The sequence below is a fragment of the Amycolatopsis rifamycinica genome (genome assembly GCF_000695625.1).
Taxonomy (GTDB): domain Bacteria; phylum Actinomycetota; class Actinomycetes; order Mycobacteriales; family Pseudonocardiaceae; genus Amycolatopsis; species Amycolatopsis rifamycinica.
The window spans coordinates 1-56,247 of the sequence record NZ_JMQI01000074.1 but is presented as its reverse complement, the minus strand read 5'-3'; the positions used below and the strand labels follow the sequence as shown (position 1 = coordinate 56,247).

Below are 56,247 nucleotides of genomic sequence, written 5' to 3'. Positions count from 1 at the left end.
AACGCGCTGCGCCGGACCACCTTGCCGGGGTGGCTGCCGTGGACCTGACCCGGTTCGTCCACGTGAGAGTCGACGTTGTCGGTTCCGTTGTCCGGCAGCGTGTTGCGGAAGCTGCGCGAGCCGATCCGGCGCAGTGAGAGCAGCGCGTCGGTCAGGCCGGGGGACAGCCGCTGTCCCAGGAAGAAGCCGGCCGCGGCGCCGCCGACGGGGATTTCGCGACGCGGGTGCGTCGAGGCGAAGACGATCGTGTCGGCGACCGTCTCGGGCGCGTACACCGGCGGCGGGGGCTTCGGCAGCGCGCCGAGCTTGCTACGTGCGTGCTCGAAGAAGGGCGTGTCGATGGCCCCGGGCAGGATCGTGGTGACGGCGATCGGGGCGCCCTCCTGGGCGAGCTCGATGCGCAGGCAGTCGTAGAAGCCGCGAAGGGCGAACTTGCTGGCGGTGTAGGGCGCGTGCAGCGGCACCGCCCGCACGCCCTCGACCGACGCCACGCCGATCACCGACCCGCCGCCCGCCCGGCGCAACGCGGGCAGCACCGCGCGGACGCCGTGGACGTGGCCCAGGAAGTTGACCCGCAGGACGCGGTCGAACTCCTCGTCGGTGATGTCTTCGACGCGGCCGAACACCGACACGCCGGCGAGGTTGACCCAGGTGTCGATCCGGCCGTACTCCGCTTCGGCCGCCCGGACCAGCGCGCGGACGGCGTCCGGCTCGGCGATGTCGGTGGGCACGGCCAGTGCCGTCCCGCCCGCGCCGCGGATCTCTTCGACCAGTGTGTCGAGGGCCCGCGCGGTGCGTCCGGCGCACACGACACGCGCCCCTCGGCGGGCGAAGGCGAGCGCGGTGGCGCGCCCGATCCCGCTCGACGCGCCCATGAGCACGACCACCTGGTCGGACACCGGTCGGGGCATGACGCCTCCTCTGTGTTCGGGGATCCGGAAGCCTTCGGATACCGCTGGTGCGGCCGCACAAACGCCGCGGGATAACCGGCGGCGGCGGGGGTACCCGGGCCGCGTGCCCCTCCCCGCCGGAATCGCCGCCTTCCTCCCCGGGACGGCGGTCGCCGCGGCCGCGGCCGTCCTGTTCGCCGTCGGCTCGGTGCTGCAGCACGAGGCCGCCGCGAGCAGCGCGCACGAGCGGGGAGTCGAACTGCGCGTGCTTGTGACGCGTCCGAAGTGGATGCTCGGACAGGGCGCGACGGTCCTGGGGACGCTGCTGCAGGTGGTGGCGCTGGCCCTGGCGCCGGTCGCGATCGTGCAGCCGGTGCTCGCCGGCGGCCTGGTGGTCGCGCTGGCGATCCGGTCGGTGCGCGACCGGTGCCTGCCGTCCCGCCTCGACGGGATCGGCGCCGTGCTGACCTGCGGCGGCCTGGCCGTGTTCCTGGTGGCGGCCCGTCCCGCCACCGGCACCGGTGACCAGCTGCCACCCTGGTACGCCGTCGTCGCCGCGGTGCTCGTCGCGGTGGGTTTCGTCGCGGTGTGCAGCCGGATCCGGCGCGGGCCGGGCGGCGCGCTGGCGTGCGGCGCGGCGGCCGGCGTCGCCGCGGGCATCGCGGCGGTGCTGATCTCCGCGGCGGTGAAGACGTTCGGCGAGGGCGGGCTGCCGCACACCCTGGGCGGCAGCGCGCTGTGGGCGGCGTTGGTGGTCGCGGTGGTCGCGCAGCTGGGCAGCCAGCAGGCGTACGCGCGGGGCGCGCTGTCGTGGTCGATGCCGGCGCTGGTGCTGCTCGACCCGCTCGCGGCCGTGCCCGCCGCCCGGTTCCTGACGGGGGAACGCCTCGAACCGGGTCACGCGTTCGTGTGGGTCCCGGCCGCGGCGGTGGCCGTGGTGGGGGTGATCCTGCTGGCCCGCACCGGCGAAGGCTGCCGGCGGCCGGTGTTTCGCCGTCGCGTCAGGGGGAAGCCCGGGGAACATGACCGAACCGGAGCAGAGCTATGACCCGCCGCAGGACACCGGCGAACCGGACGCCGTCGAGACCGACCCGGCGGCGCTGAACAGCGCCGAGGACCTCGACGAAGACCGGATCCGCGCCGACCCGCTCGAGGAGGGCATGGATCCCCCGGAGCACTGGTCGGGCGTGACGAAGTACGGCATGACCCCGTGGGAGCAGGCGCACCCGAGGGGCCTGGGCGACCGGATCGGCGAGGAACTCCCGGACCCGGCCACGGAGGTCCCACCGGCGGCCCCCACCGCCCGGACGGACCAGGAAGCGGACGCCGACCCGGACACCGGAGCAACCCCGGATTACCCGATCCAGCTCCAGGCGGTGGAGGGCGACGGACCACCGGCCGACACGGAACCCGACCAGGTGGGCGCGGAGGCGGGCTCGGCGGTGGCCGCCGGGCCGGAGCAGGGCGCGTTGCACGTGGAAGGGGAGCGCGGGGGTCGCTGACGTCCGGGCGGTCCCGGGTGCCGGCGCCGGTTCGGGCGGGGGTCAGGTCAGTGGCGACCGGCCTGGCCGGCTCGCCCGGCCCGGCTTGGCCCGGCTCGGCCTGACCCGGCCCCGCTCGGCTTGGCCCGGCTCGGCTTGGCCCGGCTCGGCTCGGCCCGGCTTGGTCCGGCTCGGCCTGGCCCGGCTCGGCTTGGCCCGGCTCGGCTTGGCCCCGCTCGGCTTGGCCCGGCCCGGCTTGGCCCGGCTCGGCCCGGCTCGGCTCGGCTTGGCCTGGCCTGGCCTGGCGCGACTCGGCCCGGCTTGGCCTGGCCCGGCGCGGCTTGGTCCGGCTTGGCTTGGCCTGGCTTGGCCTGGCCTGGCCTGGCGCGACTCGGCCCGGCTTGGCCTGGCCCGGCGCGGCTTGGTCCGGCTCGGCTTGGCCCGGCCCGGCCCGGCCCGGCCCGGCCCGGCTCGACCCGGCCGGAGCTGGCCGTAGTCGGCAAGGGCGGCGTGGCGATCTCCCTTCGCCGCCGGTGCCGCCGAACGGACGCGCGTGTCCCACACCCAGGCGGGTAACCGAGCACCGGAGGTGGTGTGCGTGCCCAGACTGACCGCACGATCGGCGTGGGCCGGGGTGCTCGCCGGGATCGGCGTGGCCGCGTTCGTCGACGAGACCGTGTTCCACCAGCTGCTGCACTGGCACCACTTCTACGACCGGTCGACCTCCGATGCCGGGCTCGTCTCCGACGGCCTCTTCCACGCCTTCGGCTTCTTCGCCATCGTGTTCGGCCTGGTCCTCGTCGCCGACCTGCGCCGCGGGGACCGGCTCGACGGCCGCGCCCTCGCCGGTGGCGTCCTCACCGGCGCCGGGGCCTTCCAGCTCTACGACGGCACGATCCAGCACAAGCTGCTCGGCCTGCACCAGATCCGCTACGCCGTGGACCTCACCCCCTACGACTGGACGTGGAACGTCGTCGCGGTGCTCCTGGTCGTGGCCGGTGTGGTGCTGCTGCGTCGCGCGCGGGCGACCGCGTGAGCCTCCTCCACCCGGGACTGGCCCTGCTCGCGTTCGCGGCCTACGAAGCCGGCGCGTGGCGGCTGCGGCGCCGTGGCGACCGGTGGCCGCCCGTGCGGGACGTCGTGTTCGGGGCCGGCGTCCTCGCGGCGCTGGCGCCGGGCTCGCCGACCTTCACCGGGCACATGCTCCAGCACGTCCTGCTCGGCATGGTGGCGCCCCTCCTGCTCGTGCTCGGCCGCCCGGTGACGCTCCTGCTGCGCGCGGTCCCCGCCGCGGCTCGCCGCCCGCTCAAGCGCGTGCTGGGTTCGCGGCCCGCCGGGCTGCTGGTCTTCCCGCCGGTCGCGGCCGTCCTGGAGGCGGGGAGCCTGTGGCTGCTCTACCGGACCGGCCTGTTCGCCGCGATCGGCGACGAACCCTGGCTGCACGTCCACGTCCTGCTCACCGGGCTGCTGTTCACCACGGCCGTGTGCCGGCTCGACCCGCTGCGCCACCGGGCCGGGTTCGGCGTCCGCGCGGGCGCGCTGATCGGCGCCGCCGCCGCGCACGCCGTGCTGGCCAAGACCCTGTACGTCACCCCGCCGCCGGGCGTGGTGCTCGCCGTCGCCGACCGGCAGGCCGGTGCCCAGCTCATGTACTACGGCGGGGACGTCGTCGAACTCGGCCTCGCGCTCGTCGTCGCGCTGCAGTGGTACGCCGCCCGGGGCCGCGCCGAGGTCCGCGCGCGCCGGCGGAGCAGCCGCCGAACGGGGGTGCCCGGCGGGGCGGGATCCTGATAAGCCTCTGCGCGTGACCATGGACACGATCGACCTGCACAGCATCAACCCGTGGGAGGTGTCCTTCCTGCGCGAGGAGGTCGGCGCCTACTTCGCCCACGGCGTGGAGCTCGCGCCCGGCGCGACCGTCCTCGACGTCGGCGCCAACATCGGCGTCTTCTCCGCGGCCGTGTACGAGCGGCTCGACGGCGACGTGCGGATCTACGCGTTCGAGCCGCTCCCGCCGCTCCACGCGACGCTGGACCGCAACGGCCGCGACTTCTTCGGCGGCCGGCTGACCGCGTTGCCCTACGGGCTGGCGGCCGCGGAGGACGAGCTCGACTTCAGCTACTTCCCGGCGGCGACCATCTTCTCGTCGTCGTGGCGGGACGCCGGGAACGTCGAGGCCGAGCGGCGCCGGGTCACCGCCAGCGTCGTCGAAATGATCCGCCGGGGCGGGCTGGGCGCCGGGCTGCGCCGGGTGCCCGCGCCGATCCTGCGCGGGATCGTCGGGCGCAAGCTGCGGGTGATGCGGGAACTCGAAACCCACCGCGTCCGCGTCCGGCCGCTGTCGGCGGTGCTCGACGAGCAGCGCATCGAGCGCGTCGACCTGCTCAAGGTCGACGTCGAAGGGGCCGAACTCGACGTCCTGCGCGGGCTGGAAGACCGGCACTGGCCGCTGGTCCGGCAGGCCGTCGTCGAGGTCGAAGGGTGGCGGCGGCACCGCGACACCGTCCGCGACGTCTTCGCCGCACGCGGTTTCGCGGTCGAGGCCGCGCAGGACCCCGTCCAGGAAGCCGCCGACATCGGGATGGTCTTCGCGGTTCGCTAGGGGCGGTACTCGAGCCAGTCCAGGTTGATCGCGCCGGTGTCGCCCGTGCCGTAGGAGAGGGTCACCACCGGGTCCCGGCCGGTGAGCGGGACGTCGGCGAAGGTCGTGGTGCCCCAGGCGTCCCAGCTGCCGGACACCTTCGGGAAACCGACCTGCCGCACCGGCTGCCCGTCCACCGACAGGGTCATCGTCCGCGTGTCGTCGTTGGCGTTGGCGTACCGCACGGTGATCGCGGCGCGCTCCGCCGCCGTCGTGGCGCGGTGCACGGTGAACGACGTCGACGCGCCCTGCGCCCACAGGCCGTCGAGGAACGCGCGGCCCGAGTAGCCCGTGTGGTTCACGTTCGCCTTGACACCGCCGGTGTTGCGGGCGTCCTCGGCTTCGAGGTGCGCGGGGTCGGGGCAGCCGCTCAGTGCGCCCGCGCCCGCGGTGTCGGCGCAGCGGTCCCGGTCGTCGGTCACGCCGTCACCGTCCCGGTCGCCCGCGGGCGCGCCGGTGAGCGTGACGTCGATCGTGTGGTCGCCGGTGAGGGTGGCGGGGACGGCGGGCGCCGCGGGCCGGCCGTCGACCAGGAACGACCGGATCGTGCTGCCCGCGCCGTGCAGGGCGATGGTGAGGTTGGCGCCGCGGTAGCGCACGTTCCGGAGGGTGACGTCGCCCCAGCCCGCCGGCAGGTGCGGCGCGACGGACAGCCCGCGGTCGGTGAACGTCAGCCCGAACAGGCCGGTGTGGACCATGTCGAGGAACGCCGTGGCCGACCAGGTCTGGTCGGGTTCGGAACCCCAGTGGAACTTCACGGTGTCGCCCAGCCGCTGCCAGCCGCCGTCGACGACCCCCGTCGTCCCGTTGTGGATCTCCCAGAACCCGCTGTTGCTCCCGGCCAGCTTGGCCAGCCGCGCGGTTTCCGCCGCGAACGCGTTCGTTTCGCCCTGCCCGGCCAGTGCCTTCGCCCACAGGCCCTGCACGAGCGGCCAGACGATGGCGTTGTGCCGCCCCGGCTGCGCGTCGCTGTAGCGCGCCCAGTGCGGGAAGGTGTCGGGCATGCCCCAGGGCAGCTCCCGGGCGCGGCCGATGATCGACCGGGCCTGCGCCGGGTTCGCGATGCCGAAGATCAGGGCGAACGCCAGCCCGGTGCCTTCCTGGAAGGCACCGCGGGAGCCGTCGGCGAGGAGCTGGTAGTCGTACAGGCCGGTGGCGGGGTTCCAGAAGTTCCGGTTGATCGCCGTCCGCAGCGCGGTGGCCTTGTTCCGGTACCCGGTGCTCTCCTGCGCCGGACGGCCCAGCTGCCCGGCCATGTTCGCGGCGTTGACGTACGCGGCGTAGTACAGCTCGTTCGTGCTCAGGTACATCCCGCTCGCGACCCCCGGCCACGGCATGCTGCCGGTGCTGACCGACTCGGTCGCGTCGGCGGGCGGGGCGGGGTAGCCGGCGATGCCGTCGTTGAAGAAGGAAGCGCCGGTGAACAGGCCGTAGGCCGGGTTGTAGCCGGCCGTGGTGGCGTGTTCGCGGATCGTCAGCGTGGCCGCCGCGGTGCGGTAGGCGTCCTGCAGGAACGCCCGGTCGCCGGTGACGAGGAAGTGGTGCCAGGCGGCGGTGACCCACACCACCTGGTCCCACTGCTGGTCGTCCTGCTGCACGCGCAGGCCGCCGCCCGCGTCCTTGTCGACCACGGCCCACAGCGTGTTCCTCGCCAGCGCGGGGTCGAGCAGGCTGGTGGCGTTCCAGCTGTTGATCGACGCGTCGCGCGTCCACGGCTGGGCGTAGCCGCCGCCCGCGCGGACGATGCCGGTCGCCGGGTCGAGCAGGCCGCTGCGGTCGTACCGCGCGTCGTAGGCCATCGTGTTGGTGCGCAACAGGTTCCGCAGTGCGGCGGTGTACGCGGTCCCGAACAGGGCTTGGCTCTCGGCGTCGGCGAATTCGAGCGCGGGCGGCGCCGGGCTCGCCGCGGCCGGAGCGGCGCCGGCGAGCGCGCCCGCCGCCGTCGCCAGGGCCAGGAGCAGGTGACCGATCCGTTGCGGGAAGCCGTTCCTCATGCGCGTACCCCTTCCGGCGACGGCGCCATTGCACCACGGAACCGCGATACCTCTGGCGGATCCGCCCGGATCCTGTCCGGTCCTGTCCATCACGACGGCGGTCCGCCCGGTGACCCGGTGTGATCATGGGCGGGGCGGGTGGAGCAACCAGGTGGCAGGGCCGGGCACCGCCGTTGCATACTGCTGGAATGGCGCGCAGGAACCCGGAAACCGCACGGTGAGTCCCCGAGAGGGGCCCTCGCGCCCGAAATTCGGCCGGATCGACCCGTTCTGCCTGCTGGCGGTGCTGCCGGTGCTGCTGGTCGCCGGGATCCTCGGCGCGCTCGTCCACATCGCACTGGGCATCGGCTGCGCGGTGTTCGCGGGCCTGATCCTGCTGTTCGACTCCTGGGTCAACCGCCCGCGCGCGGTGCCGCCGTCCGAACGGCCGGCCCGGTCCGGCCGCCCGGCGCCCCCGCCACCGGCTCGCGGACCGGCGCGGGCACCGGCACCCGGCCGCGCACCCGCTCGCGCACCCCGTCCGCAGGACGGCCGCGGCCCCGCGCGGACACCGGCTCGCGCTCCGGTCCGGCGGGCCGGCCCGCCGCCCACCGGACGCTGACCTGGCGGCCCATTACCCGAGGCGGCGGGAACTTCTGCTCCGGTGGGCTGAGTTCGGCGGTCCTTCGTCGAGGCGGCTGGACTCTCAGTTCCGGCGGGCCGAGTCTGGCGTTCCTGTCGTCGAGGGCGGCGGGAGCCTCTACTCCAGCGGGCCGAGCCCGGCGTTCCCGTCACCCGAGGGCGGCGGAAACCTCCACTCCGGCAGGCCGAACCCGCCGTCCGCGTCGCCGTGAAGGTGCGGGTGGCCGGGGGAGTGCGGCGTCGGCTCTAACCGCCCACGTGGATGCCCGGCCGGCGGGCCGGGTCCTTCTCGGCGCTGCGGATGATCTCCCGGACGACCGGTGCCGTGTCGCCGCGGCCGAGGAGCAGGTAGCGGAACAGGTGGCCGAGCGGGTTGCCTTCGGACCACTCGAAGTAGCAGCGGGGGCGGACACCCGTCACGTCGCGCAGGGCCAGCAGGATCGCGGCGATCGCGTTGGGCGCCGCGGGGCTGCTCGTGCGGAGGATCCGGTAGCCGTCGATCTCCACGCCGCGCACCTGCAGGACGTTGCTGAACTCCGACGGGTCCACGACGTCGATCTCCAGGAACAGGATGTCGGCGGCGCCGGGCACCGGGTTCATCCCGCGCTGCTCGGCTTCCTTCTCGGCGTACTCGGCGTGGTCGCCCGCCTGTCGCTTGTTCGCGATGACGTTCAGGGCGCCGTCGTGGGCCAGTGAATCCGCGATGTACCGGCGAGCCTCGTCGTCGAACTCGATGCGGTCGGCGCGCAGCTCCGTCGTCCGCGAAACCCGCGACACCAGCGAAACGACGATGATGCCCAGGATGAACAGGGCCGAAATCGCGATGCCGTCGGGCTTTTCGATGACGTTTTCGACGAGCGCGTACAGCAGGACGAGCGTGAGGACGACGAAGCCCGCGGCCGCGCCGCGCTGGCGCCGCCGGACCGCCGAGATGCTGACCGCGACCGCGCCGGAGACCATCATCGCCAGGATGCCGGTCGCGTAGGCGCCGGCCTGGGCGTTGACGTCGGCGCCGAACGCGATCGTGATGAGCACGCTGATCGCGGTGTAGACCAGCACGACCGGCCGGACGGCGCGGCCCCACTCCGGTGCCATGCCGTAGGACGGCAGGTACCGCGGCACGATGTTGATCAGCCCGGCCATCGCCGAGGCGCCGGCGAACCACAGGATCAGCACGCTGCTGACGTCGTAGACGGTCCCGAAGACCTCGCCCAGTTCGCGGTGCGCGAGGAAGGCCATGGCCCGGCCGTTGGCCTCGCCGCCCTCCTTGAAGGCGTCGGCCGGGATCAGCACGGTGGTGACGAAGCTCGTCGCGATCAGGAACACCGACATGATGAGCGCGGCGGCGGTCAGCAGCTTCCGCGTGTTGCGGATCCGCGCTTCCAGCTTCTCCTCGCCGGTCTTCCCGTCGGCCGCGACCAGCGGCATCATGCTGACGCCGGTTTCGAACCCGGACAGCCCCAGCACCAGCAGCGGGAACGCGAGGACGGCCGGGCCGATGACCCCGGAGAACCCGCCGCCGCCGGCGGTGAGCGCGTCGGTCCAGTGGGACAGCGCGGTGGAGTCGCCCAGCAGGTCGATCACGCCCGCGACCGTCACCACGGCGTTGAGCAGCAGGAACACCGCGACGAGCGGGATGGCGACCCCGACGGCCTCGCTGAAGCCGAGCAGGAACACCCCGCCGAGGATCAGCAGCAGCACCACGGTGATCAGCACCGCGTGGCCGTGCAGGAAGCCCGGCAGGTAGGGGTTTTCCAGCATGTGCACGGTGGCGTCCGCCGAGGACAGCGTGATCGTGATGATCCACGACGTGGCGACGAACCCGAGCAGGGTGAGGACGAAGAGCTTGCCGCGCCAGAACGGCAGCAGGTTCTCCAGCATCGCGACCGAGCCCTGGCCGTGCGGGCTCTCGCGGGCCACCCGGCGGTACATCGGCAGCATTCCGAGCAGCGTCAGCGCGACGATCAGCAGGGTCGCCAGCGGCGAGAGCGCCCCGGCGGCGAGCGCGGCGATGCCGGGCAGGTACGACAGGGTGGAGAAGTAGTCGACGCCGGTCAGGCACATGACCTTCCACCAGGCCTGCGGCGTGCCGTGGTCCTCACCGCCGGCCCGTCCGACGGGGGCGACGCGGTGTTCCAGCAGCCACCGGGCCCCGCGCGAAGCGGGCGCCTGCGGCGGCACCGGGCTCTCCACGCTCGCCGGAATGGTCAATTCGGGTGAAGCACCCATTTCGCCCTCTCGTCCCCTCGTCCCCGTAAGCAGTGGTCATCAGCATGCCCGACCCCGCACGACCCCGCACGGGAGGCTCCGCCCGAACGGACGGCCGGTTCCAGGTACCCAGAGGGCAGGCTCGCGTACCAGGAGGCTGGGCGGGTGCGGAGGGTGTTTGCCGGTCGCGGGAGCGGGTAGCCAGCCCGTCATGCCCGGACGTGATGACTTGCCCAGCACGCTGCTGCGGTCGCCGCGCAAGGCCCAGGACACCTGGGTGGCCGCGCACGACTCCGCGCTGAAGACCTACGGCCCCGGCCGGCGGGCGCAGCAGACCGCCTTCTCGGCCCTGAAGCACACCTTCGAGAAGGTCGGCGACCACTGGGAGCCCAAGCCCGAACCCGGCCCGTCGGACGAGCAGGCCGCCGGGGGTGCCGGGCAGCGCGAAAAGCCGACCCGCGGCGGCGTCAACGCCACCGCGAGCCGGCAGCACCTCTACGAGCGGGCCAAGCAGCTCGGCATCCCCGGGCGGTCGCGGATGTCCAAAGAGGAACTCGTCACCGCGCTGGAGAAGGAGAACCGGCGCCGCACCGACCGGGCCCGCCGTTCCGGGTGAACCGGGTAGGGGCGCTCAGAAGTCGTCGGTACCGGTGAGTTCGTGCTCGAAGGCGTCCGCGCGGGCGACGACCGCCTTGAGCGGGCGCTCGAACTCCTCCTGGATGCTGAGGTCCTCCAGCGGCACGGTGTGCTTGAGCAGCGCGACGCCGTCCACCACCGCCGCGCCGCCGACCGCCGAGGCGCCGGCGAGCTCGAGCAGCCGCCGCAGGTCGACCTTGTCGGCCCAGCCGACCGGCGAAGAGATTTCGATCCACGAGCCGCCGTCGAGCTCGGCGAGGTGGTGCACCGTCACCTGCTGGGTCCGGTCCCGCGGCCCCTCCAGCCGGAACCGCAGCCAGCCCTCCGACTCCTCGAGGACCTCGTACCGCGTCCGGACAAAGTTGATCACGTCGATCCAGCTGGTCACCCGCTGCGCCTCCCGCCTTCGGCCTGCCTGCGTGGTCGAGCATCTCATGCCCGCGGGAACAACGGTCCGCTGGTCGCCGGGTGGATCCGCGGCACGAGGGATCCCGTGCCGGGCCGCCGGGCGGTGCGGTGGATTTTCGCCGGTCGCCGCCGACGGTGACCGTGGCGCCCTCGTCCATTCGGCGGCCGGGCTCCACGACCGTCAGGTGAGAAGGGAGGTGGACGCTGAACCCCGCCTCGTACCCGACGTTGCGCGACGGCCTCCTCAAGATCGCCACGGACGCGCCGGAGGGCCTCGTGGCCGACATCAGCGGGCTGGTCAGCGTGTTCTCCCTGGTCGCCAGGCGGACCGGCGCTGCGGGCCCGCCACGTGGTCGACCGCTACGTCCGGTCCGCGCCGACCTGGGGTCCGCGGCGGCGACGCTGGACCACCCGGTGCGCCGCCGGTCGTGGGCCGGCGGGAAGGTCGTGTGGGCGGTTCTGCTCCCCGGCGCGTTCGGACTGCCCGATGACGGAAGAACCGGAACCGGACCAGCCCGAGTGATTGCGGTCGCGCCCGCCGGGTGTTATCCGTTGATCCATGGGGTTGACCAAGGTCTGGCTCGCGACACTCAGTGATGGCCTGCTCCGCGCCGACCAGGTCGTCGGCTTGACGGCGCACGCGACACCGGCGCTCACCGGGAAACCGCCGCGCTGGCTGCTCGACGCGACCATCCGGTCGCCGGCGGGCAGTGGCCGCGCGGACGGCTGGGACGTCGGGATCCTCCACCGCACGCTGATCCAGACGCCGGCGGAACCGGTGGGGGCGCCGGAAGCGCTGGCCCGTCTCCTGGCCCGGCTGGACGGCGAAGACGCGGCCGGCCTGATCACCGCCGTGGCCGACAGCGGGGGCCGGAACCAGCCGGCGAGCGTGGTGCGCTTCGGCTTCCAGCCCTTCGAGAACGACGAAAGCTCCGGCGGCGCCTGACGCCGCCGGAGCCCGCGGGCGCTACTTGGTCAGCGCGGCGATCCGGCCGAGGACTTCCTCCTGGCCCAGCGCCTGCGTGATCGCGTGCAGGTCGGGACTGCGCGTCGACCCGGTGAGGGCGATGCGGATGATCTGCGAGGCCTCGCGGATGGAGCCGGGGAAGCCCTCGGGGTTCTTCTTGAACTCCTTGGCGTTGCGGGCGAAGCCGTGCTTGGCCGCGACCGCGCGGATCTGGTCGAACCACTCCTGGCCGTCGTCGAGCTGGCGGTAGTCCGCGGCGAAGTCCCGGGCCACGGCCCGCACGACCGCGGGGTCGACGCCGAGGGCGGCGATGCGCTCGTCGTCGGGCCCGGTGACGGCCGCGTGGAGCTGGGGGAAGAAGAACCCGTAGACCGCGCGGAACTCGCTCCACTTCTTCAGGTCCTTGCGCGGGTTCTCGGCGCCTTCGCGCTCCACGGCCAGCGCCCGCAGGGCCAGGTCCGGCTCCTCGTCGAGGACCCGGCGCAGTTCGGGGTCGAACCGCTCGGCCCAGGTGCGGACGGCCTCGAGGATCGTCGCGCCGGAGAGGGTCGCGATGTGGTCGGCGGCGATGTCGTCGAGCTTGACCAGGTCCACCAGCGGTCCGGCGACCCCGCACTCGTCGAGGTTGATCGGCTCGGTCAGCGCCTGCTCGAGCGGCATTTCGGCGAGCCGGCCGTTGGCGAGGCCGCGCAGGTAGTACAGGACGGCTTCGGCGGGGTAGCCGGCCTCGATGTAGAAGTCGACCGACGCTTCCGGGTCCTTGCGCTTGGACAGCTTGCGCTTGCTGCCGCCCTCCTGCTTCATCAGCGGCGCGATGTGCGCGTAGGTGACCGGCTCGAAGCCGAGCGCGGCGAACAGCTGCTGGTGCACCGGCACCGACGAGATCCACTCGTCGCCGCGGATCACCAGGTTGACCCGCATCAGGTGGTCGTCGACGGCGTGCGCGAAGTGGTAGGTGGGCAGCCGCGGGCTCTGGTCGGAGCTCTTGAGGATGACGACGTCGTTGCGGTTGGCCTCGGCCTCCAGCGGCCCGCGGATCGCGTCGGTGAAGCGGGCGCGCGCGCCGGTGTCGTCCGGGGCGCGGAACCGCACGACGTACGGGGCGCCGGCGTCCAGCTTGGCCCGCACGTCGGCCGGGTCGGCGTCGCGCCAGATCGCCCAGCTGCCGTAGTAGCCGGTGGGCAGCTTGGTGGCCTGCTGCCGCTGGGTGATGGCGGCGAGCTCTTCCTTGGTGGCGAAGTCGAGGTAGGCCTTGCCCTGGCGGAGGAGCTCGCGGACGTAGGTGAGGTAGATCCGCTCCCGGGCCGACTGCTGGTAGGGGCCGTAGCCGCCGCCGCGGTCGATGTCCTCGTCGGCGGCGAGCCCGAAGTAGCGGAAGCCGCGTTCGAACTGCTCGAGGGCGCCTTCGACCTCCCGGGACTGGTCGGTGTCCTCGACGCGGACGAGGTACCGGCCGCCGGAGCGCCGGGCGACGTCCTGGTCGATGAGGCCGACGTAGATGCCGCCGAGGTGCACGAACCCGGTCGGCGACGGGCCCAGGCGCGTGACCAGCGCGCCTTCGGGGAGGTCGCGGGCGGGGTACTGCTGCTCCCAGTGCTCGGGTTCGGGCAGGTCGGCAGGGAAGAGGGCGTCGATGACCGCTCGGTCCAGCATTGGGTGTTCTCCCCGCGTCGTGGTGCGCTTTCGTCGGCGAAGGTGGTCGTTTTCGCCGACGAAGAGCCTAGCCGTGCGGCCCGCCGGCCCGTCCGGGCAGGTGGCGCTGGGCCGGAAACCGTCGGTGCCCCGTGTGACACTGCGGGCGTGATCATCGTCTTCGAGGCCGAACTCTGGGAATGGGACGCCCGGCGCACCGACAGCTGGGTCTTCGTCAGCCTGCCCGCCGACGCGTCGGCGGACATCCGCGAGCTCGCCGCCGGGCCGCGGCGGGGCTTCGGCTCGGTGCGCGTCCGGGTGACGATCGGGGCCACGAGCTGGAAGACCTCGATCTTCCCGGACGGTTCGCGCGAGGCCTACGTGCTGCCGCTCAAGCGGGCCGTCCGGGCCGCCGAAGGCCTCGAGGTGGGCGACACCCGCACCGTGACCGTGGAGCTGGTCGACTTCTGATCGCGCGATCGGCGCGAAACACGATCGGCGGCGGAACCGATCTGCCATGATGCGGGCAACGGCCCGAGACGCACCGAGGGAGACACGATGTCCGCCCAGATGGACGAGCTGATCGCCCAGTTCCAGAACTTCCAGAGCAAGGTGCGGCAGGCGGAGGCCCGCTTCGCCGGCGTCGGCGACATGCAGGAGCGGATCGCCCGGCTGACGACCACCGTCACCTCGCCGGACGGGACCGTGACCGTCACCGCGGGCGCCGGCGGGACCATCACCGACCTGCGGCTCACCGCCGGGGCCACCCGCGTGGAGGCCGGGCAGCTGGCCGCGACGATCATGGACACCATCCGCCGGGCGGCGGCCGGGGCCGCGCAGCAGCAGGCCGGCATCGTGGACGAGGCCTTCGGCGACGCGTTCGGCGTCGACGTCTCGGCGCAGGTGCGCGAAGCCCAGGCGGAAGCGTTCGGAACCGCGGCGGCCGAACCCGCGTCGGAGGCACAGCCGCGGCAGCCGTCGCGGCCCGTCCGCCGGCCCGTCGCCGGGGATGACGACGACGACTTCGACCAGGGCCCCATCCTCCGCCGATCCTAGGGAAACCCGCGATGCCAGACGGAATTCAGACGAACATCGGCGCGATCTCCGCCTACGCCAAGCAGCTGCCGTACTACGAGCAGGAAGCGGACAAGTTCAGCGCCAAGATCGACGCGGCCGACGTCACGAACGAGGCGTGGGGGCTGGTCGGCCTCTTCGCCAAGCAGGGCTACACCGACCGCCTCGCCGAACTGCGCTCGCTGCTGACCGATCTGAAGGACGGCGTGGACGGGTTCACCACCAAGCTGACCAAGGCCGCCGAGATGTACCAGGGCGCCGAAGACGCCGGGAAGGTCACCTTCGGCCGGTACGAGGCGGAAATCGACGCGATCGGGCAGGACCGATGACCGAGCCGAAGAAGAGCATCGCCGACGCGCTGGACGTCGGGGCCTACGACGAGAGCATGGGCGCCAACCTCGACCGCGCGGCCGGGTACGTGCCGGTGGCCGGCACCGCCTACAAGGCGGGCAAGAAGATCGGCGAGCACGCCCGGCAGGCCGCGGAGGCCGACGGCCCGGCCGAGCTGGCGTCCGCGGGGGCGGCGCTGGTGGGTGACGGCGCGGCGTTCGTCGGCGCCGCGGCCGGCGACATGGTCACCTTCGCCATGGACCCGATCGGCTGGCTGGTCAGCCACGGCCTCAACATGCTGCTCGAACTGGTCCAGCCCCTCCAGGACGCCCTGCACCAGGTGACCGGCGACGGCCCGGCCATCGGGCACGCCTCGGAGAACTTCGTCACCATCGCGCAGGGCTTCGTCGCGCTCGCCGAGGACTTCGAGCGCACGGGCGACACGGCGCTGGCCGAGTGGGTGGACGACGCCGGCAACGCGGCGAAGGAAGCGCTCGGCGACTTCTCCTCCGGCATCCGCGGCATCGGCTCGGCCGCCGGTTCGGTCGCCGAGGTGCTGCAGATGTGGTCGATGGTCATGGTGGTCATCGAAGAGGTGATCAAGGGGATCATCACCGAGCTGGTGTCCTGGCTGATCACCCTGTGGCTGCCCGCGCTGGCCGCGTCGGTGATCAGCTTCGGCGGCTCGGTCGCGGCCGCGATGACCGCCTCGATCGCCAAGGCCGCGAGCGTGCTGCAGAAGGTGACGCGCTACCTCGGCAAGTTCGGCAAGCTGCTCGACAAGTTCATGGAGTTCCTGGTCCGGTACTCGGGGAAGCTCGAGGTGTTCGCCCGCAAGCTGCGCATCGGCGTGATGCCGGGTGAGACGAAGTTCGGCTTCGGCGCGGTCGCCCAGGGCTGGCAGCCGAGCAACCGGGCGCTGACGACGATGTTCGGCACCTCGGCCGGCGTCAAGCCGTTCCTCGCCGGCGCGGGCGTGAAGGCCGGCATCGGGGCGGGCAAGGGCGCCTTCGCCGAAGGCAAGGAAGCCGTCACGCCGGAGGGGGACGAGCCGTGGTTCGACAAGAGCGAGATCGGCGGCGACCGGAGCCCGGAGCAGACGCGCGGGGACCTGGACATTTGAGCGAGCGCATCGAGAACTGGGCGCAGGAGACCCGGGTCCGGCCCGGGCACCGCGAGCGGGTCGAGGCGCTGCTGCGGGACCGGTGGCACGAGCCGGTCATCGTGCTGCACTTCGGCGACACCGACGTCGGCTACGACGTCCCCGGCCGCCGCGAGGACGGCACCGTCCAGGGGAAGCGGCTCGTCCGGCGGTTCTTCTGGAACGTCCTGCGGGGGATCGGCGCCGCGGTGTTCGCCGTGTTCGCCCTGGCTCACGGCGAACGGCCGGGTCTGCCGTTCCGGCGGACGATCGGCGTGTCGGGCCCGGAGAACGCGATGGCGCTCGACCTGGCCGACCGGCTGCGCTCCGTGGGGGGCGCGTGGTTCGCGTGCTCGCCGTCGTGCCTGGCGGTGGTGGACACCGGGCCGACCGCCACCGACCCGGGCGACGCGCCGCCGCCGAGGATCGTCTGGGAGGCGCGCAAGCCGCAGGCGCCGGAGCTCAGCTTCCGCAAGAGCACGCTGACCTGGCCGGACGGCTCGGTCTTCCGGCTGCCCGTGCAGGGCCGCACCGAGCAGCAGCACCTGCGGAAGTTCGTCGAGTTCCCGGACGTCGTCCACTGGAACGGCCGTTAGTGGTGATGTCCGGGGGAGGGTGGCTCGCCGGTTGACCCGGGGGCCTGGACATCACCGCGAGTCCTCGCACGGGAGGCGCGCCCACACGACCTTGCCGTCGTCGTGGTGGCTCACGCCCCAGTCGAGGGCGAGCTCGTCGACGAGCAGCAGGCCCCGGCCGCCGGAGCGGCCCGGCGCCCGCTGCCGCGGTTCGCCGCGCCCGGTGTCGGCGACGGCCACGGTGACCACGCACGGGTCGCGGGTGAGGTGGAGCCGCAGCTGGCTGGGGCCGGTGGCGTGGACGTAGGCGTTCTCCAGCAGCTCCCCGACCACGATGACGGCGTCGACCCGGTCGGTCTCGGCGAGCGCGGCCAGCTTGGCCGCGGCCCACCGGCGCGCGGAGGCCAGCCCCGCGGGATCCGCCCCGGCGACGTCCAGCACCTGCCACCCCGGCTCTTGTGCCGTTCCCCAGTTCACTCGCACCGTGCGACTCCTCCTTTGCGGAGGGCCTACCCGGTGACGCGGCCGATACTCATCCGGCGGGCGTTCGTTCGGCCGAGCTCGCTAGGGCAGCCCGATGCGCCAGAGGAAGGCCGCGCGCAGGGCCGCGATGAGAGCTTCGTCGTCGACCTCGCTGGGACGCTCGCCCATCGGGAGCCAGAGGCCTTCGTCCGGGATGCCGGCGATGACGCGCGTGAGCGTGACGCCCGGATAGGTGAGTGTCTCCCGCCCGCCGTCGACGTCGGAGACGCAGACGTGCCGGGACTCCGCCCGGACGAGCACCTGCCGCTGGTCGTTCATGTCGCGCGTCTTCCCGGAACCGAAAGTCAGGCCGCCGTCCAGCATAGACACGCGAAGCGGCGAACACCTTCGGGCGAACAGCCGATTCTCGTTCACATCAGTTCGAAAACCGCGGTGTCCCACCATCTCCGCTGGCGGGCACGGCGCGCTCCGAGGGGGGAGAGAGCACGCCGTGTCCGTGCTCCGAACGCTACGCCGCGGGAAGGCCGGTGGCGGGGGAACCACTCGTACGCCGGAGCAGCACGCAGTGACGCGCCGGTTTTGTCGGTGGTCACCGATACGCTGGAACCGGGGGGCGCCCCCGCGGGCGGCGGGAGGCGCGGCGACTCGCCAGGTGGGCCGTTCGCGTTGATGGGCAACGGTTTCGGCGACCGAAAGCCGGTTGCCCGCCGAATCGGCCGGTCGCTGCGGGGGAGCAGGGCGCACGCCGAAGTGATGTCGGGTCGACGGGGTATCGCGGGTCCGGCGGTGGTGCCGCGGCCGAACCGGACTCACGAACCCGAAGTGCGCCGCCGAACCGAACTCACGAACCCGGAGTGCGCCGTTGCGGCCGGACGACCCGGAGTGCGCCGCCGAACCGAACCCGCGCCACAAGACCCAAACCCGCACAACCGGGTTGCTGTGCGCAAAACGCCACTGGGCGAATTGCCCGGTACCTATCTTTCGTCCTGTCCGACGAAAGTCGGTACCGTCCCGCCCGGCCGCGGGATCACCCTCGGACGCACCGGATCACCGGTGCCGGCCCCGCGCCGGCTCACTCCGGCGCGGTCACCCCGGCGCCGGCCCCTCCTCGATCGCGAAAGGGAGTCACCGGCATGCGCAGAACGTTCCCGGGACACCGCTCCGCCACCACCCTCGTGGCCGCCGCCGCGGTCATCGGCTTCCTCACGCCCGTCTCCGCCGGTGCCACCGCCATCGACGGCTACTCCGCCGCCGTGCAGCGGGAAGCCGTCGCTTCCCTCGCCGCGGAAGCCGGGATCAGCGAGTCCGCCGCCGTTGCGCTGCTGCGTACGCAGGCAGCCAGTGTCGACACCCTGCAGCGCGTCACCGCTTCCCTCGGGTCGCGCGCCGCCGACGGCTACCTCGATGCCGCCGCCAAGCCCGTCGTCAACGTGCTGGACCAGGCCGCCGCCGAGCAGGCCGTCCGGGCCGGTGCGCAGGCGCGGCTGGTCAAGCACTCCAGTGCCGCGCTGGCGAGCGCGCAGGACGCCCTGCAGGCGCTGCCCGCGGTGGCGCACACCTCGATCGGGCTCGACCCGAAGGCCAACCAGGTCGTGCTGACCGTCGCCGGCGCCGCCAAGGGCACCGAAGCGCTGCTGAAGGCGGCCGGGTCGCTCGGTGACCGGGTTCGCGTGGAGCGCGTCGCCGGGGAGATGCACACCGCGATCTACAACGGCGAAGCCATCACCGGCGGCGGCACGCGCTGCTCGGCCGGCTTCAACACCAACCGCGGCGGCCAGAACTACCTCATCGACGCCGGGCACTGCACCCGCGCCGTTTCCCAGTGGAACGTCGGGCCGTCGCAGGGTGCCAGCTTCCCCACCAACGACTACGGCCTGATCCGCAACACCACCGGGAGCGCGCCGGGTGCGGTCACCCTGTGGAACGGCTCCACCCAGCGGATCACCTCCGCCGGCACCGCGACCGTCGGGCAGCGGATCAGCAAGAGCGGCAGCACCACCCACCTCACCTCGGGGTCGGTGCAGCGGACCAACGTGACGGTGAACTACGCCGAAGGCTCGGTGTACCAGCTGATCCAGACCAACGCGCTGGTCAACCCCGGTGACTCCGGCGGCTGCCTGTTCGCCGGCAGCGTCGGCCTGGGCATCACCTCCGGCATGGGCGGTGGGAGCTCCTACTTCCAGCCCGTCGGCGAGGCGCTGAGCGCGTACGGCGTCACCCTCAACTGAAGCGACGCCGGTGGGGGCGCCACGCCGGTGCCCCCACCGGTGCGTCAGTCGCGGCGGTGGAAGATCAGCCGGTAGCCGGCCAGGATGATCAGGGCGCCCAGGATGGCCAGGCCCCAGGTGCGCAGGTCGAAGAACGTGCCGAGTTCGGTGTGGAACAGCGTCTTGCCCACCCAGCCGCCGACGAACGCGCCGGCGATGCCCAGCAGGATCGTGATGATGCAGCCGCCCGGGTCCTTGCCGGGCATGAGGGCTTTCGCGATCACCCCGGCGATGAGACCCAGCACGATCCAGGCGATGATGCCCACGGGGTGTCCTCTCGTCCGCTACCTCTTGCGGGCACAGGATGGCAGGCACCGGCCCCGGGAGCGCCGAGCCACGCCGACGCGAACCCGATCTTGCCGGCCGAACGGGAAAGCCCGCCCGGGGGAATCGTCCCGGACGGGCCTTTCGCGTGTTCCGGCCGGCTCAGCCGCCGCCGTAGGTGGCCTGGGTGACCGCGAAGACGTTGCGGTTGCCCGCGCCTTCCTGCAGCGACCACAGCAGGTCGGCCGCGGTGTCGTCCTCCCAGTAGGAAATGCTCTCGCCACCGCTGACCCAGGCGAAGGTCTGCGCGGCGGCCGCGGGCTTCCAGTAGTAGAGCTGCTTCTGGCCCGACGACTGGAACCACCAGCGGCCGTTGTGCGAAGCCACGCCGTTGAGCTTGTACCAGGGCAGCTGCAACGCCTGGCTCGCCGTGGTCGTGGCGGCGAAGACGCCGGAGGAGGCGAACGGGTAGCGGATCGCCCGCGGCGCCCGGTTCGGGTAGTCCGTGCAGCCGGACGAGCAGGTGTACTCGGTCATCACGATCGACTTGCTGACGCGGTCGAGGGAGATCGACGACCACGCGAGGTTCGTGCCCGATGTCGTCTTCGAGGAGATCGTGCCGACCTGCGGCAGGACGTAGGCGTAGTTGTGGGCGTAGTACGTGCTGCCGCTCTGCTGGCCGATCTGGTCGGCGGTGCCGCCGCTGCTGGTCTTCAGGATCTTGCGCATGTCGAACACGCGCATGCCCTTCCCGGTGTCGGCGACGTACAGGTAGTCGCCGTACCAGGACATGCCGCCGACGTGGATCGGGATGTCCTTGAAGTCCGGTGCGTCCGCGGTCCCGGTCGGCTCGACCAGGAGGATCTTGCGGTAGGCGTTCGGGTAGTCGGCGTCCCAGTCGACCAGGGTGATCCGGCTGCGTTCCTGGCCGCCGTCACAGCTGTCCTTGGTGTACCAGCTGACCGCGACGAGCTGGTGCCCGTCGTAGTTGCCGCCGTTGGCGGTCCCCACGGCGTCGCGGCTGGTGGTGATGCCCTGCGGGTAGTTGGTGCAGTCGGAGTTGTCGCCGCTGTCGAACCGGAACCCGGTCGAGAGCCCGGCGACGGAGAACGACGACGGCAGGGCGGTGCGGTCGTGGTTCGCGTTCTCCATCACGGTGTGGACGGCCGCGGTGCCGAGTTTCGACACCAGGGCGCTGTTCACCGCGTCGAACTGGTTGTAGTTGGCGGTCAGGGTGTATTGGTCGGCGGGCAGGGTCGACGGCGCGGCCGCGGCGGCGGACGCCGGTGCGGCCGCCAGGCCCGCCAGCACGCCGGCGGCCAGCACGGCCTGCGCGATGCGGTGGTGCAGTGACATCGGAACCTCGGTGGTCGGCGCCCGGACTGGTCGCCGGGCTGGTGATGCCGCCGATCGTCGGGCCTGCCCGTACAAGAGGCGTACAAATACCGTTTCGGGGCTGTCGCACTGAGGGGCCGGGTCCACTGAGGACGGTCGGCCCCGGCGTCCGGTGGATCCACCCGTGAAAGTCCACATCGGACACGTCTCCACCGGGCTCGGCTCGGTGAACCGGCCCAGGACGGCGATCGCGACGCCGGGCTGAGCCGGCCGGTCACCGCGCCGCCCGCCGGTCGAGCACCTTCAGCGACTGCTCGCACCACCGCAGGTTCTCCCGCTCGAACGACAGTCCCCGCATCAGCGTCAGGTACGGGCCGACCCGCTCGGCTTCGGCGAGGTAGTCGTCTTCGAAGCGGCCGTCCAGCAGCCGGGCGCGCAGCCGTTCGTAGCCGGCGATCTTGGTTTCCGCCCGGGCCATCCGCTCGGCCAGTGCGCGCCGGACCGCCGCCTCGTCGCCCGCGTCCACGGCCTGGACCTGCACCAGCAGCTCGTCGCGGATCACGCCCGGGCGGGGCGGGCGGGCCGTGAAGCCGTGCAGCGCCCGGTGCCCGGCCTCGGTGAGGGAGAACAGCCGCTTGTCCGGCCGCCGCTCCTGGTGGACCACCCGGGCGCGCACCAGACCGTCGGCCGCCATGCGGTCGAGTTCCCGGTAGAGCTGCTGCGGGGTGGCCGCCCAGAAGTTCGCCACCGAGGCGTCGAACCCCTTCGCCAGGTCGTAGCCCGACGCCTCGCCTTCGAGCAGCGCCGCCATCAGCGCGTGGCGCAGTGCCATACTCAACTAGTTGACTGCTTCGCGCTGAATCCGGTCGAACTGCGCCGCCATCGCCTCGGCGAGGGCCTGCGCCGCGGACAGCGGCCGGACCATCACGGTGAACTCGTCGATCAGGCCGGCTTCGTCGAGGTGCAGGAAGTCGCAGCCCTCGATCCGCACGTCCCCGATCCGGGCCTCGAAGACGAGGGCGTGGTCCCGGCCTTCGCCGCCGGTGAGCTCGCGGACGTACCGGAAGTCCTCGAACACCCGCAGCACGCCGCGCAGGATCGCGGCGGTGATCGCCTTGCCGGGGTACGGCCGGAACGCCACCGGGCTGCGGAACACGACGTTCTCCGCCAGCGTCGCGGCCATGGCGTCGGGATCGCGTGCCTCGACGGCCTTGCGGAAGCTGCTCATGCCCACCTGCCCTACTCAATTTGTTGACTATATCGGCTAGCGTACCTCCTCGGATCCCGGCCGGTGACCCCAGTCGCCGTATAACGACCTACACGTCGGCGCTGCGCGGCTCGTACCGGGCGCGCAGCGCCTTCTTGTCCGGCTTGCCGAGGCCGGTCATCGGCAGCGACTCCGCCACGATCACCTGCTTGGGCACGTGCACCGGGCCCTTGCGCTCGCGCACCGCCGCCTGGATCTCGGCGGTGAGCTTCCCGAGGTCGCCGTCCGCGTCCTCGCGCAGGACCACGACCGCCGTCACCGCCTCGCCCCACTTCTCGTCCGGCGTGCCGATCACCCCGACCTGGGCGACCGCCGGGTGCTCGGCGACGACGTCCTCGACCTCGCGGGGGAACACGTTGAACCCGCCGGTGACGATCATGTCCTTGACCCGGTCGACGATGAACCAGAAGCCGTCCTCGTCTTCGCGGGCGACGTCGCCGGTGTGCAGCCAGCCGTCGCGGAAGGTCTCGGCGGTGATCTCCGGCAGGTTCCAGTAGCCGCCGGCGAGCAGCGGGCCGGCCACGCAGATCTCGCCCGGCTCGCCCGGGGCCACCGGGGTGCCGTCCGGGCCGAGCAGCGCCGTGCGCAGGAAGGCCGACGGGCGGCCGCAGGAGGCCAGCCGCGCGTCGTCGTGGTCGCCCTTGGCGAGGTAGCTGATCGCCATCGGCGCTTCGGACTGGCCGTAGTACTGGGCGAAGATCGGGCCGAACCGGTCGATCGCCTCGCGCAGGCGCACCGGGTTGATCGACGCCGCCCCGTAGTACACCGTCTGCAGCGAAGAGAGGTCCCGCGTGCGCGAGTCGGGGTGGTCCATCAGCGCGTAGAGCATGGTGGGCACCAGCATGGTCGCGGTGATCCGCTGCTCTTCGACGATCCGCAGGACTTCGGCGGGGTCGAACTTCGGGACCACGATCAGCGAGCCGCCCTTGAGCAGCGTCGGGGCGAAGAAGGCCGCGCCGGCGTGCGAAAGCGGGGTGCAGATCAGGAACTTCGGCGCCTCGGGCCACTCCCATTCGGCCAGCTGGATCTGCGTCATCGTGGTCATCGCCTGCGCGGTGCCCATGACACCCTTGGGCTTGCCGGTCGTCCCGCCGGTGTAGGTGATCGAGACGACCTGGTCCGGCGGCAGCGCGGCGGGCACGAGCGGCCGCGGGTCGAACGTCGCGGCGGCCGCGGTCAGGTCCTTGCCGACGTGGGCCAGCCGCTCGGGCACCGGGCCGATGGTGAGCACCTGGGTCAGGCCGGAGACCTTCTCGAGCAGGCCGAGGGCGCGGTCGACGAAGGCGGGCACGGGGTCGATGACGAGCGTGGTGATCCCGGCGTCGCCGAGGATGTAGGCGTGGTCGTCGAGCGAGCCGAGCGGGTGCAGCGCGGTGCGCCGCGACCCCTGCAGCTGGCCGGCGGCGATGATGAGCAGGACTTCCGGCCGGTTCAGCGACAGCAGCGCGACGGGCGCGCCCGTGCCGGCGCCGAGCGCCTCGAAGGCCTGCGCGTACTGGCTGACCTGCTCGGCGGTCCGGCCCCCGGTCATCGTGGTCTCGCCCAGCACCATGACCGGCTTGTCCCGGTGGCGTTTCAGGGCGGAGACGACCAGGTGGCCGAGGTGGTTCGGATACCGCATCGCCTGCTCGTCCATCCCGGTCCCTTCCACGGCGCAAGACTAGAACACGTTACTGTTCTCGACACGATACGGCGGATGGGAAGGGTTTGTCAGGTGGGTCGCGTGGTGGAACAGGTTTCAGTGAGTTCCGTGCCGGGACGTCGTGAGTGGTGAAGCGGGTGCTCACCCGCTTGACCACTCACGACCGGCGCCCTACCTGGGCGGCGAGGCGGGGTAGCCGCGGTTCACCGCGACCGCCGACACGCTCAGGTACCCGTCGAACAGGGCCTTCGTGTCGCTGTCGGCCTCGAACTCCGGCGCGGGCGTCACCGGGTTGTACGACAGCTGGTACGTCACGTCGCCCGACGGCACGTACGTCACCCAGCCCTGGGCCACCCGGCCGACCTTCGTCCAGCGCACCGGCGACGGTCCGGAGCCCGGCGTGACGTCCGGCTGGTTGACGTTCACCAGCACCATGTCCCGCGCGAACGTCCACACCCGGGGCGAGGAGAGCAGCCGGACAACGGCGTCGGCCGCGGCCGTGTACGTCTCCGTCGACGGCGGGGGTGCCACGCGCGTCCCGGCGCTGACCGCCACCGTCGGGATGCCCCGCTCGACCGCCGCCGTGGCGGCGCCGACCGTGCCGGACAGGTTGATCGAGACGTCGGTGTTCGGGCCCGCGTTCACCCCGGAAACGACCAGGTCCGGGCCCGTGGTCCAGCCGAGCCGCTGCGGCAGGACGCCGGTCAGCGCGAGCTCGGCCACGTCCGCCGGCGTGATCGACGGGCTGCCCGGGCCGCACGGGGTGCCGCCCTGGCACGCGCCCAGTACCAGCCCGTGCCCCGGCGCGTCCGCGCAGTCCGCGGCGAATTCGGCCGGCACCGCCAGGGGCGGGGCCACGGACGCCGCGGGGGAGCCCGCCGTCGACCGGCTCTTCGCGCCCTGGGACGCCCACGGGCCGACGATCGCCACGTCGGCGCCGGCCCGGCACAGGGCCCGCCGGAGCACGTAGATGCCGCGCCCGTCCGAGCCGTCGGGCTTCGCCGCCTGCACCGAGTCGTCGTTGACCAGCAGCACCTTCTTGCCCCCCAGCGAAACCGGGTGATCGGGCCGCGGGCTCGCCTGGGCGGGCGCGGCCAGCGACAGGGCCACCGCCGCCGCGACCGCGACGCGCACAGCCTTGAACCGCATCGCCACCTCCTCATCTGTTCGGAATCGGAGGGCCAGGGTAGCGGGGACAGCGGTCGCGGGGCGGTGTTTCCGTGGTTTCCACGGCGCGAGCCCGCCCCGGCGCCGAGGCGGGCTTCGCTCCTTTGTGGACGGTTACGGCACCGGTGCCGCCTGCGCCCTGGCGACGGCTTCGTCCCGGTCGGGCGGCAGCAGGTAGCCGGCTCGCAGGGCCCGGTCCGCCGCCGCGGTGAACTTCGCGACGTAGGTGGCGTGGTCCGGGTAGAGCTGCCGGATCCGGTCCGGGGTCAGCGGCGTGGTCGTGCCCAGCAGCAGGCACGCGCCCGGCACGTTGCCGCCGCTGTTGTTCGGCGCGTAGGACGCCACGGGGACGTCGAAGTCGGGCAGCCGGACACCGCCGAGGGCGTTCTGGTCACCGTCGCGCAGGATGATGAGGTTGAGCAGCATCGAGATCGGCGCCGCCGTGGGCGGGGCCGCGCCGCCGCGCGCCCAGCGGTCGAGGTGGCGGAACGCGGCGTTCTCCGCGTACCGGAACGTCATGCTGTTGACCGGCTTGTCGCACGTCGTCGGGGCGCCGTCGTTGATCGAGCGGTCCCGGGCGTTGGCCGCGTTGTACAGGTTCAGGCCGTACTGGTCGGCGTGCGCGGTGCCGGCGACCTCCCAGGTCCGCACCCGGGCGGTGTCCTGGCGGACCGAGGCCGACGCGACGACGTCGGTCTCCGACTGCAGGACGAACACCGGGACGCCGAGGTCGGTGCGGATCCGGGCCGACAGCGGGCCGAGAACGCCGTCGCCGATCGGGGCCGCCAGCGCGGCCCGGCCGTGGATCAGGAAGCCGTCGTGGCTGCGCCGCACCGGCTGGATCGCGTTCGCGTAGGTGGTCAGCCGCAGTGCGGACTGCGAGTGCCCGGTGCCCAGCACGGTGAGAGGCCCCGTCCGGCCGCCCAGCAGCTGCGGGTTCGCCCGGACGGCCTGCGCGGCCTGGGCGAAGATGTCGTAGGAAAGGGCGTCACCGCTGATGTTCACCGCGCCGTAGCGTCCGGGGTCGAGGCTCTTGAGCTTGTCGGCCCCGGCCTTCTGGGTCGTCACGCCGACGTAGGCGTGGCCTTCACGGATGAAGTGTTCGTAGGACTGCGAGAAGTCGACCGGGATGTCGACGCCGAAGCTGACGTTGAGCCATTCGACCACCACCGTGCCGGTGAACCGGGCGGCGTCGCGCGGCCGCACCACGACCATCCGGGTAGTGTACGGGTTGCCGGTGGTGGCCACGCGCGTGGTCCAGCGGCCGTCTTCGGTCCACAGCCCCACCTGGTCGAACGTGTCGGCCTGGCCGGAGAGCAGGTATTCCTCCTCGACGTACCCGCGAGCGGCGAGGTCCAGGACGCCTTGGGCGCCGCTGACCGGCCAGCCCCGCCCGGCGTTCGCGGGCACCGCCGTGACGGTGGGGGCGGCGGCGGACGGCGCGGCCGGGGCGGTCCCGGTGATCAGGACGGATGCCAGGAGCACGGTCAGCAGCACGAGCAGGGCTCTGCGCATGGGTAAACCCTTCTGGTGGTCGACGGTGCGGGAGCGGCTCCCGGCGCCCGTACCGTCCACAACGGACACTGGGCGGCGACCCGCGGGCCACCGCCTTTGTCTTCTACTCGCCGGTAATGGCGGGGGCAACGCCGTGTCCGCGAACCGGCGGGAAGACGCCCGGAAACGCTCAGCGATGTGACAAGCCGGCGGCTCCGGCACTCGTTCCCGGCCAATCCAAGAAAGTGCTTTCGGCGCCGCAACCTTGCGCAGGGGTCACTCGTTGCGCGACTATCTCGGGACGTTCTGCACGTGCATCCGCACGGCGAGGGGGTGTGGTGACCGAAGTGGCGCCGGCGGTGGCCGGGACGACGGACGTCCCGAGCGACGCGGCCTTGATCGCAGCGGTCCGTGGTGGCGACATCGCGGCCTACGGCGAGCTCTACGACCGGCACCTCGTCGCCGCCCGCCGGGTGGCGGCCGCGATCGCGGCCGACCAGGCGGAGCGGGACGACCTGATCGCCGAAGGCTTCACCCGCGTACTCCGGATTCTGCGGTCTGGCGAGGGTCCGGACGAGGATTTCCGGCCGTACCTGCTGACCACCATCCGGAACACGATGATCAGCTGGCGGCGGCGCGACTCGGCCGTCTCACTGGTGGCCGAGGTCCCGGACGTCCTGCCGGGTGCGGGAAGTGACGAACCGGTGGGCAGCCGGATGCACGCCACGGTCGCCGCGGACGCGTTCGCGAGCCTGCCCGAGCGGTGGCGGACGGTGCTGTGGCGGACCGAGATCGACGGCGAATCGCCCGCCCGGATCGCCGAGGACCTCGGGATGACGCCGAACGGGGTGGCCGCGCTGGCCTACCGCGCCCGGGAGGGCCTGCGCCAGGCCTACCTGGACCAGCACGTTCCCGAGGCGCGGCGACGCACCTGCCGGAACATCTCGGGGCAGCTGGCCCGGTGGGTGCGCGACGGCATCTCCGACCACAAGGCGCACCGGATCGCCGCCCACCTCGAGCGCTGCCCGGAGTGCCGGGAGCTGGCCGACGGGCTCCGCCAGCTCAACCAGGAACTGCCCGCCACGGTGGCCCCGCTCATCCTGGGCATCCCGATCGTCTCGCAGTGGCTGTCCACCAGCGGCTCGATCGCCACCTCCGGTGCCGCCGCCGGCGCCACCGGCACCGGCGCCTCGGTCCTGTCGTGGGCCACGGCGGCGAAGGTCGCCGCCGCGGGCGCGGCCCTGGTCACGACGGTGACGATCGGCGCGGCCACGTCCGGTGACGCGCCGCCGCCGCTGTCCGGCCGCCAGGGCACGACGACCCAGCCCGCGGGGACCGGGCCGCAGGCCGGCTCCCGTGCCGGAATCCCGCCGGACGGCGTCGTGCCGACGTCGGACGCGCCGGGGACGGCGCCCGGCGTCCCGGGTGGGGAGCCGACCGGCGCGCAGCCGGCGGGCGAGTCGCCCGGAGCCGGGGCGCCCGGGCAGACCGGAGCAGCGGGCAACGGCAACGCCGGCACCAACGGCAACGTCGGTACCACCGGCAACAACGGCAACAACGGCAACGGCAACGGCAACAACGGCAACGGGGTCGGCAACAACCCGGACAAGGAAGCCGCGAAGGCGTCCAAAGAAGCGGCCAAGGAGTCGTCCAAGGCCGCGAAGGAATCATCGAAAGCGTCGAAGAAGGCCGAGAAGACGAAGACCCCCGGGGAGTGACCCGGCGCCGCTCGGCGCCGGGCCACCCCGCTCAGCAGGGCTGCAGCAGCCAGCAGAGCCGGTAGTTCGCCTGGTAGGTGGCTCCCGTGGCCGGCGCGACGACGTTCTGCGTCCGCGCCCCGCCGTGGGCCCAGCCGGTGAAGGCGTACTTCAGGTTCAGCGGGGGCAGGTTCTGCGGGCTGTCCGCGCTGATCGAGTTGACCGACCCGGCGATCACCGTCCGGGAGAACGGCGTGCGCTGCTGCGTCCCGCCGACGGTGAGCATCGCCTGGCTGGGGTTCGAGGTGAAGTTCAGCGTCACCGTCTTCGGCTGGAGGTCGATCGTCTTGGCCGCCGTGCGGCCCGTCGAGTCCGTGGCGGTCAGCGTCAGCTGCAGGTAGGACGGGTATTCGTGGTCCGGTGCGACGAACGACCCCGCGGCGACGCCGGGGAAGTCCTGCACGTTGTGGGTGTGGCAGGTGCCGTTGGCCGCGCAGTGCCGGATGGCCAGCCGCCACGACAGCGCCGAGGGCGGCAGCTCGCCGTCCTGGGCGTCGACGGCGCGGCCGGAGAAGGCCACCGTCTGCCCGACAGACCAGGTCAGCGTGGCGGCCGGGGTGTCGATGACCGGCACGGGATCGAGCCCGGCCGGGGTCCCGACGGTCACCCGGACCGTCGTGGCCGCCGAAGCGCCGTGGGAGTCGGTCACCCGCAGCCCGGCGTCGACCGTCGCCGCGGAGGTGTAGGTCCAGGTCGGCCGCGCGGCCGTGGCGTCGTCGTAGGCGCCGTCCGCGTCCAGGTCCCAGGCGTAGGAGAGCGGGTCACCGGCGTCCGGGTCGGTGGAGCCGGTGCCGTCGAACTGCACGGTCAGCGGGGCCGGCCCGCTGGACGGCGTCGCCGTGGCCACGGCGACCGGCGGCCGGTTGGCACCGCCCGCGTAACCGACCCGGCGCAGTTCGCCGGCGCCCAGCGCGACGTAGAACAGGTCGCCGCCGGGACCGGTGAGCACCTGCACCGGCGTGTTGACGCCGGTCACGAACGGCACCAGCTTGCTGGGACTGGGCTGGCCGGAGACGGTCTGCATCGCCCAGATGCAGCCGCGGGAGGAGTCGGCGAAGAACAGCGCGCCGGCGTACTCGGCGGGGTAGTTGCTGCCGGACTCGAAGGCGATCCCGCTGATCGAGGAGCCCCCGGTCGGACACGGGTCGGTCGCCACCACCTTGGCGCTGTGGTTGTAGGCGTAGTACGGCGCGGTCTGCCCGCCCGCCGAGTACAGCGATTCGCAGCGGTCGAGGTTCGCGCCGTCGTAGCCGGCCTGCCGGGCGGTGCCTTCGAAGCAGGGCCAGCCGAAGTTCTCCGCCACGGCGTCGCCGGCGTTCGCGACGCGGTTGATCTCTTCCCAGGTGTTCCAGCCGACGTCACCGGCCCACAGTTCGCCGGTGCCCGGCCGGAACCCGAAGCGGAACTGGTTGCGCGAGCCGTAGGCGATGACGCGCCGGGCGTTGGCGTCGGTGCTGCTCGCGAACGGGTTGCCGGGCAGGCCGTCGCCGGTGTCGGGGTCGATGCGCAGCAGCGTGCCGTTGAGCAGCACGGGCTGCCCGGCGGGGCGGCGCGGCGACTGCGAGCGCAGCGCGCCGCCTTCCGCCGACGGCGGCGTGAGGTTCGTGCCGGCGGGGGACGGCGGGTCGGCGCAGGGGTTGCCGACCTGGCCGTAGTCGGCGAAGTTGAAGCTGGCGCCGTCGCCGCCGCCCGCGTACAGGGCGCCGTCCGGGCCGAAGGCCAGCGAGCCGATGGAATGGCTGGGGTACTGCTGGCACCAGCCGGTGACCAGGGGTTTCTCGCTCACGGCCGTCCCAGCCGGGCCCATGGTGAGCTGGGAGACGCGGCCGGTCACGACGCAGCCGGAGTCGGTCGCGCCCGGCGGCGTCGGGCAGGTGTCGCCCCACTGCGGCGCGGTCCCGCCCGGGAGGGCGTCGAGGGTGTAGGAGACGTAGACGTACGGCCGGGTGGGGAAGGTCGGGTCGACCGCCAGTCCGAGCAGGCCGCGGTCCCAGAAGTCCTGGGTCGGCGTGCGCAGGTCGGCGAACACGGTCGCCGTCGGGTCGGCGAGGGAGTCGAACACCTTGACCAGGCCGCTCTTCTCCGCGACGAACACCCGCCCGTCGGGGGCGAACGCGGCGGCGGTCGGCGAGCTGAGGCCGCCGATGGCGACCGTGTCGGTGAAGCCCGCGGGCACGGCGGCGGCGGGCGCCGCGGCGGCGACGGCCACCGCGAGGGCACCGGCGAGGGGCACGACCACCCCCGCCGCCAGTGCGCGTCTTGATCTTCGCGGGACCAGGGAACGACGGGAACCCATCACGAACTCCTCCTGCGGCGGGGACCGGACTGGCGCGGACGCCGTCCGGTTAGGCGCGCGGGGCGGGAAAGTCGTTACGTCGCAGACAGGAATGTGCACGAACAGCTCAATCCCTTTGACGGTCAACGACTCGACCGCGGCGGACCGGGCCCTGACCGACCTGGCCGCGGACCGGGTGAACGGTGCGGCGGGTGTGATTCCCGCGGTACAAGAGCCGTACAAGGCCGGTGTACGGAATTTGGATCACCGGCTGGCGTACTGCTCCCATGCGAACTCCGAAAGTGATCCTGCTCGCGCTGGCCGTGGCGGCCGGCGCGCTGGCGCTGCCCGGGACGGCCAGTGCCGCCTACAGCGACCCGCTGACGACGACGGCCAAGCAGAGCCTCGTGTGGCACGCGACGCCGGCCGCCGCGCTGACCGCGCTGGACGGCGCACTGCCGAATGTCAGCCTCAACACCGTCGTCAACGACCCCAGCTACGACATGACCGGCTGTACCGCCGCGGAGAAGGCTTCGTTGCCGAAGGCGCCGGTGGCCACGAAGTCGATGTGCTGGGACGCCGACCGGGCCGGGACGACGACGTGGAGCCCCCAGGGCATCACCACCTCCGGTGACGCCGACGACGACGGCAAGTGGGGCGACGACAAGATCATCCTGTCCGGCTGGCACGGCACCGACGCGCTCGGCCGGTACAACGACGCGCGGATCCAGGCGATCAACTACAACGACCCCGCTTCGCCGTCGTACCGGATGCTGTACCTGGCCGTGCCGAACAGCACCGGCACCAGCTTCTCCGCGGCGCAGGCCCACATGGGCGGGATGGCCTGGTACGGCGACAAGATCTACGTGACGGCCGAAGGCAGCACGTCGACCGCCATCCGGGTCTTCAGCACCAAGCACATCCTCCAGATGACCGACACGACGTCGAACTCCATCGGCAGAACCTCGGGCGGGTACGCCGCCTACACCTACAAGTACGCGATGATGCAGGTCGGGTACTACACCTACGCGGGCGGCACCTGCACCATGGAGTCCGACACGGCAGTGCCGTGCTTCTCGTCGATGTCGCTGGACCGCAGCACCACCCCGGCCACGGTCGTGACGACCGAGTACTTCTCCGACCAGAGCCTCCACGGCCGCCTCTACCGCTACCCGATCGGCACGGACTACCTGCTGTCGGCGTCGTCGGGCACGGTGGCCGCCACCGAGGCGCTGCGCAGCTCGGTGGGCAACATGCAGGGCGTGCTGTCCAACAACGGCAAGTACTACGTCGCCCACAGCTCGGCGACGATCAACGGCCAGCTCTGGACCCAGACGACGGCGAAGAGCAGCTCGGCCACCTGCGGCACCGGCACGACGGCCTGCTGGGCGGTCCACCCGGAGGCCCTGACCTACGACTGGTCGACCGGCCTGGTGTGGTCCCAGTCGGAGTGGTCGACGGCCGACTGCACGGCGAAGAGCCAGGTGTGCGGACGCGCGGTTTTCGCGGTTCCGCTGTCCTCGCTGGCCTCGTGAACTGAGCACGCGGTGCGAAGGCCGCCTCGGGAATCCCGGGGCGGCCTTCCGGCGTACGCCCTCAGGCGCCGGGGTGGCCGCAGGCGTAGACGTTCGCCGAGGCCAGCGTCACGCAGGCCGGGCAGGTGTTGACCGGCCGCTCCCGGCGGCCGTAGTACGGGTGGCGGGCGCCGCACAGGGCCGTGATGACGTCCCCCGGGTGCGGAGCCGGGTGGCACCGGGGACAGTAGGCGTGCGCGGCGCGTTCGACGTCGGCGCTCATGTCACCCGGGTACCCCCGGCGGCGGCGCGTCAACCCGCCGCCACGCCCACACCGGCCGGCCGCCGGTGAAGCACCAGATCGCGATCACCGGGTCGCAGATGGCGCAGCCGAACGACGAGTCGTGGGCGAACGGCAGGATCGGCTGGCCCTTGAGGTGGTGGACGATGTCCCAGCCGGTGTGCAACAGCCAGCCGAGGCCGATGAACGTCCACGAGTCGAGCCCGCGGAACGCCACGTACGTCAGAACCGCGCAGAACGCCACCTCCCACGGCCCGAGCGCACCCCCGGAGAGGTAGGCCGCGCCGGCGCCGCCCACCAGCACGGCGTTGAACCGCCGGCGGTGCCGGTCGGGGATCAGGGAGCTGAGCAGGACGTAGACGAGGCCGATGAGGATCGGCGCCAGGATCGCGATCACGCGGTCGACGTTAGGAACGGGCCGCGCGGGCAGCCAGTGGCTCGATGGCCAGGGGCCGCCGGAATCTCGCCAGGGGCGCCCGACGTCACCATCGAACCCACCCGTGCTCAGACGGACGACACGCGTGCTCAGCCGGACGACACGTGTGTCCAGGCGGACGACACGCGTACCTGGCCGGACGACACGCGTGCTCAGGCGGACGACACGGGGATCGGGCTGGTGGCTGTCGTGTCGTCCGTTCAGGGACGCGTGTCGTCCGGTGGGGTACGCGTGTCGTCCGGCTGGGTTCGTTCGGGCGGATGGATCGGGCGGGCCGAGTTCGTCGTCGCGGACGAACGGCGGCGGGGGAAATCCTCCTAACGTCACCTCGATCGGCGGTGACGAGGAGGCGGCGGGTGCGGACACTGTTGCGGGGCGGCCGGGTCGTAGACCCGGGGACCGGGTTCGACGGCGTCGCCGACGTGCTCCTGTCCGAGGCCGGGATCGAGGCCGTCGGCACCGGGCTGACCGACGGCGCCACCGAGGACGGCGTCACCGAGGTCGACGTCAGCGGGCTCGTCGTCGGGCCCGGGTTCGTCGACCTGCACAGCCACGTGCACTCCGTCGCCGGGCAGCGGCTGCAGGCGATGGACGGCGTCACCACCGCGCTCGACCTCGAAGCCGGCCTGATGCCCGTCGAGCGGGCCTACGCCGAAGCCGCCGCGGCCGGGCGGCCGCTGCACTACGGCTTCTCCGCCTCCTGGGGCGCCGCCCGGGCGCAGGTGCTGGCCGGGATCGCGCCCGACGCGAACATCGACAGCGGTCTGGCCGTCCTGGGGAACCCGGCCTGGCAACGATCGTCGTCGCCGACGGAGCTGGCCGCCTGGCTGTCCCTTTTGGACGCCGAGCTCGCGGACGGCGCCCTGGGCATCGGCGTCCTCATGGGCTACGCGCCCCAGACCGACCCCGGGGAGTTCCTCGCCGTCGCCCACCTCGCCGCGATGGCCGGGGTGCCGACCTACACCCACGTGCGCGAGCTGGTCGAGGTCGACCCCGCGATCCCGGTCGACGGCTCGGCGGAGATCGCCGCCGCCGCGGGGGAAACCGGCGCCGCGATGCACCACTGCCACGTCAACAGCACCTCCGGTCACCACCTCGACCGCGTCCTCGCGACCCTCGACGGCGCCCGCCGCGAAGGCTCCCGCGTCACCGTCGAGGCCTACCCCTACGGCGCGGGCAGCACCGCGGTCGGCGCCGCCTTCATCGAGCCGGACCGCCTGCGGCTCAAGGGACTCCGCCCGTCCAGTGTGGTCATCCTCGAAACGGGGGAACGCGTGCGCGACGAAGCCCGCCTGCGTCAGCTGCGCCGGGACGACCCGGGCGCGCCCTGCCTGCTGGAGTTCCTCGACGAGGAGAACCCCCGCGAACGCGCGCTGCTGCACCGGGCCCTGGCCTTCCCCGACGCCGTCGTCGCCAGCGACGCGATGCCCGTCTCCTGGCCCGGTGGCCGCTCCGAGAGCACCGAGTGGCCGCTGCCGCCCGGCGGCCGGACGCACCCGCGCACCGCGGGCACCTTCGCTAAGACCCTGCGCCTGATGGTCCGCGAAACCGGCGCCTGGACCTGGCTCGAAGCCTTCCGCCGCTGTTCTTCGCTGCCCGCCCGGCTCCTCGACGACGTCGCGCCCGCCGCCCGCCGCAAGGGCCACCTGGGCGCCGGAGCGGACGCCGACATCGTCGTCCTCGACCGGGACCGGATCACCGACGCCGCCACCTACGCCGACCCCACCCGCCCCTCGGTGGGCGTCCGGCACCTGTACGTCGCCGGCGTCCCGGTGGTCGCCGACGGGAAGCTCGACACCGCCGCGCTGCCCGGCAAGCCGCTGCGGGGTGAGCCGCGGTGAGCGACCTGATCGCCGACATCGAAACGCTCGTCCGCTGCGAATCGCCCTCGGCGGACCTCGAAGCCGTCGCGCGCAGCGCCGAAGCCGTCGCCGGGGTCGGCCGCCGTCTCCTCGGAGCCGAGCCGGAGCGCCTGGTCACCGACGGGTGCACGCACCTGCGGTGGCGCTTCGGCGACGGCCCGTCGCGGGTCCTGCTGCTCGGCCACCACGACACCGTGTGGCCACTGGGCTCCCTGCGGACGCACCCCTTCGCCGTCGACGACGGCATCCTGCGCGGTCCCGGCTGTTTCGACATGAAAGCCGGCGTCGTGATGGCCCTGCACGCGGCCGCGGCCCTGCCGGACCGCACCGGCGTGGCCATCCTCGTCACCGGCGACGAGGAAATCGGCTCCCCGCTCTCCCGCGGGCTCATCGAGGAGGAGGCCCGCGGCTGCGACGCGGTGTTCGTGCTCGAAGCCTCGGCCGACGGCGGCGCGCTGAAGACCCGCCGCAAAGGCGTTTCCCGGTACTGGATCGAAGTGGACGGGCGCGCCGCGCACGCCGGTCTCGAACCCGAGAAGGGCGTCAACGCCGGGATCGAGGTGGCGCACCAGATCCTCGCGGTGGCCGCGCTCGCCGACCCGGCCCGCGGGACCACCGTCGTCCCGACCGCGCTGAGCGCCGGGACCACGACCAACACCGTGCCGGCCGCGGCGAGCGTCGCGGTCGACGCGCGGGTGTGGGACGCGGCCGAACAGGACCGCGTCGACCGGGCCGTGCGGAGCCTGACGCCGGTGCTCGCGGACGCGCGGATCCGCATCGGCGGCGGCATCAACCGGCCGCCGCTGGCCGCCGCGGCTTCGGCGGAGTTGTTCGCGCTGGCCGGCCGGCTGGCGGCCGGGCTCGGCATCGGGCCGCTCGCCCAGGCCGCGGTCGGCGGCGCGTCGGACGGCAACTTCACGGCGGGGCTGGGCGTTCCGACGCTCGACGGCCTCGGCGCGGTCGGCGGCGGGGCGCACGCCGACGACGAACACGTCGTCGTCGCGGAGCTGCCCCGGCGGACCGCGCTGCTCGCCGCGCTCACCGAAACCGTGCTGAAGCACCGGACTTCGTCCGCGCCGACGAACGCGGCCGGCCGATCCGGTGCGGGACAACGGTGACCGGCGGCGAACGTCCGGAAAGGATGGTGGGCGTGACAGAAGTCGTGACGAACACAGCCCCGCCGCTGCCGGACGAGTCGGCCGCCGCGGCGGCCGGCGCCGCGCTCGCCTCGGGCGTCCGGATCCGGACCCTGACCGAGCTCGCCGACCTGGCCGCGGTGTCGCGGCTGTTCGAGGCGATCTGGCGGCCCGCCCCGGGAAACCCGCTCGTGACAACCGAACTGCTGCGGGCGATGGTCTCGGCGGGCAACTACGTGGCCGGCGCGTTCGACGGGACCGAGCTGCTCGGTGCCTGCTTCGCGTTCTTCGGCGAACCCGCGAAGGGAGGACTGCACAGCCACATCGCCGGGGTCGCGGCGGCCGGGCACGGTCGCGGCATCGGCTTCGCGCTCAAGCTGCACCAGCGCGCGTGGGCGCTGCGCCAGGGCGTCGCGGTGATCTCCTGGACGTTCGACCCGCTGGTGCGCCGCAACGCCCACTTCAACCTGACCAAGCTCGCCGCCCGCCCGGCGCACTACCTGCCGGACTTCTACGGCCCGATGCAGGACGGCATCAACGGCACCGGCGACACCGACCGCCTCATGGTCGCCTGGGACCTGGCGAGCCCGGCCGTCCGGGCGGCCGCCGCCGGCCGGCCGGACCGGGTGGACGCCGCGGCGCTGCGGGCCGGGGGAGCCGTGGCCGCCTTGGCGGCCGGTCCGGACGGCGGGCCGGTGCCCGGCCCCGCGGACGCGCCGGTGGTGCTGGTCGCGATCCCGCCGGACATCGAGGCGCTCCGGCGCGCCGACCCGGGACGGGGACGGGCGTGGCGGGTCGCGGTGCGCGAGGTGCTGGGCGGCCTGCTCGCCGGCGGCGCCGCGGTGACCGGATTCGATCGTGCCGGGTGGTACGTGCTGACCAAGGAGCCGTCGTGAAACTCACCGGTGTGGAACTGCTCCGCGTGCGGATGCCGTTGGTGGCCCCGTTCCGGACGTCGTTCGGGACGCAGTCGGCGCGCGAGCTGCTGCTCCTGCGCGTGGTCGCCGCCGAGGGCGAAGGCTGGGGCGAGTGCGGGGCGATGGCCGGCCCGCTCTACTCGTCGGAGTACATCGACGGTGTCGAGCACGTGCTGCAGGCCTTCCTCGTGCCGGCGCTGCTGGCCGCCGGGGACGTCACCGCGCACCGCGTCGCACCGTTGCTGGCGAAGTTCAAGGGCCACCGGATGGCCAAGGCCGCGCTGGAAATGGCGGTGCTGGACGCCGAGCTGCGCGCGCACGGCCTGTCGTTCGGCGCCGCGCTTGGCTCCACAAAGGACACCGTGCCGTGCGGGGTGTCCGTCGGGATCATGGACTCGATCCCGCAGCTGCTGGACGCGGTCGGCGGCTACCTCGACGCCGGGTACCTCCGGATCAAGCTGAAGATCGAGCCCGGCTGGGACGTCGAGCCGGTGCGCGCGGTCCGCGAACGCTTCGGCGACGAAATCCTGCTGCAGGTGGACGCGAACACGGCGTACACGCTGTCCGACGTCGAGCAGCTGCGCCGACTCGACCCGTTCGGGCTGCTGCTGATCGAGCAGCCGCTGGAAGAGGAGGACGTGCTCGGCCACGCCGAGCTGGCCAAGCACCTCCGGACGCCGATCTGCCTGGACGAAACCATCGTGTCGGCGGCCTCGGCCGCGGCCGCCATCCGGCTCGGCGCCTGCCGGATCGTCAACATCAAGCCGAGCCGGGTCGGCGGCTACCTGGAGGCGCGGCGGGTGCACGACGTGTGCGCCGCCCACGGCGTCGCGGTCTGGTGCGGGGGGATGCTCGAAACCGGGCTGGGCCGGGCCGCCAACGTCGCGCTGGCGTCGCTGCCCGGGTTCACCCTGCCCGGCGACACCTCGGCGTCGGACCGGTTCTACCGCACCGACATCACCGAGCCGTTCGTGCTCGAGGCCGGGCGGCTGCCCGTGCCGGCCGGGCCCGGGCTCGGCGTCACCCCGATCCCCGAGCGGCTGGCCGAGGTGACCACCGCGAAGTCCTGGCTCGCTTAGCGAAACGAGAGGTCCCCATGCCGAAACTCCGCGAACTCTCCGCCTGGCTGCGGACCCGCCTGCCCGCCCTGCTGGCCGAGCACCGGGTGCCCGGCGCCGCCGTCGCCGTCTACGCCGGCGGTGAGATCGTCGACCACGCCGCCGGGGTGCTCAACACGGGCACCGGCGTCGAGGCGGACGCCGATTCGCTGTTCCAGATCGGCTCGATCACCAAGGTCTGGACGGCCACCCTCGTCATGCAGCTCGTCGACGACGGCGTCCTCGACCTCGACCAGCCGGTCCGGAAGTACCTGCCGGAGTTCGTCCTCGCCGACGAGGACGCGGCCGCGCGGATCACCGTCCGGCAGCTGCTGACCCACACCGCCGGCTTCGAAGGGGACATCTTCACCGACACCGGCCGCGGCGCCGACTGCGTCGAGAAGTACGTGGCGACCCTCGGCGACGTGCCCCAGCTGTTCGCCCCCGGCGAGATGTTCTCCTACAACAACGCCGCGTTCTGCGTGCTCGGCCGGCTCGTGGAAGTGCTGCGGGACAAGGAATACGGCGCTTGCCTGCAGGATCACCTGTTCGCGCCGCTCGGCCTGACCCACGCGGCTCCGAGCCCGTACGAGGCGATCCGGTTCCGCGCCGCGCTCGGGCACCTGAGCCCGTCGCCGGACGCCGACCCGGAGCCCGCGGGCTTCTGGGCGCTGGCGCCGTCCAACGCTCCGGCCGGTTCGATGCTCGCGATGCGCGCGCGGGACCTCGTCACCTTCGCCGCCATGCACCTGAACGACGGTGCAGGCTCCGACGGCACCCGCGTGCTGAGCGCGGACAGCGCCCGCGCGATGCGGCAACGCCTGGTGGAGCTGCCCGACCTCGGCCTGTTCGGCGACGCGTGGGGCCTCGGCTGGTCGCTGTTCGACGGGGCGGGCGGGGCGGGTGGGACGGTCGTCGGCCACGACGGCACCACGATCGGCCAGTCCGCGTTCCTGCGCGTGGCCCCCGAGCACGGCGTCGCGGTGGCCCTGCTGACCAACGGCGGCGACCCGATCGCCGTCTACGCCGAGGTCGTCGGGCACCTCCTGCGCGAGCTGACCGGCATCGAACTGGCCGCGCCGCCGGTGCCGGACCCGGCCGCCCCGCGCGTCGACGCCTCGCGGTACGTGGGCGAGTACTCGTCCTCGGTGGCGGACATCGTGGTCAGCCAGGACGCCGACGGCCGGGTCTGGGTCGAGCGCGTCCCGAAGGGCATCTTCGCCGAGCTGGCCGAGCCGCAGAAGACCGAGCTGGTCGCGATGAACGGCGACACGCTGATCCTGGCCGAGCCGATGCAGGGCATGTACATCCCGCACGCCTTCGTCGGGGACGACGGCACCGGCCGCGCGCTGTACCTGCACACCGGCCGCGCCGACCGGCGGGTGCGCGCGTGAGCACGGTCGAGGCGGCGATCGCCGCGGTCTTCGCCGAAGCGGACGCGCGCGGGTTCCTGCACGCGCGGGAGATCGGCGGCGGGCCGGAAGTGGCCGTCGGCGCGGACGATCCGGTGGTGCTGGCCTCGGTGTTCAAGATCCCGGTCGCGGTCGCCTACGCGCGGGAGGTGGCCGCGGGACGGCTGGACGAGACCGCCCGCGCCCGCGTCGGGTCGCGCTACCGCATCGGCGGCGTCGGCACCGCGGGCTGCGCCGACGACGTCGAGATGAGCTGGCGCGACCTCGCGCTGTTCATGCTGACGATGAGCGACAACGCCGCCACCGACGTCATCTACCACCGGATCGGGCAGGCGGCCGTCGACCGGCTGCTGGCCGGCCTCGGCCTGGGCCGCACCCGGCTGGCCGGCTGCTGCGAGGACCTGTTCGCCTCCGTGCTGGCCGATGCCGGGGCGTCCGAGGACGCCGACATCGACGCCGTGTTCGCGGACATGACTCCCGAGCAGACGTGGAAGCTCGCGGTGCTGGACCCCGAGCGCACGACGTCGTCGACACCGAGGGAAATCACCGAGCTGCTCGACGCGGTGTGGACCGACCGGGCCGGCGAGGCGGCGGCGTGCGAGCAGGTCCGCTCGATGATGGCACGGCAGATCTGGCCGCACCGGCTGTCGTCCGGGTTCCCCGCGGAGGTCGCCGTCGCGGCCAAGACCGGCACCCTGCCCGCGGTCCGCAACGAAGCCGGCGTCGTCACCTACCCGGACGGCCGCCGCTTCGCCGTCGCCGTCTTCACCCGCGCGAACTCCCTGGCCGAACGGCAACCCGCCATCGACGCGGCGATCGGCAAGGCCGGCCGCCTCGCCGTGGACCACCTGCGGAAGGAAAACCCATGACTCACCCCCGGACAGCGGTGGTCCTGCTCGGCGCGCTCGCCCTCACGGCGACGGCCTGCGGGGGACCGGGTGACACCGGCGCGGCCGGCGGCGGCACGCTCGCCGACGGCAAGACCTTCACCCTCGGGATCGCCTCCGACCCCGGCAACCTCGACCCGCACATGTCGGTGCTGGCCGTGACCGGCCAGGTCGACCGGTTCCTCTACGACCCCCTGCTCGAACTGACCGCCGACGGCAAGCCGCTGCCCGCGCTCGCCGAGAAGTGGGACGCCACGGCGACGACGGCGTCGTTCACCCTGCGCCCCGGGATCACCTGCGCGGACGGCACGCCGCTGACCGCCAAGGACGTCGCCGCGAACATCGGGTTCGTCGGCGACCCGGCGAACAAGTCGCCGTTCGCCGGCCTGACCGTCGCGCCGGGCACCAAGGCCACGGCCGACGAAGCCACCCGCACGATCGCCGTCACCAGCGGCGCGCCCGACGCGTTCCTGCTCCGCAACGTCGGCGGGCTGCCGATCGTCTGCGGCGCGGGCCTGGCCGACCGGAAGCTGCTGGCCAAGGGCGGCAGCGGGACCGGCATGTTCGCCGTCTCCGAGATCGTGCCGAACGACCACTACACGTTCACCCGCCGCAAGGACTACACCTGGGGACCGGGGGACTGGAAAGCGCAGCAGCCCGGCCTGCCGGACAAGGTCGTCGCCCGGGTCGTCCAGAACACCTCGACGGCGGCGAACCTGCTGCTGTCCGGCGAGCTCAACGCGAGCCAGATCAACGGCCCGGACCGCCAGCGGCTCGACGGGCGGAAGCTCTTCCACGCCGACTTCACCGCGCCGCTCGGGGAGATCTTCTACAACCAGGCCACCGGACGCCCCGGCCAGGACGAGGCCGTGCGGCGCGCGCTGACCCAGGCGCTCGACCTCGCGCAGCTCGGCAAGGTGCTGACCAACGGCACCGGCAAGCCGTCGCAGAGCCTGGTCACCGCCGAACCGAAGGCGTGCTCCGGCGACACCGTCACCGGCCACCTGCCGAACCACGACCCCGCGGCGGCCGGGTCCGCTTTGGACGGTGCAGGCTGGAAGGCGGGCCCGGACGGCGTGCGCGTCAAGGGCGGCAAGCGGCTGACGCTCACCGTCCTCTACGGCACCCAGCTCGGCCCGACCATGGCGCCCACCGCCGAACTGGTCCAGCAGACGTGGAAGTCGCTCGGCGCCGAGGTCACGCTCAAGGCCGTCGACAGCCCCGGGCTGTCCCAGGTGCTGTTCGGCACCGGTGAGTGGGAGGTGTCGCTCGGCCCGCTCGGGCTCACCCTGCCCAGCCAGCTGGTGCCGTTCGTGTCCGGCCCGGTGGCGCCCGACGGGACCAACTTCGGCCACATCGCCAACCCCGAGTACGACCGGAGCGTGAAGCAGGCCGCCGCGATGAGCGGTCCCGCCAGCTGCCCGGCCTGGGAGGCGGCCGAGACCGCCCTGGTCAAGCGCGTCGACGTGGTGCCCTACATCGACTCCGTGGTGCCGTTCTACGCGAGCGGTTCCCGGTTCGACGTCAGCCAGGGCAGCGTCACGCCGTCGTCGATCCGGATGTACGCGCGATGACGACGGCGGCGGCGCCCGCGCGGCTGCGGGGCGGACCGTGGCCGGCGTTCGCCGCGCGGCGGCTGACCCGGTTCGCGGTCTCGCTGTGGGCACTGCTCACCGCGGCGTTCCTGATGATCCACCTGGTACCCGGTGATCCCGTGCGGGCCGCGCTCGGCATGACCGCGCCGGCCGACCTGGTGCGGGCGAAGCGGCTGGAGCTCGGCCTGGACGACCCGCTCTGGGTGCAGTACGGGCACTACCTGCGCGGCCTGGTCACCGGCGACCTCGGGACGTCGATGGCGAGCGGGCAGCCCGTCACGCAGGTGATCGGCGACCGGCTGCCGGCGACGCTGCAGCTGGCGATCCCGGCGTTCGCGGTCGTGGTGGCCGTCGCCGTCCCGGCCGGGGTGGTCTTCGCGGTGCTGACCCGCGGCGGCCGCCGCCGGGGCAGCGAGCTGGCGTTCACGTCGGTGAGCGTCTTCCTCGGCGCCATCCCGGAGTTCCTGGTCGCGGTCGCGCTGGTGGCGCTGTTCGCGGTCGGCCTCGGCTGGTTCCCGGTGGCCGGCGGCGACGACGCGAGCGCGTACGTGCTGCCGGTCGCGGCCCTGGCGGCCGGGCCGGCGGCGGTGCTCGCGCGGATGCTCCGGGTCGAGCTCCTCTCGGTGCTGGGCGCCGACTTCGTCCGCACCGCCCGGGCCAAGCGGCTGCCCGCGCGGCTGGTCTACCTCCGGCACGCACTGCCGAACGCGCTGACCGCGACGCTGACCCTGGGCGGGCTGCTGCTGACCGGGCTGGTCGCGGGCACGGTGCTGGTGGAGAACGTGTTCGCCTGGCCCGGCCTCGGCTCGACGATCGTGCAGTCGATCCTGCAGAAGGATTACCCGCTGGTCCAGGGGATCGTGCTCGTCTACGGCGCCGGCGTGCTGCTGGTGAACCTGCTGGTCGACGTCGTGCTCGGGCTGCTCGACCCGCGCTCGGCCATTCGGGAGGCGTGAGATGGCGCGACGCGGTACGTGGGCGGCGGCCCTGCGCACGCCGGTGGGCGCGTGTTCGGCGGTGCTGCTGGCCCTGGTCGCCGTCCTGGCGGTGCTGGCCCCGCTGCTGTGGGGCGACGGCGCGGCCGCGATCGACACCGACGCGATCGGCCAGGGACCGTCCGGGGCGCACCCGTTCGGCACCGACTCCCTCGGCCGCGACCTGCTGCTGCGGACCCTGGTGGCGACCCGGATCTCGGTGGGGCTCGCCGTGCTCGCCACCGTGATCGGCGCCGGCACCGGCGTCGTGCTCGGGACGCTGCCGTCGGTGCTGCCCCGCCGGGCGGGACGGCTGCTCACCGCGGTCGTCGACATCGCCGTCGCGTTCCCCGGCCTGCTGCTGGCCCTGTTCCTGGCGGTGATCTTCGGCGTCGGCACGCACGGCGCGGTGCTGGCCATCGGGTTCGCGATGGCGCCGGCGTTCGCGCGGCTCGTGCAGACGCTCTCGGCGTCGGTGAGCGGGCGCGACTACGTCGCCGCGGCCCGGATCGCCGGCGTCGGCCGGGTCCGGCTGCTGGCCCGGCACGTGCTGCCGAACATCGGCGAGCCGCTCGTCGTCAACGCGACCATCGGGGCCGGCTCGGCCTTGCTGGCCTTCGCCGGGCTGTCCTTCCTCGGCATCGGCGTGCAGGCGCCGGACTACGACTGGGGACGGCTGCTGCGCGAAGGCCTCGACGGCATCTACGTCAACCTCGCCGCCGCGCTCGCGCCCGCCGCGGCGGTGGTGCTCGCCGGGCTGGCGTTCAACCTGGTCGGCGAGACGGTCGCCGCGGTGGTCGGGGTCCGCACGCGCGTGACCCGGCGCCCGGCACCCCGGCCGCCGGAGGCCCGGCCCGCGGCTCTGGTGGAACCCGCGGACGCGGTGCTCGTGGTGGACAACCTCCGGGTGGCGTTCCCGGGCCCGCACGGCTGGACGGTTCCGGTGCGCGGCGTCAGCTTCAGCGTCCGCGCCGGCGAAGCGGTCGGCGTGGTCGGCGAGTCCGGATCCGGCAAGAGCCTGACCGCGCTGGCCGTGTCTCGGCTGGTCGAGGCGCCCGGCGTGGTCACCGCGGACCGGCTCGAGTTCGCCGGGAAGCCCCTGGCCGCGGCGTCGGACCGGGAGCTCGGCACGGCACTGGCCATGGTGTTCCAGGACCCGATGACGTCGTTCAACCCGGGTCGCCGCGTCGGCGGTCAGCTGGCGGAGGTGTCCCAGCGGCACCACGGCCTGTCGCGTCGCCAGGCGTTCGCCCGCGCGGTGGACCGGCTGGCCGCCGTGCGCGTCCCGGCCGCCGAGCGGCGCGCCCGGCAGTACCCGCACGAGTTCTCCGGCGGCATGCGGCAGCGGGCGATGATCGGCATGGGCCTGATGGGCCGGCCGAAGCTGATCGTGGCCGACGAGCCGACGACCGCGCTCGATGTCACCGTCCAGCGGCAGGTGCTGCGCCTGCTGGCCCGCACGCGCGAAACCGAAGGCGCGGCGATCCTGCTGATCAGCCACGACATCGCGGTGGTTTCCCAGACCTGCGAACGGATGCTGGTGATGTACGCCGGCCGGGTCGTCGAGGACCTGCCGACCGGGACCCCGGCGCGGCACCCGTACACGCGGGCGCTGCTGGCCACGACGGTCGACCTCGAAACCGACCGCGACCGGCCACTGGAAGTCATCCCCGGCCGTCCACCGGAACCGGACCAGGTGCCCGAGGGCTGCGCGTTCGCCGCCCGCTGCCCGCTGGCGTCGGACCGCTGCCGCACCGAAGACCCGGTGCTCGAAGACCCGGATCACCGCGGTCACCGGGTCGCCTGCTGGCACCCGCAGGCCACCGTCCTTTCCGGACAGTCCCACGAGGAGGGTGCCGCGTGAGCGAGCCCGCGAACCAGCCATCCACCACCGCGCCGGCCGCATCGAGCGTCGGCGAGGCGCGCGCATGAGCGCGTTGGAGTTCGACTCGGTGAGCGTCCGCTACGGCAAGCTGACCGCGGTCGACGGCGTCAGCCTGACCGTCCCTTCCGGACAGGTCGTCGGCCTGGTCGGCGAGTCCGGCTCGGGCAAGTCGACGCTGGCCAGGGCGGCCGCGGGGCTCGCGCCGGTCAGCGCGGGCCGGGTGCTGCTCGACGGCGTCGACGTGCGGCGGCTGCCCCGGCGCCGTCCGCTGCAGATGGTGTTCCAGGACCCCTATTCGTCGCTGGACCCGCGGATGGCGATCGGCGAGTCCATCACCGAGGCCATGCCGCCGGGCCCGTCCCGCGCGGAGCGGCGGGCCGAGGTCGCCCGGCTGCTCGAACTGGTGCACCTCGACCCGGACCGCGCCGCCGCGCTGCCCGGCCGGCTCTCCGGCGGACAGCGCCAGCGCGTCGCGCTCGCCCGGGCGCTGGCCGGGCGGCCGAAGGTGCTGATCGCCGACGAGATCACCTCGGCCCTCGACGTCTCGGTGCAGGGCGCCGTGCTCAACCTGGTCCGGGACGTGCAGCGGCGGCTGGCGCTGTCGATGCTGTTCATCTCGCACAACCTCGCCGTGGTGCGGTACGTCAGCGACGTCGTCGCGGTGATGTACCTCGGCCGGATCGTCGAGGCCGGGCCCGCCGAGCAGGTCCTCACCGATCCGCGGCACCCCTACACGCGGGACCTGCTGGCCGCGGCGCCGTCGGCGCACCGGGGCCTGCTCGACGACGCCGGCACCGGCACCGACGCGCTCGCCGACACCGAACCCGCCGACCCGCACCACCCGCCGCCCGGCTGCCGCTACCACCCGCGCTGCCCGATCGGGCCGCTCGTGCACCCCGACCGCACCGTCTGCGTCACCGCCGACCCGGCCGGGAGCGCCGGCGCCCGGCCGCACCGCGCCGCCTGCCACTTCGCCGCGTGAGACCGTCACCCATCGAGGAGATCCGCATGACCCGACGTCCGGGCACCGACGACCTGTACGACTTCGTGTTCCCCGAGCAGCCGGCGCTTTCGCCGGACGGCAGCCGGATCGCGTACGTGCTGCGCACCGCCGACCGCGACAAGGACGAGGACACCCGCTCGCTGTGGCTCGTCGGCACCGGGGGCGGTGCGGCGCGCCGGCTCACCCGCGGCCCGGCCGACCTGGCGCCGGCGTGGTCGCCGGACGGCACCCGCCTGGCGTTCCTGCGCGCCCAGGACGGCCCGGCGCAGCTGTGGCTGCTCCCGGCGGACGGCGGCGAGCCCGAGCAGGTCACCACCCTCCCGCTCGGCGCGGGCACCCCGGTCTGGCGGCCGGACGGCGCCGAGATCGCCTTCGCCGCGCCGGTCGACCTCGCCGCGGACGAGGGCGAGGACGACGCCGCCCGTGCCCGCCGCGCGGGCGCTCCCGTCGTCGCCGACCGCGTCGACTTCAAGGCCGACGGCGCCGGGCTGCTGCGGACGCTGCGCAAGCACGTCCACGTCCTCGACGTCGCCACCGGCGAAGTCCGGCAGGTCACGTCGGGGGACTGGCACGCGGGCGACCCCGCCTGGGCGCCGGACGGCGGGCGGCTGGCCTTCCCCGCGGGACCGGAGGCGGACGCCGACCTGACCTTCCGCTCCGGCGCGTACGTCCTCGAGCCCGGCGGGGAGCCCCGGCCGGTCGGCTCCGGCGACGGCATGTGCGGCACGGTCACCTGGACCGCCGACGGCACCGCGCTGCTCGTCGTCGGCCGCCGCGACACCGCGCCCGGGCACCTCGGGCTGCTGCGGATCCCGCTGGACGGCGGCGAAACCACCGACCTGGCCGCCTCGCTGGACCGGAACGTCATGCCGGGCGCCCCCGGCTATCCCGGCGCGCTCCCGCAGCTCGCCGGCTCCACCGTGCTGTTCTGCGCCCGCGACCGCGGCTACACCCAGCTGTACGCGGTCGACGCCGAGGGCGGCGAGCCGAGGCTGGTCGTCGGCGGCACCGGGAACACCGTCGCCGCGATGTCCCTCGCCGGCGACACGGCGGCGATCGTGCTGGCCACGCCGACGTCCTACGGCGAGATCGCGACGGTCGCCGTCGCCGGGGGAGCGGTGGCGGTCCGCACCGCGCACGGGGCCGGCGACCTCGAGCCGTTCGTCTCCGAGGAACGCGAGTTCACGATCTCGGACGGCACGGTCGTGGCCGGCTGGCTGCTGCGCGATCCCGCCCGCTCCGGCCCGCTCCCGCTGCTGCTGGACATCCACGGCGGCCCGCACAACGCGTGGAGCGGCACCGCCGACGCCGTGCACCTCTACCACCAGGAACTCGTCGCCCGCGGCTGGGCGGTGCTGCTGCTCAACCCGCGCGGCAGCGACGGCTACGGCGAAGCGTTCTACACCGCGGCCGTCGGCGCCTGGGGCGTGGCCGACGCCCGCGACTTCCTCGAACCGCTGGACGCCCTCGTCGCCGAGGGCGTGGCCGACGCGCGCCGGCTCGCCGTGGCCGGCTACAGCTACGGCGGCTTCATGACCTGCTACCTCACCAGCCGCGACGACCGCTTCGCCGCGGCGGTGGCCGGCGGGGTCGTCAGCGACGTGGTCAGCATGGCCGGCACCTCCGACAGCGGCCACTACCTCGGCGTCGCCGAACTCGGCGCGATCCCGTCGGAGGACCGGGCGCACTACGCGGCGCTTTCCCCGCTGTCCCAGGTGGAGAAGGTGCGCACGCCGACCCTGGTGGTGCACGGCGCCGCCGACGACCGGTGCCCGCCCGGGCAGGCCGAGCAGTGGTTCACCGCGCTGCGCGAACAGGGCGTCCCCACCCGCCTGGTGCTCTACCCCGGCGCGTCCCACCTGTTCATCCTCGACGGGAAACCGTCGCACCGGCGGGACTTCAACCGCCGGATCGTGGACTGGGTCTCGCAGTACGCGGGCGAGCCGGGCAAGCCGGCGCGGGTGCCGCTGGACGCGGCGCACTGGCGGCGGCGCCTGGCCGCGCTCGCGCGCAAGCACCGCGTCCCCGGGGCGGCACTGGGCATCCTCCGCGGCGAGGACCGGGTGCTGGCGAGCCACGGCGTGCTGAACACCGCCACCGGGGTCGAGGTCACCGACGACTCGGTGTTCCAGATCGGCTCGATCACCAAGGTGTGGACGGCGACGGTGGCGATGCAGCTGGTCGACGAAGGCCGGCTGAAGCTGGACGCGCCCATCGCCGACGTGCTGCCCGAGCTGCGGCTGGCCGACCCCGACGTCACCAAGCAGGTGACGCTGCGGCACCTGCTCACCCACACCAGCGGCATCGACGGCGACGTGTTCACCGACACCGGCCGCGGCGACGACTGCCTCGAGAAGTTCGTCGGCCTGTTGGACGAGGTCGCGCAGAACCACCCGCTCGGGGCGACGCTGTCCTACTGCAACTCCGGGTTCGTGCTGGTGGGCCGGGTGATCGAAAAGCTCACCGGCCAGACCTGGGACGCGGCGCTGCGCGAGCGGCTGTTCACCCCACTGGGTCTCACCCACACGGGGACGTTGCCGGAGGAAGCCCTGCTGCACCGCGCGGCCATGGGCCACGTCGCGGCCGGCGATGGCGAGCCGCACCCGGCCCCGGCGTGGGGGCTGCCCCGCTCGGCGGGCCCGGCCGGGCTGATCACGGCGTCGGCGGCGGACGTCCTGGCGTTCGCCCGCATGCACTTGGCGGGCGGCCTTGACGTGCTGTCGGCCGCGTCGGCGTCGGCGATGACCGAGTGGCAGGCGGACATGCCGGACAAGCACACCCTGGGCGACTCGTGGGGCCTCGGCTGGATCCGCTTCGACTGGGACGGCCACCGCGTCATCGGCCACGACGGCAACACGATCGGGCAGTCGGCGTTCCTGCGGCTCCTGCCGTCGCACGGGCTGGCCGTCACGTTGCTCACCAACGGCGGCAACGCACGCGACCTGTACGAGGAGCTGTACCGCGAAATCTTCGCGGAGTTGGCCGGGGTGGCGCTTCCGCGGCCGATCTCGCCCGCCGCCGTGCCGCCGTCCGTGGACGTCGCCGGCTTCGTCGGGGTGTACGAGCGGGCGTCGATGCGGATCGAGGTCTTCGAGGGGGAGGCGGGTCTGCGGATGCGCCAGACGATCACGGGCCCGATCGCCGCCCTGGTCCCGGAACCGACGACGGAACACGACCTGATCCCGATGGGAGGCGCCCAGTTCGTCTTCCGCGAGCCGGGGGCCCGCTCCTGGATCCCGGCGACGTTCTACACGCTGCCGACGGGGGAGCGGTACCTGCACAGCGGCGTCCGCGCGACCCCGAAGGTCGAGGCATGAGCCGGGTCACGTCGGGGAACACCGGCCGGGCAGGGGCGTTGTAAGGGGTGTCGGTACGGCGGAGTCCCCGGGCCTCACCCCTCGCCTCCACGGAATACCAGCCCGGCTGGAGCCGTGAAGCGCCTTCCGCCGCGAGGCGACCCCCGTACCGGCCCTGAACTCCCGCTTCCGCTCGCAGGTCTCCCCCCAGCCTTGGCCGAGCGGAAGCGGGACTTTTTTCGCGTGGGCTCGGCTCGATCCGCCCGTCGCCGCCGGATGCGGGGCGACGGGCGGATGCGGGCTTTCAGTGCGCCGAAGTGGCGGGGGTCACGGTCTTTCCCCGGCGGATCAGCCAGCTGCCCGCGAACGCCACCAGCCCGACCACCCCGGCCACGATGAACGCCGCCCGCAGGCCGGCCGCGTCCGGGCCCGTGGCCGTCGCGTCGTGGCTGCCCAGGGTGGCCACACTCACGAACACGGCCGTGCCCAGGGCGCCGGCCACCTGCTGCAGCGTCGACAGGATCGCGCTGCCGTGCGAGTACAGGTGCTCGGGCAGCACGCCGAGCGACTCGGTGAACAGCGGCGTCATCATCAGCCCCAGCCCGGCCATCATCAGCACGTGGATCCCGATCACCGCCACCAGCGGCGAATCCGGGCCCAGCACCGCGAACAGCCACAGCGAAGCCGCCATCGCCGCCGCGCCCGGGATGACCAGCGGGCGGCCGCCGACCTTGTCGAACAGCGCGCCCACCGGGCGGCCCAGCAAGCCCAGCACCAGCCCGCCCGGCAACACCGCCAGCCCGCTGACGAACGTGCTCGTGTGCAGCACCGTCTGCAGGTACAGCGGCAGCAGGATCGCCGCGGCGCCGATCAGGCACACGAACAGCAACGCCGTCAGCACCAGCGCCACCACGAAACTCCGGTGGGTGAACGGCCGCAGGTCCAGCAGGGCCCGGTCCCGGCGCTGCAGCCGCAGCTGCCGCCAGGTGAACACCACCAGCGCGGCGACGCCGACGACGATCGGCACCCACCCCGGCACCAGCGGCTCCGCGCCGGCACTCTCCCCGCCCGACGACAGGCCGTACAGCACTCCGCCGAACCCGATCGCCGACAGCACCACCGACGGCACGTCCAGCGGCACCCGGCGGCGTTCGCTCTCGAGCCGCAGCAGCAGCGCACCGGCCACCAGCGCGGCGACCGACAAGGGCAGCACGATCCAGAACATCCAGCGCCAGCTCAGCGACGACAGCACCGCACCGCCGATGGTCGGCCCGATCGCCGGCGCGACCGCGATCACGATCGTGATCGTGCCCATCGTCGCGCCACGCCGCTCCGGTGGCACCAGCCGCATCACCGTCGTCATCAGCAGCGGCAGCATCACCGCCGTCCCGCACGCCTGCACCACGCGCCCGGCCATCAACAGCCCGAACCCGGGCGCCAGCGCGCTCAGCAGCGTGCCCAAGGTGAACGCCGACAGCGAGAACAGGAACACCTGCCGCGGCGAGAACCGCTCCAGCATGAACCCGGTCGTGGGGATGACGACGGCCATCGTCAGCAGAAACCCGCTGGTCAGCCACTGCACGGTGGTCGTCGGCACGTGCAGGTCGACGGTCAGGTCGCGCAACGCGACACTCAGGATCGTCTCGTTGAGGATCATCACGAACGCCGACAGCACGAGAACCCCGATGAGGAGTCCCGAGCGCGCCGGGGCGCGCTTCACGTCGGCGGACGGGGTGGACACGGTTTCGGTCATCGGGGTGGGAGTCTCCTGGTCGGCCGGGACGACCGTGACGAACACGGAGCGTCCTTCGCAGTGTGCCCGTTCCCGACCTCCCCTGTCAGGCGGTTTTCGTCTCACGGGACCCCCCGCAAAAGCCGGTCGGACGGTCCGATATGCTTCTGTCAGTACGGAGTTCCGCAGCGCGCGATTAGCTCAGCGGGAGAGCGCTTCCCTGACACGGAAGAGGTCACTGGTTCAATCCCAGTATCGCGCACCACGAGTCCACCCCCGGATTTCGTGGAAGTTCGTACCGCGGGCGATTAGCTCAGGGGGAGAGCGCTTCGTTCACACCGAAGAGGTCACTGGTTCGATCCCAGTATCGCCCACGAGATTCGCTGGGAGAGCCCTGCTTGCCGACTGCGCAAGCGGGGCTCTTCTCGTTGTGTCCTGTGGGGGCCGAGCCCCCACACCCCCGCCGGGGGCGAGCCCCCGGACCCCCGCGTGTGGTTGCGTTGCGCTGTTGCGTTCCGTGGGGCGGCCCCCGGGACCCCCGCGTGTGGTTGCGTTGCGCTGTTGCGTTCCGTGGGGTTGATCCACTTCGGACTGGTTGTTCACAGTAGGCGGCGTTGGACCACGTCCGCGATCACCGTGTGGACCGTTTTCTCCAGCTCGGCCAGGTCGGGGAGGGTTTCCCGGCGGCGGCCGGCGAAGAGCAGGTGGGCCGCGCCGATCAAGGCGAGCGCCAACGCATCGATTTCCGCGTCCGGGGCGATGCGGCCCTGTTCCCTTTCGGCCGACAAATAGCCCGCCAGCATGTCGCGTGCCTCCGCCAGGATCGGCAGACCCCGCCGCGCGCGGACACGGGTGCGGAGCTCGTCGCGGAAGAAGACGAGACTCGTCAAGGCCACCGTCACCGGGTCGAACAGCTCCGCCAGCGCGTCGACGAGGTTCTGCGCCACCGTCCGCGTGCCCGCCGCCGCCTCGAGGAGCGCGGCCTGGTCCCCCAGGCGGGCGATGCGGTCGCGGACCAGCTCGGCCAGGAAGTCGTCGAAGTCCGCGAAGTGCCGGTGCAGCACGCCTTTGGCGACGTCGGCCTCCGTCGTCACCGCCCGGCTGGTCAGCGCGTGCGGGCCGTCGCGGAGCAGGACCCGCTCGGCCGCGTCGAACAGCTGCTTGCGCACGTCGCGCAGGTGGACCCCGGTCGGCATGGGGTCATTCTCCGGTACGCCCGCCGCGAACACTCGCGCGGTTGCCCTAGTGGGCGAGTGCCCATTAAGGTGGGCGCATGCCCACTCAACCTCATGAAGCTCGCTCGATGGCGGAATCCTTCGGGACCGACGCCGAACGCTACGACCGGGCGCGGCCGGCCTACCCCCAGGAGTTGGTGGACCAGATCGTCACCGCGAGCCCCGGTGCCGACGTCCTGGACATCGGCTGCGGAACCGGGATCGAAGCGCGGCAGTTCCGCGCGGCCGGCTGCCGGGTGCTCGGCGTCGACCCCGACGCGCGGATGGCCGCCTTCGCGCGCCGTGGCGGCATCGACGTCGAGGTGGCCACCTTCGAGGACTGGGAGCCGGCCGGGCGGACCTTCGACGCGGTCGTCGCCGGGCAGGCGTGGCACTGGGTGGATCCGGTCACGGGTCCGGCCAAGGCGGCGCAGGTTCTGCGGCCCGGCGGGCTGCTCGCCGTGTTCGCGCACGTGTTCCAGCCGCCCGCCGCGGTGGCGGACGCCTTCGCGGCCGCGTGCCGCCGCGTGCTGCCCGGCTCGCCCTTCGCCGGGGAGTCCCGGCCGGCCGCGGAGATCTACGACGTGATGTTCACCGGCTTCGCCGACGCGATCGCGCAGACGGAAGGTCTCGATGCCCCCGAGCGCTGTCGCTTCGCGTGGGAGCGGACGTACACGCGGGACGAGTGGCTCGACTTCCTGCCCACGACCGGTGGCCTGACGCGGCTGCCGCCGGAAGCGCTGGCGGAGGTGCTGTCCGAGGTCGCCGCGGCGATCGAGGAGCTCGGCGGGAGCTTCGTGCTGCCGTACTCGACGCTGGCGGTGTTCGCGAGGCGGGCTTGACAAGAAAAATTGTCGGTGAGACGGTGGTGGCCGACCACGGCCTCGGCCACGGCCACGCGACGGCGATCGTCCGGCTGGTCACGAAGGGGCCGGAGTTCGTCGTGGAGCACCACGCCGGGGGAGTGCTCCACCTCGACGGGCTGGCCGCCCGGAGGTAGTCCGGCCGGCTCGAGCTGCGGTGGCGACCGGCGAGCGCCGGGGCGGGAAGGCTGCCGGGCGTCCCGTCCACGCACAGCGGCCGCTGCCGCGTCGCGCCGGCGGTCCACGCACAGCCGCCCGCAACCCCAGACCCTTCCCGGCGGCGGTCGCCTGGTGGGTCAGACGCTCCGCAGCACCGACACGACCGTGCCGAGGATCACCGCGCGGTCGCCGTCGATGACGTCGTAGGCCGGGTTGCGGGGCTCGAGGTACACGTGGCCGTCGCGGCGGCGGTAGACCTTGACCGTCGCCTCTTCGTCGATCATCGCCGCGACGATCTGGCCCGAGTGGGCCTCGGACTGCTGCTTGACCACGACGATGTCGCCGTCGCAGATGGCCGCGTCGATCATCGAATCGCCGCGGACGCGCAGGCCGAACACCGTGCCGCGGCCGGTGAGGTCGCGGGGCAGCTTGAGGACGTCGTCGGTGTGCTCGACCGCCGAGATCGGCGTGCCGGCGGCGATGTCGCCGACCACGGGCACCGGCACCGAGTCGGCGTCCTCGGAAGAAGCCGAGCCGTTGAGGAACGCGCGCACGTCGATCGGCCGGGACACGGTGGCGCCGCGGCGCAGGTAGCCCTTGTCCTCCAGGCTCGCCAGGTGCTTCGAGACCGACGACGTCGACTGCAGGCCGACGGCCTCGCCGATTTCGCGCGTGCTGGGGGAGTAGCCGTGCTGGACCACCCAGTCCCGGATCGCGACCAGGATCCGCTGCTGCCGCTCCGGCAGTGCCGAGGGGTCGAGGTGCTCGAACGTGTCGTCGTAGGTGGTCACCGGCGTGATCCTAGAGGCACGTGCCCCGTGCTCCGCCGCCGGTCTCGCCGTGGCGGTCCCGCTCACCGGAACAGCGGGTGACAGTTGGGGTATTGCCAACATCAACCGTGACTTTGCCAGCTGTTGACCTGGGTAACGATGCGACGTATGGTCTAGACCACAATTTTCCTTCGCTCGTAACCCTTCCCGTCGCGGCGGACCTCCGGTGAGGCCGGGGCCGCGGCCTCGCCGTGCCCGGCGGCGGGAGGTGAGCCTGTCCCCGAAGGAGCTCGGTATGAACCGCAAACTGGCCGCGGCCGCGGCGGGTGTCCTGCTCGCCCCGGTGCTGGTGGTGCTCAACCCGGCCGGCGTCGCGAGCGCGCACGGTTACGTCAGCTCGCCGGCCAGCCGGCAGGCGCAGTGCGCCCAGCACATCGTGTCGTGCGGGCAGATCCAGTACGAACCCCAGAGCGTCGAGGGACCCAAGGGCCTGCGGTCCTGCAACGGCGGCGTGGCCCAGTTCGCCGAGCTCAACGACAACGGCAAGGGCTGGCGCGCGGCGGCGGTCGGCCGAACGGTGACGTTCAACTGGACGTTCACCGCGCGCCACCGCACGTCGAACTACCAGTACTTCATCGGCGGCCAGAAGATCGCGGAGGTGAGCGGCAACGACCAGCAGCCGCCGTCGACGGTCTCGCATTCGGTGAACCTGGGCAGCCACACGGGCCGCCAGACGGTCCTGGCGGTGTGGAACATCGCCGACACGGCGAACGCCTTCTACGCCTGCATCGACCTGCAGGTGAGCTGACCACCGTCCACTGTGGCCGGCCGGGCCGGGCCGCCCCCCCGGGGACACGGCCCGCCGGCCGGAACGGCTGCTGGCACCCTGGTGCCATGGCTTCGCACGATCTCGGCGCCGCGGTGCGCCGGCTGCGGGAGAACACCGACCCGGCCGCGGCCGGGCTGCCGGGTGGCCGTCGGCGGACGCGCGGCTTGCGGCGGGAGGAGCTCGCCGAGCTGGCCGGGGTCTCCGCGGACTACGTGCGGCGGCTGGAGCAGGGCCGCCGGCACCCTTCGGCCGGGGTGGTGACCGCCATCGCCGCGGCGTTGCGGCTCGGGCGGGCGGACTACGAGCGGCTCTGCGCGCTGGCCGGGTACGCCGCCGTGGAGGGGCAGGTGCCGCGGGCGCCCGGGGCGGCGGCCCTGCGGCTGCTCGAACGGTTCGGCGGCACCCCCGCGTTCCTGGCCGATCCGGCGTGGAACGTGCTCGCCGTCAACGGCGCGTGGCTCGCCCTGCAGGGCGGCGGCCGGACCGGCCACGCCCGGGACTGGAACGTCGCCTGGCGCACCTTCTGCGACGCCCGCCGGGGGATCAGCCGCACGGACGAGCAGGCGGCCGGGTTCCGCGCGCTGCTCGCGGCCCGGCTGCGGGACACCTCCGTGCGCTACCCCGCCGACGCCTCGCTCGACGAGCTCGTCGACGACCTGCGGACCACGAGCCGCGCGTTCGACACCCTGTGGCGGGTGCCGGAACCGGTGGGCGCGTACGAGAACCCGGCCGTGTTCCGGCATCCGGACGGTGGGGACATCAGGCTCGACGGGAACCTGCTTGAAGTACCGGGCGACGGCTTGATGGCGGTGGTCCTCACCGCGGCACCGGGCTCGGCCGACGCGGCCCGGCTCGGCGAGGTCGTCAGCGCCGCCGGTGCGCCGTCCGTCGTCAGGGTGGGCCAAGCCGGCCCAGGCTGATCCGGCCCGGGCCCGCGATCCTGAGGCCGTGTGGATCACCGGTGCAGGACGAAAGCGAGAAGCCCGATGAAGGCAGTGCGTTTCCACGAGTACGGCGGCCCCGAGGTCCTGCGTTACGAGGATGTCGAGCTGCCGGTGGCGGGGCCCGGGCAGGTGCGGGTCCGGGTGGCGGCGACGTCGTTCAATTCCGTCGACGGCAACATCCGGGGTGGATTCATGCAGGGGCCGATTCCGGTGGTGCTGCCGCACACGCCGGGTCTGGACGTCGCCGGGACGGTCGACGCGCTGGGTCAAGGTGTGACCGGGTTCGAGGTGGGTGATCCGGTCGTCGGTTTTCTGCCGATGGACGGGACCGGTGCGGCGGCGGAGTACGTTCTGGCGCCGGTGGAGGTGCTGACGTCGGCGCCGAGGAGCATCCCGTTGGCCGAGGCCGCGGCGTTGCCGGTGGTGGGATTGACGGCGTATCAGGCGTTGTTCGATCACGGGAAGCTGGCGGCCGGGCAGCGGGTGCTGATCAACGGTGCGGGGGGTGCGGTCGGGGGTTATGCGGTGCAGCTGGCGAAGAACGCTGGTGCTTATGTGATCGCGACGGCCAGTCCGCGTAGTGCCGAGGCGGTCAAGACCGCTGATGAGGTCGTCGACCACACCGCCACCGCGGTGACCGACGCGGTGACCGAGCCGGTCGATCTGGCCCTCAATCTGGCCCCGGTCGCTCCGGAGCAGCTGGCCGCGCTGGCTGGTGTGGTCCGTCCGGGCGGGGTGGTAGTGAACACGACGGTGTGGATGCCCGCGCCGTCGGATGAGGGGCGTGGGGTGCGGGGGATCGATCTGTTCGTGCGGAGTGATGCCGGGCAGCTGGCGCGGTTGGTGGGGCTGGTCGACCGTGGTGAGCTGCG

General features: G+C 73.1%; 52 protein-coding genes and 2 tRNA genes (1 of these 54 only partly in view). 34 read left to right on the top strand and 20 right to left on the bottom strand.

Translation table 11 applies throughout. The features are described from left to right. Positions 1–911: the 5' portion of an SDR family oxidoreductase gene (locus DV20_RS36210; RefSeq protein WP_043787862.1), read on the bottom strand. It extends 82 nt beyond the left edge of the window; 911 of the gene's 993 nt are visible here — the first part of the coding sequence; its start codon is at positions 909–911; its stop codon lies off the left edge, out of view. A gap of 103 nt (positions 912–1,014) precedes the next feature. Here DV20_RS36210 and DV20_RS36205 point away from each other — a divergent pair, with 103 nt between their 5' ends. The 5 genes from DV20_RS36205 (at position 1,015) to DV20_RS36185 (ending at position 4,973) form a co-directional block, all read left to right on the top strand. Continuing rightward, positions 1,015–1,938 carry a DMT family transporter gene (locus tag DV20_RS36205; protein ID WP_235191091.1) on the top strand — a complete coding sequence of 308 codons (924 nt, stop codon included), beginning with the start codon at positions 1,015–1,017 and terminating at the stop codon, positions 1,936–1,938. Continuing rightward, positions 1,913–2,392, top strand: coding sequence for a hypothetical protein (locus tag DV20_RS36200; protein ID WP_043787861.1), 480 nt, complete (start codon positions 1,913–1,915; stop codon positions 2,390–2,392). Before DV20_RS36205 ends, DV20_RS36200 begins: the two co-directional genes overlap by 26 nt. A 577-nt stretch (positions 2,393–2,969) precedes the next feature. Further along, positions 2,970–3,407 (top strand): DUF2243 domain-containing protein, encoded by a 438-nt coding sequence (locus DV20_RS36195; RefSeq protein WP_235191090.1) that lies wholly within the window; start codon positions 2,970–2,972, stop codon positions 3,405–3,407. Next, the gene (locus tag DV20_RS36190) at positions 3,404–4,162 is read left to right on the top strand and encodes a cytochrome c oxidase assembly protein (protein ID WP_043787859.1); all 759 of its coding nucleotides are present in this window, start codon (positions 3,404–3,406) and stop codon (positions 4,160–4,162) included. Before DV20_RS36195 ends, DV20_RS36190 begins: the two co-directional genes overlap by 4 nt. Before the next feature lie 19 nt (positions 4,163–4,181). Beyond that, positions 4,182–4,973: an FkbM family methyltransferase gene (locus DV20_RS36185; RefSeq protein WP_235191101.1), complete on the top strand. Its 792-nt coding sequence runs from the start codon at positions 4,182–4,184 to the stop codon at positions 4,971–4,973. Here the strand turns inward: DV20_RS36185 and DV20_RS36180 are convergent. Continuing rightward, a complete protein-coding gene (locus tag DV20_RS36180) occupies positions 4,970–7,006 on the bottom strand; it encodes a glycosyl hydrolase family 65 protein (protein ID WP_043787856.1) in 2,037 nt (678 codons plus the stop codon). The two genes, DV20_RS36185 and DV20_RS36180, sit on opposite strands and share 4 nt — an antisense overlap. Before the next feature lie 217 nt (positions 7,007–7,223). Here DV20_RS36180 and DV20_RS36175 point away from each other — a divergent pair, with 217 nt between their 5' ends. Next, positions 7,224–7,607 (top strand): hypothetical protein, encoded by a 384-nt coding sequence (locus DV20_RS36175; protein ID WP_051736272.1) that lies wholly within the window; start codon positions 7,224–7,226, stop codon positions 7,605–7,607. 266 nt (positions 7,608–7,873) lie between these two features. On the opposite strand, the gene DV20_RS36170 is transcribed toward DV20_RS36175, so the two are convergent. Further along, positions 7,874–9,856 (bottom strand): APC family permease, encoded by a 1,983-nt coding sequence (locus tag DV20_RS36170; RefSeq protein ID WP_043787855.1) that lies wholly within the window; start codon positions 9,854–9,856, stop codon positions 7,874–7,876. A gap of 190 nt (positions 9,857–10,046) precedes the next feature. Between DV20_RS36170 and DV20_RS36165 the strand changes: the two genes are divergently transcribed. Continuing rightward, the gene (locus DV20_RS36165; RefSeq protein ID WP_043787854.1) at positions 10,047–10,451 is read left to right on the top strand and encodes a ChaB family protein; all 405 of its coding nucleotides are present in this window, start codon (positions 10,047–10,049) and stop codon (positions 10,449–10,451) included. 15 nt (positions 10,452–10,466) lie between these two features. Here DV20_RS36165 and DV20_RS36160 read toward each other — a convergent pair whose 3' ends face one another. Further along, positions 10,467–10,859, bottom strand: coding sequence for a hypothetical protein (locus tag DV20_RS36160; protein WP_043787853.1), 393 nt, complete (start codon positions 10,857–10,859; stop codon positions 10,467–10,469). A gap of 579 nt (positions 10,860–11,438) precedes the next feature. Between DV20_RS36160 and DV20_RS36155 the strand changes: the two genes are divergently transcribed. After that, the gene (locus DV20_RS36155) at positions 11,439–11,825 is read left to right on the top strand and encodes a hypothetical protein (protein ID WP_043787852.1); all 387 of its coding nucleotides are present in this window, start codon (positions 11,439–11,441) and stop codon (positions 11,823–11,825) included. A gap of 21 nt (positions 11,826–11,846) precedes the next feature. Here DV20_RS36155 and DV20_RS36150 read toward each other — a convergent pair whose 3' ends face one another. After that, positions 11,847–13,499, bottom strand: coding sequence for a glutamate--tRNA ligase (locus DV20_RS36150; RefSeq protein WP_043787851.1), 1,653 nt, complete (start codon positions 13,497–13,499; stop codon positions 11,847–11,849). A 147-nt stretch (positions 13,500–13,646) separates the two neighbouring features. On the opposite strand from DV20_RS36150, the gene DV20_RS36145 reads away from it, so the two are divergent. From DV20_RS36145 to DV20_RS36125, 5 genes are all read left to right on the top strand, one after another. Further along, positions 13,647–13,949: a DUF1905 domain-containing protein gene (locus DV20_RS36145; RefSeq protein WP_043787850.1), complete on the top strand. Its 303-nt coding sequence runs from the start codon at positions 13,647–13,649 to the stop codon at positions 13,947–13,949. Between the two features lie 87 nt (positions 13,950–14,036). Next, positions 14,037–14,534: a YbaB/EbfC family nucleoid-associated protein gene (locus DV20_RS36140; RefSeq protein WP_043787849.1), complete on the top strand. Its 498-nt coding sequence runs from the start codon at positions 14,037–14,039 to the stop codon at positions 14,532–14,534. An 11-nt stretch (positions 14,535–14,545) separates the two neighbouring features. Next, positions 14,546–14,881: a hypothetical protein gene (locus DV20_RS36135; RefSeq protein ID WP_043787848.1), complete on the top strand. Its 336-nt coding sequence runs from the start codon at positions 14,546–14,548 to the stop codon at positions 14,879–14,881. Beyond that, entirely contained in the window at positions 14,878–16,005 is a 1,128-nt protein-coding gene (locus DV20_RS36130) for a hypothetical protein (protein WP_043787846.1), read from the top strand. The genes DV20_RS36135 and DV20_RS36130 overlap by 4 nt, the downstream gene beginning before the upstream one ends. Then, positions 16,002–16,619 carry a hypothetical protein gene (locus DV20_RS36125; RefSeq protein ID WP_043787845.1) on the top strand — a complete coding sequence of 206 codons (618 nt, stop codon included), beginning with the start codon at positions 16,002–16,004 and terminating at the stop codon, positions 16,617–16,619. The genes DV20_RS36130 and DV20_RS36125 overlap by 4 nt, the downstream gene beginning before the upstream one ends. 51 nt (positions 16,620–16,670) lie before the next feature. On the opposite strand, the gene DV20_RS36120 is transcribed toward DV20_RS36125, so the two are convergent. Continuing rightward, a complete protein-coding gene (locus DV20_RS36120) occupies positions 16,671–17,081 on the bottom strand; it encodes an ATP-binding protein (protein ID WP_043787844.1) in 411 nt (136 codons plus the stop codon). 81 nt (positions 17,082–17,162) lie between these two features. Next, positions 17,163–17,444: a hypothetical protein gene (locus tag DV20_RS36115; RefSeq protein ID WP_043787843.1), complete on the bottom strand. Its 282-nt coding sequence runs from the start codon at positions 17,442–17,444 to the stop codon at positions 17,163–17,165. Positions 17,445–18,214: 770 nt separating this feature from the next. Here DV20_RS36115 and DV20_RS36110 point away from each other — a divergent pair. After that, a complete protein-coding gene (locus DV20_RS36110) occupies positions 18,215–19,309 on the top strand; it encodes a S1 family peptidase (protein WP_043787842.1) in 1,095 nt (364 codons plus the stop codon). Between the two features lie 44 nt (positions 19,310–19,353). Here the strand turns inward: DV20_RS36110 and DV20_RS36105 are convergent, their stop codons facing one another. The 7 genes from DV20_RS36105 to DV20_RS36075 form a co-directional block, all read right to left on the bottom strand. Next, the gene (locus tag DV20_RS36105) at positions 19,354–19,614 is read right to left on the bottom strand and encodes a GlsB/YeaQ/YmgE family stress response membrane protein (protein ID WP_043787841.1); all 261 of its coding nucleotides are present in this window, start codon (positions 19,612–19,614) and stop codon (positions 19,354–19,356) included. A gap of 160 nt (positions 19,615–19,774) precedes the next feature. Then, on the bottom strand, positions 19,775–20,968 hold the full coding sequence (locus DV20_RS36100) for a hypothetical protein (protein WP_043787840.1): 1,194 nt from the start codon (positions 20,966–20,968) through the stop codon (positions 19,775–19,777). Positions 20,969–21,221: 253 nt separating this feature from the next. Continuing rightward, the gene (locus tag DV20_RS36095; protein ID WP_043787839.1) at positions 21,222–21,779 is read right to left on the bottom strand and encodes a PadR family transcriptional regulator; all 558 of its coding nucleotides are present in this window, start codon (positions 21,777–21,779) and stop codon (positions 21,222–21,224) included. Between the two features lie 6 nt (positions 21,780–21,785). Beyond that, on the bottom strand, positions 21,786–22,175 hold the full coding sequence (locus tag DV20_RS36090) for a nuclear transport factor 2 family protein (protein WP_043787837.1): 390 nt from the start codon (positions 22,173–22,175) through the stop codon (positions 21,786–21,788). An 88-nt stretch (positions 22,176–22,263) separates the two neighbouring features. Continuing rightward, the gene (gene fadD8 / locus DV20_RS36085) at positions 22,264–23,865 is read right to left on the bottom strand and encodes a fatty-acid--CoA ligase FadD8 (RefSeq protein ID WP_235191089.1); all 1,602 of its coding nucleotides are present in this window, start codon (positions 23,863–23,865) and stop codon (positions 22,264–22,266) included. Between the two features lie 162 nt (positions 23,866–24,027). Beyond that, complete coding sequence (surE, locus tag DV20_RS36080; RefSeq protein WP_043787834.1) at positions 24,028–25,005, bottom strand: 5'/3'-nucleotidase SurE; 978 nt, start codon at positions 25,003–25,005, stop codon at positions 24,028–24,030. A gap of 132 nt (positions 25,006–25,137) precedes the next feature. Further along, the gene (locus tag DV20_RS36075; protein ID WP_200876568.1) at positions 25,138–26,538 is read right to left on the bottom strand and encodes an alpha/beta hydrolase domain-containing protein; all 1,401 of its coding nucleotides are present in this window, start codon (positions 26,536–26,538) and stop codon (positions 25,138–25,140) included. A gap of 317 nt (positions 26,539–26,855) precedes the next feature. On the opposite strand from DV20_RS36075, the gene DV20_RS36070 reads away from it, so the two are divergent. Beyond that, positions 26,856–28,235: a sigma-70 family RNA polymerase sigma factor gene (locus DV20_RS36070; RefSeq protein ID WP_235191088.1), complete on the top strand. Its 1,380-nt coding sequence runs from the start codon at positions 26,856–26,858 to the stop codon at positions 28,233–28,235. Between the two features lie 31 nt (positions 28,236–28,266). Here DV20_RS36070 and DV20_RS36065 read toward each other — a convergent pair whose 3' ends face one another. Further along, positions 28,267–30,570 carry a PQQ-dependent sugar dehydrogenase gene (locus DV20_RS36065; RefSeq protein ID WP_235191087.1) on the bottom strand — a complete coding sequence of 768 codons (2,304 nt, stop codon included), beginning with the start codon at positions 30,568–30,570 and terminating at the stop codon, positions 28,267–28,269. A gap of 266 nt (positions 30,571–30,836) precedes the next feature. Here DV20_RS36065 and DV20_RS36060 point away from each other — a divergent pair, with 266 nt between their 5' ends. Further along, complete coding sequence (locus DV20_RS36060; RefSeq protein ID WP_235191086.1) at positions 30,837–32,084, top strand: hypothetical protein; 1,248 nt, start codon at positions 30,837–30,839, stop codon at positions 32,082–32,084. Between the two features lie 61 nt (positions 32,085–32,145). Here DV20_RS36060 and DV20_RS36055 read toward each other — a convergent pair whose 3' ends face one another. Together DV20_RS36055 and DV20_RS36050 are read right to left on the bottom strand one after the other, a co-directional pair. After that, positions 32,146–32,346, bottom strand: coding sequence for a hypothetical protein (locus DV20_RS36055; RefSeq protein ID WP_043787829.1), 201 nt, complete (start codon positions 32,344–32,346; stop codon positions 32,146–32,148). Position 32,347: 1 nt separating this feature from the next. After that, a complete protein-coding gene (locus tag DV20_RS36050; RefSeq protein ID WP_043787828.1) occupies positions 32,348–32,761 on the bottom strand; it encodes a DUF6010 family protein in 414 nt (137 codons plus the stop codon). Positions 32,762–33,156: 395 nt separating this feature from the next. Between DV20_RS36050 and DV20_RS36045 the strand changes: the two genes are divergently transcribed. The 11 genes from DV20_RS36045 to DV20_RS35995 all read left to right on the top strand — a co-directional run bounded on the left by DV20_RS36045 (position 33,157) and on the right by DV20_RS35995 (position 48,885). Further along, on the top strand, positions 33,157–34,641 hold the full coding sequence (locus tag DV20_RS36045) for an amidohydrolase family protein (protein ID WP_043787827.1): 1,485 nt from the start codon (positions 33,157–33,159) through the stop codon (positions 34,639–34,641). Further along, on the top strand, positions 34,638–35,780 hold the full coding sequence (locus DV20_RS36040; RefSeq protein WP_200876567.1) for a M20 family metallopeptidase: 1,143 nt from the start codon (positions 34,638–34,640) through the stop codon (positions 35,778–35,780). The genes DV20_RS36045 and DV20_RS36040 overlap by 4 nt, the downstream gene beginning before the upstream one ends. A gap of 32 nt (positions 35,781–35,812) precedes the next feature. Next, positions 35,813–36,694, top strand: coding sequence for a hypothetical protein (locus tag DV20_RS36035; protein ID WP_043787970.1), 882 nt, complete (start codon positions 35,813–35,815; stop codon positions 36,692–36,694). Beyond that, positions 36,691–37,794, top strand: coding sequence for an o-succinylbenzoate synthase (gene menC, locus DV20_RS36030; RefSeq protein WP_043787826.1), 1,104 nt, complete (start codon positions 36,691–36,693; stop codon positions 37,792–37,794). Before DV20_RS36035 ends, menC begins: the two co-directional genes overlap by 4 nt. Before the next feature lie 17 nt (positions 37,795–37,811). Further along, the gene (locus tag DV20_RS36025; protein WP_043787824.1) at positions 37,812–39,206 is read left to right on the top strand and encodes a serine hydrolase domain-containing protein; all 1,395 of its coding nucleotides are present in this window, start codon (positions 37,812–37,814) and stop codon (positions 39,204–39,206) included. After that, a complete protein-coding gene (locus DV20_RS36020) occupies positions 39,203–40,093 on the top strand; it encodes a serine hydrolase (protein ID WP_043787823.1) in 891 nt (296 codons plus the stop codon). Before DV20_RS36025 ends, DV20_RS36020 begins: the two co-directional genes overlap by 4 nt. Continuing rightward, positions 40,090–41,685, top strand: a complete 1,596-nt coding sequence (locus DV20_RS36015) for an ABC transporter substrate-binding protein (RefSeq protein WP_043787821.1) — start codon at positions 40,090–40,092, stop codon at positions 41,683–41,685. Before DV20_RS36020 ends, DV20_RS36015 begins: the two co-directional genes overlap by 4 nt. After that, positions 41,682–42,662 carry an ABC transporter permease gene (locus DV20_RS36010; protein WP_043787820.1) on the top strand — a complete coding sequence of 327 codons (981 nt, stop codon included), beginning with the start codon at positions 41,682–41,684 and terminating at the stop codon, positions 42,660–42,662. The genes DV20_RS36015 and DV20_RS36010 overlap by 4 nt, the downstream gene beginning before the upstream one ends. Position 42,663: 1 nt before the next feature. After that, positions 42,664–44,544 carry a dipeptide/oligopeptide/nickel ABC transporter permease/ATP-binding protein gene (locus DV20_RS36005; RefSeq protein ID WP_043787819.1) on the top strand — a complete coding sequence of 627 codons (1,881 nt, stop codon included), beginning with the start codon at positions 42,664–42,666 and terminating at the stop codon, positions 44,542–44,544. Between the two features lie 64 nt (positions 44,545–44,608). Next, positions 44,609–45,547, top strand: coding sequence for an ABC transporter ATP-binding protein (locus DV20_RS36000; RefSeq protein WP_043787818.1), 939 nt, complete (start codon positions 44,609–44,611; stop codon positions 45,545–45,547). A gap of 26 nt (positions 45,548–45,573) precedes the next feature. After that, a complete protein-coding gene (locus tag DV20_RS35995; protein WP_043787816.1) occupies positions 45,574–48,885 on the top strand; it encodes a serine hydrolase in 3,312 nt (1,103 codons plus the stop codon). A gap of 283 nt (positions 48,886–49,168) precedes the next feature. Here the strand turns inward: DV20_RS35995 and DV20_RS35990 are convergent, their stop codons facing one another. Then, complete coding sequence (locus DV20_RS35990) at positions 49,169–50,617, bottom strand: DHA2 family efflux MFS transporter permease subunit (protein ID WP_043787969.1); 1,449 nt, start codon at positions 50,615–50,617, stop codon at positions 49,169–49,171. A gap of 169 nt (positions 50,618–50,786) precedes the next feature. Between DV20_RS35990 and DV20_RS35985 the strand changes: the two genes are divergently transcribed. Both DV20_RS35985 and DV20_RS35980 read left to right on the top strand, forming a co-directional pair. Then, positions 50,787–50,861 (top strand) — tRNA-Val (locus tag DV20_RS35985). Between the two features lie 37 nt (positions 50,862–50,898). Beyond that, positions 50,899–50,970 (top strand) — tRNA-Val (locus DV20_RS35980). Positions 50,971–51,195: 225 nt separating this feature from the next. Here the strand turns inward: DV20_RS35980 and DV20_RS35975 are convergent. Continuing rightward, positions 51,196–51,792, bottom strand: a complete 597-nt coding sequence (locus DV20_RS35975) for a TetR/AcrR family transcriptional regulator (protein WP_043787814.1) — start codon at positions 51,790–51,792, stop codon at positions 51,196–51,198. A 107-nt stretch (positions 51,793–51,899) separates the two neighbouring features. Here DV20_RS35975 and DV20_RS35970 point away from each other — a divergent pair, with 107 nt between their 5' ends. Together DV20_RS35970 and DV20_RS43305 are read left to right on the top strand one after the other, a co-directional pair. Further along, positions 51,900–52,652, top strand: coding sequence for a class I SAM-dependent methyltransferase (locus tag DV20_RS35970; RefSeq protein WP_043787812.1), 753 nt, complete (start codon positions 51,900–51,902; stop codon positions 52,650–52,652). Further along, positions 52,649–52,810: a DUF4287 domain-containing protein gene (locus DV20_RS43305; protein WP_235191085.1), complete on the top strand. Its 162-nt coding sequence runs from the start codon at positions 52,649–52,651 to the stop codon at positions 52,808–52,810. The genes DV20_RS35970 and DV20_RS43305 overlap by 4 nt, the downstream gene beginning before the upstream one ends. A gap of 159 nt (positions 52,811–52,969) precedes the next feature. Here the strand turns inward: DV20_RS43305 and lexA are convergent, their stop codons facing one another. Further along, the gene (gene lexA, locus DV20_RS35965) at positions 52,970–53,623 is read right to left on the bottom strand and encodes a transcriptional repressor LexA (protein WP_043787811.1); all 654 of its coding nucleotides are present in this window, start codon (positions 53,621–53,623) and stop codon (positions 52,970–52,972) included. 274 nt (positions 53,624–53,897) lie between these two features. Between lexA and DV20_RS35960 the strand changes: the two genes are divergently transcribed. The 3 genes from DV20_RS35960 to DV20_RS35950 all read left to right on the top strand — a co-directional run. Further along, a complete protein-coding gene (locus DV20_RS35960; protein WP_043787810.1) occupies positions 53,898–54,410 on the top strand; it encodes a lytic polysaccharide monooxygenase auxiliary activity family 9 protein in 513 nt (170 codons plus the stop codon). Positions 54,411–54,496: 86 nt separating this feature from the next. Then, a complete protein-coding gene (locus DV20_RS35955) occupies positions 54,497–55,351 on the top strand; it encodes an MmyB family transcriptional regulator (protein ID WP_043787809.1) in 855 nt (284 codons plus the stop codon). A 66-nt stretch (positions 55,352–55,417) separates the two neighbouring features. Beyond that, on the top strand, positions 55,418–56,247 hold an 830-nt coding region (locus DV20_RS35950; RefSeq protein WP_043787808.1), incomplete at its 3' end, for an NADP-dependent oxidoreductase.

Bases quoted from the DNA above. Each gene is read 5' to 3' on its own strand.
- DV20_RS36200 (WP_043787861.1), top strand. From the start codon at position 1,913: ATGACCGAACCGGAGCAGAGCTATGACCCGCCGCAGGACACCGGCGAA.
- DV20_RS36185 (WP_235191101.1), top strand. From the start codon at position 4,182: ATGGACACGATCGACCTGCACAGCATCAACCCGTGGGAGGTGTCCTTC.
- DV20_RS36180 (WP_043787856.1), bottom strand. From the start codon at position 7,006: ATGAGGAACGGCTTCCCGCAACGGATCGGTCACCTGCTCCTGGCCCTG.
- DV20_RS36170 (WP_043787855.1), bottom strand. From the start codon at position 9,856: ATGGGTGCTTCACCCGAATTGACCATTCCGGCGAGCGTGGAGAGCCCG.
- DV20_RS36165 (WP_043787854.1), top strand. From the start codon at position 10,047: ATGCCCGGACGTGATGACTTGCCCAGCACGCTGCTGCGGTCGCCGCGC.
- DV20_RS36155 (WP_043787852.1), top strand. From the start codon at position 11,439: ATGGGGTTGACCAAGGTCTGGCTCGCGACACTCAGTGATGGCCTGCTC.
- DV20_RS36150 (WP_043787851.1), bottom strand. From the start codon at position 13,499: ATGCTGGACCGAGCGGTCATCGACGCCCTCTTCCCTGCCGACCTGCCC.
- DV20_RS36140 (WP_043787849.1), top strand. From the start codon at position 14,037: ATGTCCGCCCAGATGGACGAGCTGATCGCCCAGTTCCAGAACTTCCAG.
- DV20_RS36135 (WP_043787848.1), top strand. From the start codon at position 14,546: ATGCCAGACGGAATTCAGACGAACATCGGCGCGATCTCCGCCTACGCC.
- DV20_RS36130 (WP_043787846.1), top strand. From the start codon at position 14,878: ATGACCGAGCCGAAGAAGAGCATCGCCGACGCGCTGGACGTCGGGGCC.
- DV20_RS36115 (WP_043787843.1), bottom strand. From the start codon at position 17,444: ATGCTGGACGGCGGCCTGACTTTCGGTTCCGGGAAGACGCGCGACATG.
- DV20_RS36110 (WP_043787842.1), top strand. From the start codon at position 18,215: ATGCGCAGAACGTTCCCGGGACACCGCTCCGCCACCACCCTCGTGGCC.
- DV20_RS36100 (WP_043787840.1), bottom strand. From the start codon at position 20,968: ATGTCACTGCACCACCGCATCGCGCAGGCCGTGCTGGCCGCCGGCGTG.
- DV20_RS36095 (WP_043787839.1), bottom strand. From the start codon at position 21,779: ATGGCACTGCGCCACGCGCTGATGGCGGCGCTGCTCGAAGGCGAGGCG.
- DV20_RS36090 (WP_043787837.1), bottom strand. From the start codon at position 22,175: ATGAGCAGCTTCCGCAAGGCCGTCGAGGCACGCGATCCCGACGCCATG.
- surE (WP_043787834.1), bottom strand. From the start codon at position 25,005: ATGCGGTTCAAGGCTGTGCGCGTCGCGGTCGCGGCGGCGGTGGCCCTG.
- DV20_RS36075 (WP_200876568.1), bottom strand. From the start codon at position 26,538: ATGCGCAGAGCCCTGCTCGTGCTGCTGACCGTGCTCCTGGCATCCGTC.
- DV20_RS36065 (WP_235191087.1), bottom strand. From the start codon at position 30,570: ATGGGTTCCCGTCGTTCCCTGGTCCCGCGAAGATCAAGACGCGCACTG.
- DV20_RS36060 (WP_235191086.1), top strand. From the start codon at position 30,837: ATGCGAACTCCGAAAGTGATCCTGCTCGCGCTGGCCGTGGCGGCCGGC.
- DV20_RS36055 (WP_043787829.1), bottom strand. From the start codon at position 32,346: ATGAGCGCCGACGTCGAACGCGCCGCGCACGCCTACTGTCCCCGGTGC.
- DV20_RS36025 (WP_043787824.1), top strand. From the start codon at position 37,812: ATGCCGAAACTCCGCGAACTCTCCGCCTGGCTGCGGACCCGCCTGCCC.
- DV20_RS36015 (WP_043787821.1), top strand. From the start codon at position 40,090: ATGACTCACCCCCGGACAGCGGTGGTCCTGCTCGGCGCGCTCGCCCTC.
- DV20_RS36010 (WP_043787820.1), top strand. From the start codon at position 41,682: ATGACGACGGCGGCGGCGCCCGCGCGGCTGCGGGGCGGACCGTGGCCG.
- DV20_RS36005 (WP_043787819.1), top strand. From the start codon at position 42,664: ATGGCGCGACGCGGTACGTGGGCGGCGGCCCTGCGCACGCCGGTGGGC.
- DV20_RS36000 (WP_043787818.1), top strand. From the start codon at position 44,609: ATGAGCGCGTTGGAGTTCGACTCGGTGAGCGTCCGCTACGGCAAGCTG.
- DV20_RS35995 (WP_043787816.1), top strand. From the start codon at position 45,574: ATGACCCGACGTCCGGGCACCGACGACCTGTACGACTTCGTGTTCCCC.
- DV20_RS35990 (WP_043787969.1), bottom strand. From the start codon at position 50,617: ATGACCGAAACCGTGTCCACCCCGTCCGCCGACGTGAAGCGCGCCCCG.
- DV20_RS35975 (WP_043787814.1), bottom strand. From the start codon at position 51,792: ATGCCGACCGGGGTCCACCTGCGCGACGTGCGCAAGCAGCTGTTCGAC.
- DV20_RS35970 (WP_043787812.1), top strand. From the start codon at position 51,900: ATGGCGGAATCCTTCGGGACCGACGCCGAACGCTACGACCGGGCGCGG.
- DV20_RS35960 (WP_043787810.1), top strand. From the start codon at position 53,898: ATGAACCGCAAACTGGCCGCGGCCGCGGCGGGTGTCCTGCTCGCCCCG.
- DV20_RS35955 (WP_043787809.1), top strand. From the start codon at position 54,497: ATGGCTTCGCACGATCTCGGCGCCGCGGTGCGCCGGCTGCGGGAGAAC.